At 72.6% G+C, this 50626-nt stretch carries 36 protein-coding genes; 19 read left to right on the top strand and 17 right to left on the bottom strand.

The window, feature by feature from the left end:
• From GAS53_RS44060 to GAS53_RS44020, 9 genes are all read left to right on the top strand, one after another.
• Positions 1-492: enoyl-CoA hydratase-related protein (locus tag GAS53_RS44060; protein ID WP_192583551.1), on the top strand; the 492-nt coding region annotated here is incomplete at its 5' end.
• Positions 493-693: 201 nt separating this feature from the next.
• Positions 694-2259, top strand: a complete 1566-nt coding sequence (locus GAS53_RS44055) for an ABC transporter substrate-binding protein (protein ID WP_151483401.1) — start codon at positions 694-696, stop codon at positions 2257-2259.
• On the top strand, positions 2256-3218 hold the full coding sequence (locus GAS53_RS44050) for an ABC transporter permease (RefSeq protein WP_151483400.1): 963 nt from the start codon (positions 2256-2258) through the stop codon (positions 3216-3218). The genes GAS53_RS44055 and GAS53_RS44050 overlap by 4 nt, the downstream gene beginning before the upstream one ends.
• Positions 3215-5926 carry an ABC transporter ATP-binding protein/permease gene (locus GAS53_RS57130; RefSeq protein WP_225859470.1) on the top strand — a complete coding sequence of 904 codons (2712 nt, stop codon included), beginning with the start codon at positions 3215-3217 and terminating at the stop codon, positions 5924-5926. The genes GAS53_RS44050 and GAS53_RS57130 overlap by 4 nt, the downstream gene beginning before the upstream one ends.
• A gap of 21 nt (positions 5927-5947) precedes the next feature.
• On the top strand, positions 5948-6607 hold the full coding sequence (locus tag GAS53_RS44040; protein ID WP_151483399.1) for a TetR/AcrR family transcriptional regulator: 660 nt from the start codon (positions 5948-5950) through the stop codon (positions 6605-6607).
• A 151-nt stretch (positions 6608-6758) separates the two neighbouring features.
• On the top strand, positions 6759-8360 hold the full coding sequence (locus GAS53_RS44035; RefSeq protein ID WP_192583550.1) for an MFS transporter: 1602 nt from the start codon (positions 6759-6761) through the stop codon (positions 8358-8360).
• Positions 8347-9126: a class I SAM-dependent methyltransferase gene (locus GAS53_RS44030; RefSeq protein WP_151483397.1), complete on the top strand. Its 780-nt coding sequence runs from the start codon at positions 8347-8349 to the stop codon at positions 9124-9126. Before GAS53_RS44035 ends, GAS53_RS44030 begins: the two co-directional genes overlap by 14 nt.
• Positions 9123-10970: an ABC transporter ATP-binding protein gene (locus GAS53_RS44025; protein WP_151483396.1), complete on the top strand. Its 1848-nt coding sequence runs from the start codon at positions 9123-9125 to the stop codon at positions 10968-10970. The genes GAS53_RS44030 and GAS53_RS44025 overlap by 4 nt, the downstream gene beginning before the upstream one ends.
• A complete protein-coding gene (locus tag GAS53_RS44020) occupies positions 10967-12712 on the top strand; it encodes an ABC transporter ATP-binding protein (protein WP_151483395.1) in 1746 nt (581 codons plus the stop codon). Before GAS53_RS44025 ends, GAS53_RS44020 begins: the two co-directional genes overlap by 4 nt.
• A gap of 46 nt (positions 12713-12758) precedes the next feature.
• Here the strand turns inward: GAS53_RS44020 and GAS53_RS44015 are convergent, their stop codons facing one another.
• The 7 genes from GAS53_RS44015 to GAS53_RS57125 all read right to left on the bottom strand — a co-directional run bounded on the left by GAS53_RS44015 (position 12759) and on the right by GAS53_RS57125 (position 33356).
• Positions 12759-13811, bottom strand: a complete 1053-nt coding sequence (locus tag GAS53_RS44015; protein WP_151483394.1) for a methyltransferase — start codon at positions 13809-13811, stop codon at positions 12759-12761.
• An 89-nt stretch (positions 13812-13900) separates the two neighbouring features.
• On the bottom strand, positions 13901-14692 hold the full coding sequence (locus tag GAS53_RS44010) for a thioesterase II family protein (RefSeq protein WP_151483393.1): 792 nt from the start codon (positions 14690-14692) through the stop codon (positions 13901-13903).
• 5 nt (positions 14693-14697) lie between these two features.
• Positions 14698-15813: a cytochrome P450 gene (locus GAS53_RS44005; RefSeq protein ID WP_151483392.1), complete on the bottom strand. Its 1116-nt coding sequence runs from the start codon at positions 15811-15813 to the stop codon at positions 14698-14700.
• Positions 15810-16901: a Gfo/Idh/MocA family oxidoreductase gene (locus GAS53_RS44000; protein ID WP_151483391.1), complete on the bottom strand. Its 1092-nt coding sequence runs from the start codon at positions 16899-16901 to the stop codon at positions 15810-15812. The genes GAS53_RS44005 and GAS53_RS44000 overlap by 4 nt, the downstream gene beginning before the upstream one ends.
• Entirely contained in the window at positions 16898-18442 is a 1545-nt protein-coding gene (locus GAS53_RS43995) for an NAD-dependent epimerase/dehydratase family protein (protein WP_192583549.1), read from the bottom strand. The genes GAS53_RS44000 and GAS53_RS43995 overlap by 4 nt, the downstream gene beginning before the upstream one ends.
• Entirely contained in the window at positions 18439-23892 is a 5454-nt protein-coding gene (locus GAS53_RS43990; RefSeq protein ID WP_225859469.1) for a non-ribosomal peptide synthetase, read from the bottom strand. The genes GAS53_RS43995 and GAS53_RS43990 overlap by 4 nt, the downstream gene beginning before the upstream one ends.
• Entirely contained in the window at positions 23889-33356 is a 9468-nt protein-coding gene (locus tag GAS53_RS57125; RefSeq protein ID WP_151483389.1) for a non-ribosomal peptide synthetase, read from the bottom strand. Before GAS53_RS57125 ends, GAS53_RS43990 begins: the two co-directional genes overlap by 4 nt.
• A gap of 210 nt (positions 33357-33566) precedes the next feature.
• Here GAS53_RS57125 and GAS53_RS43980 point away from each other — a divergent pair, with 210 nt between their 5' ends.
• The 4 genes from GAS53_RS43980 (at position 33567) to GAS53_RS43965 (ending at position 38832) form a co-directional block, all read left to right on the top strand.
• Positions 33567-35300 carry a (2,3-dihydroxybenzoyl)adenylate synthase gene (locus tag GAS53_RS43980; protein WP_225859468.1) on the top strand — a complete coding sequence of 578 codons (1734 nt, stop codon included), beginning with the start codon at positions 33567-33569 and terminating at the stop codon, positions 35298-35300.
• The gene (locus tag GAS53_RS43975; protein ID WP_151483387.1) at positions 35297-36712 is read left to right on the top strand and encodes a salicylate synthase; all 1416 of its coding nucleotides are present in this window, start codon (positions 35297-35299) and stop codon (positions 36710-36712) included. Before GAS53_RS43980 ends, GAS53_RS43975 begins: the two co-directional genes overlap by 4 nt.
• On the top strand, positions 36709-37419 hold the full coding sequence (locus tag GAS53_RS43970) for an alpha/beta fold hydrolase (protein WP_192583548.1): 711 nt from the start codon (positions 36709-36711) through the stop codon (positions 37417-37419). The genes GAS53_RS43975 and GAS53_RS43970 overlap by 4 nt, the downstream gene beginning before the upstream one ends.
• Positions 37420-37611: 192 nt before the next feature.
• On the top strand, positions 37612-38832 hold the full coding sequence (locus GAS53_RS43965; protein ID WP_225859467.1) for a lactonase family protein: 1221 nt from the start codon (positions 37612-37614) through the stop codon (positions 38830-38832).
• Positions 38833-38971: 139 nt separating this feature from the next.
• Here GAS53_RS43965 and paaK read toward each other — a convergent pair whose 3' ends face one another.
• On the bottom strand, positions 38972-40318 hold the full coding sequence (gene paaK / locus GAS53_RS43960; protein ID WP_151483385.1) for a phenylacetate--CoA ligase PaaK: 1347 nt from the start codon (positions 40316-40318) through the stop codon (positions 38972-38974).
• Complete coding sequence (gene paaI, locus GAS53_RS43955) at positions 40315-40704, bottom strand: hydroxyphenylacetyl-CoA thioesterase PaaI (protein ID WP_151483403.1); 390 nt, start codon at positions 40702-40704, stop codon at positions 40315-40317. The genes paaK and paaI overlap by 4 nt, the downstream gene beginning before the upstream one ends.
• 177 nt (positions 40705-40881) lie before the next feature.
• On the opposite strand from paaI, the gene GAS53_RS43950 reads away from it, so the two are divergent.
• Complete coding sequence (locus GAS53_RS43950) at positions 40882-42111, top strand: thiolase family protein (protein WP_151483384.1); 1230 nt, start codon at positions 40882-40884, stop codon at positions 42109-42111.
• Positions 42112-42468: 357 nt separating this feature from the next.
• Here GAS53_RS43950 and GAS53_RS55645 read toward each other — a convergent pair whose 3' ends face one another.
• On the bottom strand, positions 42469-42639 hold the full coding sequence (locus tag GAS53_RS55645; RefSeq protein WP_192583547.1) for a hypothetical protein: 171 nt from the start codon (positions 42637-42639) through the stop codon (positions 42469-42471).
• A 35-nt stretch (positions 42640-42674) separates the two neighbouring features.
• Positions 42675-43031 (bottom strand): PRC-barrel domain-containing protein, encoded by a 357-nt coding sequence (locus tag GAS53_RS43945; protein ID WP_151483383.1) that lies wholly within the window; start codon positions 43029-43031, stop codon positions 42675-42677.
• Positions 43032-43996: 965 nt separating this feature from the next.
• Here GAS53_RS43945 and GAS53_RS58145 point away from each other — a divergent pair.
• Positions 43997-44227 carry an ice-binding family protein gene (locus GAS53_RS58145; protein WP_318723705.1) on the top strand — a complete coding sequence of 77 codons (231 nt, stop codon included), beginning with the start codon at positions 43997-43999 and terminating at the stop codon, positions 44225-44227.
• Here GAS53_RS58145 and GAS53_RS43935 read toward each other — a convergent pair.
• The 4 genes from GAS53_RS43935 to GAS53_RS43920 form a co-directional block, all read right to left on the bottom strand.
• The gene (locus GAS53_RS43935; protein ID WP_151483382.1) at positions 44191-44610 is read right to left on the bottom strand and encodes a PB1 domain-containing protein; all 420 of its coding nucleotides are present in this window, start codon (positions 44608-44610) and stop codon (positions 44191-44193) included. The genes GAS53_RS58145 and GAS53_RS43935 overlap by 37 nt on opposite strands.
• Positions 44610-45233, bottom strand: coding sequence for a hypothetical protein (locus GAS53_RS43930; protein WP_151483381.1), 624 nt, complete (start codon positions 45231-45233; stop codon positions 44610-44612). Before GAS53_RS43930 ends, GAS53_RS43935 begins: the two co-directional genes overlap by 1 nt.
• Before the next feature lie 134 nt (positions 45234-45367).
• Positions 45368-45541, bottom strand: a complete 174-nt coding sequence (locus tag GAS53_RS43925) for a CsbD family protein (protein WP_151483380.1) — start codon at positions 45539-45541, stop codon at positions 45368-45370.
• 93 nt (positions 45542-45634) lie between these two features.
• Positions 45635-45799 (bottom strand): hydrophobic protein, encoded by a 165-nt coding sequence (locus GAS53_RS43920; RefSeq protein WP_151483379.1) that lies wholly within the window; start codon positions 45797-45799, stop codon positions 45635-45637.
• Between the two features lie 957 nt (positions 45800-46756).
• Here GAS53_RS43920 and GAS53_RS43905 point away from each other — a divergent pair.
• Genes GAS53_RS43905 through GAS53_RS43895 form a run of 3 tightly spaced genes read left to right on the top strand, consistent with a single transcriptional unit; the run spans position 46757 to position 47938 of the window.
• The gene (locus GAS53_RS43905; RefSeq protein WP_151483376.1) at positions 46757-47116 is read left to right on the top strand and encodes an ANTAR domain-containing protein; all 360 of its coding nucleotides are present in this window, start codon (positions 46757-46759) and stop codon (positions 47114-47116) included.
• A gap of 41 nt (positions 47117-47157) precedes the next feature.
• The gene (locus tag GAS53_RS43900) at positions 47158-47514 is read left to right on the top strand and encodes a PRC-barrel domain-containing protein (RefSeq protein ID WP_151483375.1); all 357 of its coding nucleotides are present in this window, start codon (positions 47158-47160) and stop codon (positions 47512-47514) included.
• Positions 47515-47554: 40 nt separating this feature from the next.
• The gene (locus GAS53_RS43895) at positions 47555-47938 is read left to right on the top strand and encodes an ANTAR domain-containing protein (RefSeq protein ID WP_225859466.1); all 384 of its coding nucleotides are present in this window, start codon (positions 47555-47557) and stop codon (positions 47936-47938) included.
• 234 nt (positions 47939-48172) lie between these two features.
• Here the strand turns inward: GAS53_RS43895 and GAS53_RS43890 are convergent, their stop codons facing one another.
• Entirely contained in the window at positions 48173-48772 is a 600-nt protein-coding gene (locus tag GAS53_RS43890) for a hypothetical protein (protein WP_225859465.1), read from the bottom strand.
• Positions 48773-49306: 534 nt separating this feature from the next.
• Between GAS53_RS43890 and GAS53_RS43885 the strand changes: the two genes are divergently transcribed.
• Positions 49307-50128: a SigB/SigF/SigG family RNA polymerase sigma factor gene (locus GAS53_RS43885; RefSeq protein ID WP_151483373.1), complete on the top strand. Its 822-nt coding sequence runs from the start codon at positions 49307-49309 to the stop codon at positions 50126-50128.
• A 58-nt stretch (positions 50129-50186) separates the two neighbouring features.
• On the opposite strand, the gene GAS53_RS43880 is transcribed toward GAS53_RS43885, so the two are convergent.
• On the bottom strand, positions 50187-50626 hold a 440-nt coding region (locus GAS53_RS43880), incomplete at its 5' end, for an ANTAR domain-containing response regulator (RefSeq protein ID WP_151483372.1).

Raw genomic sequence — 50626 nt, 5'->3', positions numbered from 1 at the left:
AAACCGCTGATCGCCGCGGTCGAGGGCTGGGCACTGGCCGGCGGGTGTGAACTCGCGCTGGCGGCGGACATGATCGTCGCCGCGCGGGGCGCCAGCTTCGGACTGCCTGAGGTCAAGCGGGGCCTTGTCGCGGCCGGCGGCGGACTGCTGCGGCTTCCCAAGGTGCTTCCGTACCAGCTCGCCATGGAGGTCGCGCTCACCGGCGACCCGCTCTCCGCCGAGAAGGCCCATGCCCACGGGCTGGTCAACGTGCTCACCGAGCCGGGCGGGGCCCTCGCGGGCGCGCGTGAACTGGCCGCGCGGATCGCGCCGAACGGCCCGCTCGCGGTCCGCGCATCCAAGCAGGTGATGGCGTCGTCGATCGGCTACACCGATGCGGATGCCCACGCCATGCAGCGTGAGATCACCGAACCCGTTCTCGCGTCGGCCGACGCGGCGGAAGGCGCCCGGGCCTTCACGGAGAAACGCGCCCCCGTGTGGAGGGGGAAGTGAGCGGTCCCGCGCACAAGTAACCGCCTGCTCGCGGACGGCGGCACGGGCATCCCGCCCGGCGCCGTTCGCCGGGCGCGGCAGTCGGCACCGCGAAGGCTGTTGAAAATGATTGTCGATACGCCTACAGTCGTATACGTCGTATACCTCGGGCGTCTTCTTCGCCCGGGCGTCGTGGCGTGACCAGGAGAAGAGGGCGACGTAGTGATAACTCGGCGGGCCGTGCTGCGCGGCGTCACGGGGGCAGCGGTGGGGATCGCCGCGGGTGGGGCGCTGGCCGCCTGCGGGGGCGGGGACGAGGAACCCGCCGCCGCGAAGGCGTCGGCCACGCCGCGCAAGGGCGGGAAGCTGCGGGCGGCGTTCATCGGGGGGAGCGCGGAGTCCACCGATCCCACCCTCGCGGCCAACGTCGGTGTCGACTACGTACGCGCCCGGCTCGTGTGGGACACCCTCGGTGAACTGGACGGCGGGAAGCCGGTGTGGCGGCTCGCGGAGTCCGTCGAGCCCAACGCCGACGCCACGCGGTGGACCGTACGGATCAGAAAGGGCGTGACCTTCAGCGACGGGCGCCCACTCACCGCGGACGACGTGCTGTTCAGCCTGCGCACCCTGGTGCAGAAGCGCAGCCCGCAGGGCGGGTTCATCACGCACCTCGACCTCAAGAAGGCCCGGGCCAAGGACGCGCGGACCGTCGAACTGCCGCTCACCATGGCCGACGGCTTCTTCGATCTCGCCCTCGCGCACTCGATGTTCGTCTTCCCCGACGGCACCAAGAACTTCGCGAAGGCGCCCGGCAGCGGCCCGTACGTCCTGAAGAAGTGGCAGGCGGGGCGCAGCAGCGTCCTCGCGCCGCGCGAGGGCTACTGGGACGCCGCCGGCGGCGGACCCTACCTCGACGAACTGGAGCTGATCTCCGTCACGGACGCCGCGGCCCGGCTCAGCGGTCTGAAGGCCGGCCAGTTCGAGTACGCGTGCGGCCTCGCCCTCACCGCCGTACGCACCGAACGCGGCAACGACGCCCTTCGTATCGAACTGCCGCCCAAGGACCTGTGGGTCGATCTCTCCCTGCCCATGAACCTCGGCCTGAAGCCGTTCACGGACGAACGTGTCGTGCGGGCCGTCAAGTTGGCGCTCGACCGGGAGTCCCTGGTGCGCACGGTGACCCTCGGTCAGGGCGAGGTCGGCAATGACCTGGTGGGCGCGCACCAGCCGTACTTCGACGACGGTATCGCGCAGACCGCGTACGACCCCGAGCGGGCCCGCAAGCTGCTCGCCGAGGCGGGGGCGGGCGGGCTCTCGCTGCGCATCCGCACCAGCAACTACGACTACGGTACCGAGGAGAGCGCCACCGCCATCGTGCCGATGCTGGCGAAGGCCGGGATCAGGGCGACCCTCGACAAGGTGCCCGCCGCGGACTACTACAGCGACTTCAAGACCATCCTCAGCACGCCCGTCCAGACGGCGGCCTACCACCCCAACCCGCTGCCGCTGATGATCCGCACCTACTACGGCTCTGCAGCGCCCTTCCCCATCACCGGGACCGGGGACGCGGCGAAGGTCGATCCGCTGATCGCCGCCATGAACCGCGCGACGGGTGACAAGCAGCGCGCGGCCCGCATGGCGGACCTGCAGGAGTACCTGCACGACCAGGGCGGCGAGGCGCTGTTCGCCCGGGTGCCGACGGTGTCGGGGGCGGCCGCGAAGGCCCACGGCATCAAGGCGCGCGGGTACGCCGACTACCCCAGTCTGCGGGACGCGTTCGTCGAATGAGAACGCTCCGGAGGACGGCGGCGGGGCCCGTACGGCGGGTCGCGGGGGCCCTGCTGGTCCTGCTCGCGGTCTCGGTGCTGGTGTTCGCCGCCACCGAGGCCGCGCCCGGCGACGCCGCCACCGCACGCCTCGGCCCGCAGGCGGACGCCGCCGCCGTCGACGGGGTGCGGGCGGAGCTCGGCCTGGACCGGCCGGCCCCGCTGCGCTACCTCGACTGGCTGGGGCACGCCGTGCGCGGCGACTTCGGGGCCAGCTACGCGAACGGCCGCCCAGTGGGGGAGCTGGTCGCCGACCGGCTGGGCAACTCGCTCGTCCTCGGCCTCGCGGCGCTGGCCGTCCTCGTGCCGCTCGCGGTCGGACTCGGCCTGTGGGCGGGGCTGCGCGCCGGGCGGCGCGGCGACCGGCTGGTGTCCGGTACGGCCCTGGGTCTCGCCGCCGTCCCGGAGTTCGTCACCGGCGCCGTGCTGATGCTGGTGTTCGCGGCCGGGCTCGGCTGGCTGCCCGCCGTGTCACTGCTCGGCGCGGGGCAGGGCCCGCTGGACGAACCGTCCGTGCTCGTGCTGCCCGTCCTCACGCTCGTGTCGGTGTGCCTGGCGCAGAACCTGCGGCTGGTGCGGGCGGGCGTCGCGGAGGCCGCGCGGTCCCCGGCGGTCGAGGCGGCGCGGCTCAACGGGGTGCCGGAGCGGCGGGTCGCCCTGCGGCTGGTCCTGCCGGCCGGCCTCGGTCCCGCCGTGCCGATGCTGGCCCGGTCCGTGGCCTATCTGCTGGGCGGGGCACTGGTCGCGGAGTCCCTGTTCGGCTATCCGGGACTCGCCGCGCTCCTGGTGGACGCCACGGCCTCCCGTGACGTGCCGGTGGTGCAGGCGGTGGCCCTGCTCGGCGCCGCGATCGCGGTGACCGCCAACCTCGCCGCGGACCTGGCCGTCCCGCTCCTCGAACCCGCACAGAGGCACCCATGACGACCCTCACTCCTGTACGGCCGCAGTCTGACCCGGCCGCGCCGGCGACCGTACGTCCCCCGGGGCGCCGACGGTGGCGCGGTCGGGCCGCCCTCGTCGTCCTGCTCCTGGTCTGCGCGGTCGCGCTGCTCGGACCGCTGTTCGCGCCGCACGCCGTCACCCAGCCGGTGGACATCCCGTACGCGCCCGGCAGCGGCCAAGCCCCGCTGGGAACTGACCAGTTGGGCTCCGACGTACTCAGCAGGGCACTGTCCGGCGGCCGCACGCTGGTGCTGACCGGGCTCACGGTGACGGCCGTGGTGTGCGCCCTGGGAGCGGCGGCCGGCATGACGGCCGCGTACCGCAAGGGCTGGACGGACTCGCTGATCCTGCGCCTCGCCGACGTACTGCTCGGACTGCCCGCGTTCCTGCTGCTGAGCGTCGTGGTCGTGGCGACCGGACGCGGCACGGCGGGCGTCGCCGTGGCGGCCGGGCTGGTGCTGCTGCCCGAGACGGTCCGCGTGGTGCGGGCGGCGACCCTGCGGATCCTCGGCCAGGACTATGTGGAGGTGGCCATCGCGCGCGGCGAACGCGCGGTGTCCGTGCTGGGGCGCGAGGTGCTGCCCAACCTCGCTCCCGTCCTGGCCGCCGACGCGGGCATCCGCTTCCTCGGGGCGGTCTCGGTCGTCGCCACGGCCTCCTTCCTCGGATACGGACCTCAACCCCCCACCGCCGACTGGGGGTTGATGGTCATGGAGAACCGCGACGGCCTGACCCTCCAGCCGCTCGCCGTCCTGGTCCCGGCGGGCCTGCTGCTCGTACTCCTGCTCTCCACGAACCTGCTCCTGGACGCCGCCTTCCCGGGGCCAAGCGTGCGGGCCGCCGGCCGCCGGAAGTCCCGGCCCGCCGCGGAAGTGCCCGCCGCGGAAGTGCCCGACAAGACGGGCGAGTTGCTCACCGTCCGCGCGCTGCGGATCGAGGCCGAGGGCGGGCACGCCGTACTGGACGGAGTGGACATCGGCCTCGCACCCGGTGAACTCCTCGCCGTGGTCGGCGAGTCGGGCAGCGGCAAGTCCACGCTCGCCCTCGCCGCCCTGGGGCATGTCGCGCCCGGGCTGCGGCACACGGGCGGAGGAGTACGGCTCGACGGGCGCGGCGTGCTCCACCTCGACGAGCGGTCGCTGCGGCGGCTGCGGGCGTCGGTGTGCGGGTACGTCGCCCAGGACCCGCGCACCGCGCTCTCGCCGTATCTGCGCGTGGACGCCCAGCTCACCGAGGTGCTGCGGGCCCGTCAGGTGCCCAAGTCCCAGTGGCCGGGGCGGATCGAGCGGGCGCTGCGGCTTGCGGGCCTGCGGCCGGACGAGGTCGTACGACGCCGTCCGCACCAGCTGTCCGGAGGCCAGCGGCAGCGGGTGGCGCTGGCGGTCGCGCTGTCCGCCGAGCCACGGCTGCTGGTCCTCGACGAACCGACCAGCGCGCTCGACACGGTCACCGCCGCGGCCTTCCTCGCAGACCTGACCCGACTGCGGCACGAGACGCGCACGGCGGTCCTGCTGATCTCGCACGATCTCGGCTCGGTCGCCTCGGTGGCGGACCGGGTGGCGGTCATGGACGCCGGACGGATCGTCGAACAAGGCTCTGCGGAGGCGGTGTTGAGCGCGCCGAGCAGTGGCCGGGGGCGGGCTCTCGCGGCGGCCGCTGGGCTCGTTCCGACATCGGCGCTCGTTCCGACACCGGCGCTCGTTCCGACACCGGCGCCCGGCCCGACACCGGCGCCCGGCCCGGGATCGGGGCCCGCCCTGGAATCAGGGCCCGCTCCGGAATCGGGGCTCGCTCCGGCATCGGCGACCGCTCCGGAGTCGGCGACCGTTCCGGAACCTGGCCCCACACCGGAACTCGGGCCCGCAGATGTGTCCGGGCCCCGTGTCCCTCTGCTCGCCGTGGCCGGCGTCTCCCTCCTGCGCCGGACCCCCGTACTCGACTGTGTGTCACTGAGTCTGGAACCGGGAGACTGCCTGACCGTGGTCGGCCCCTCCGGCAGCGGCAAGTCCACACTGCTGCGCTGCTTGGCCGGTCTCGACCGGCCGACGGACGGCGGCGTCCGCCTGAGCGGCGAGGAGTTGGCCCGCGACGTACGCGACCGGAGCGCCCGGCAACGGCGGCAGGTGCAACTCGTGCCGCAGGATCCGTACGGATCACTCAACCCGCGCCACACGGTGGCCGCGATCATCGGTCGGCCGCTGCGACTCGGCGGCGATCTGCCGACGGACCGTCAACAACGGGCGGTAGAGCGGCTGTTGGACCAAGTCGGCCTCGACGTGGAGCTCGCCGGGCGGCTTCCCGGCGCGCTGTCCGGCGGGCAGCGGCAGCGGGTCGCCCTGGCCCGGGCGCTCGCGACCGGACCCGAAGTGCTGCTGTGCGACGAGGTGACCAGTGCCCTGGATCCGTCGGTGGCAGTCGGTGTCGTCGAGCTGATCGCCGGGCTGCGGCGGGACCTCGGGCTCGCCGTCGTCATGGTCACCCACGATCTGTCGGTGGCAGCGCGCCTCGGCGGCCGGGTGGCCGTGCTCGCCGAGGGACGCATCCGCGAGACGGGCCCGGCGGACCGGGTGCTGAGCCGCCCGGTGCACGAGGTGACGCGTGCGCTGGTCGCGGCCGTGCCCCGGCGGATGCGGACCGCGCCCGCCGCCTCCTTGCGGTCGGCGGCGTCCGGCGAAGGAGGCCGATGACGGTGACTCTAGGGTGGCGGTATGCCGAGCACGACGACCGACAGCAGCGAGGAACTCCCCCGGCCGCAGAAGCGGCGTACCGCACTGAACCGGGCCGCCGTCGTCGCCGTCGGGCGACGGGTGGCGGTGCGGGAGGGACTGTCCGCGGTCACGCTGCGCCGGGTGGCGTCGGAGCTCGGCGTGACCGCCATGGCCCTGTACCGGCACGTGGGCGACAAGCGCGAGCTGCTGGTGGCGATGCTCGACGACGTGGCGGAGCAACTCGTCCTGCCGGACGGCGATGGGCCGGTGACGGAACGGCTGGTGCTGGCCTTCCGCGTGCTGCACGACCATCTGACGGCCGAGCTGTGGGTGGTGGAGGTACTCAAGGGCGGCGAACTGTTCGGGCCGCGCGCCTCGCGGTTCGTCGAGCATGTGCTGACGCTGCTGGAGGAGGCCGGGCTCGGCGACGAGCGGGCGGTGGACGCGTACTGGGCGCTGTGGTGGTACACCTTCGGCCACCTGTCGTATCTGCCGGCGCTGGGGCCCGAGGGCCGCCCCGCCCGGAATGAGCTGATGACCAGGGTCCGCATGGACGAGCACCCCCGGCTGAGCCGGATGCTCGCCCGGCCGCCGCGCGAAGGCGCGGAGGCCGACGCCTTCGTCAGGGGCCTGGAGGCCCTGCTGCGGGGCCTGTTGTAAGGACTGGTCCACCCCGGCCGTTCCCTGGGCTGTGCCCTCGGAACGTGTGCGGGCGGATCTCCCGGACCGCGGCATGTCGATGCGCCGCAGTCCGTCGCCATGTATACGCCGTATACCCATCACCCATGTGTTGTGCAGGGGGCTGTTGCTCATGACCCAGGACGCACGGAACCAGCAGCGGAGCGAGGAGGCCGGCCGGGAGACCGGCAACGGCTGGCTGCTCGCCATGACGTCACTGGCCGCGGTACTGATGACGCTCGACATCACCGTCGTCAATGTCGCCCTTCCCGAGGTCGCCGCCGACCTCGACGCCGGACTGACCGGACTCCAGTGGGTGGTGAACGCCTACACCCTGGTCTTCGCCGCGCTGCTGCTGCCCGCCGGGGCGTTGTCCGACCGGGCGGGCCGCCGCCGTCTGTTCGCGGCCGGGGTCGCCGTGTTCACCGCCGCGTCGGCCGGATGCGGGGCCGCGCCCGGCGTCGGGACGCTGATCGCCTGCCGGGCCTTGCAGGGCCTGGGCGGGGCGATGGTGATGTCCACGGCACTGGCGCTGATAGCCGGGGCCTACGAGGGGCGGCGACGGCAGTCCGCGATCGGCATGTTCTCGGCGGCGGGCGGCGCCGCTGCCGCCCTTGGCCCGCTGGTGGGCGGCGCGGTCGTCGAGGGCCTCGACTGGCGCTGGATCTTCTACATCAACCTTCCCGTCGGGCTGCTCATCCTGGCCGGGACCGCGCTGAAGGTGACCGAGACCCGTCCGCAGCGCGGGCCGAGCCCCGCGAGCGGCTTCGACTTCGTCGGACTGCTGCTCGCCGCCGGGGCGCTCCTAGGCCTCAACTACGGCCTGGTGACCGGCCCCGAGGACGGCTGGACGGCCGCCTCCGCCCTGCTGCCGCTGGTGGGCGGGGCGCTGCTGGTGCCCGCGTTCGTGTGGTGGGAGGCACGTCGGCGGGACGCGGCGATGTTCGACGTACGGCTGCTGCGGGTGCCGTCCTTCACCGGGGCCATCGTGCTCAGTTTCGTCTGCCGGGTGGTCACCTTCGGCGTGCTGCCGTTCCTGATCCTGTGGCTGTCGGGGATGCTCGGGCACAGTCCGCTGCAGACCGGGCTGAGGCTGCTGGCGATGACGGCTTTCATCATGCTGGTCGCCCCGTTCAGCGGGCTCCTCCTCAAGGCGCTGCCGGTACGGGGCGTGATGGCGCTCGGCACGGTGATCACCGGGATCGGGCTCTTCACCATGGCCCGCGTCGGTCCCGACGACTCCTGGCTGGTGATGCTGCCGGGGCTCGTGCTGCTCGGCATCGGCGGGGCGATCGCCTTCCCGCCGCTGATGGGCATAGCCGTCGGGGTCGTACCCCCGGAGCGGGCCGGGATGGCCTCAGGCATGACCAACACGTTCTTCCCGCTGGGCACGGCCACCGGTGTCGCCGTGTTCGGCGCGGTGTTCAGCGCGCGGATCGACGCGGACTTGGACGACTCGCGGCTCGCCGCGCTCCAAGTGCCGGTGGACATGCGGCAGTCGGTACGGGACGCGGTGGCGTCCGGGCAGTTCGGGCAGCTGGAGCGCGCGCTGCCCGGGGCGGCGCGCGAGCCCGTCCTCGACGCCGCCAGGACCGCGCTCACCGCGGGACTAGCGCAGATCTGCGTGGCCGCGGCGGTCGTGAGCCTGCTCGCCGCCGTCGCGTCCTGGACGCTGATCCGCGACAAGGACCAGCTGACCGCCCCGGCCGGGGAGCCCGCCGATGTCCCTGCCTGACACGTCCTCCGTTCCGCAGAGTCCGCAGGGTGCCGCTGACGATACGTACGGCGCCGCCGCCGAGTTCTACGACCTGCTCGCCGGGCCCTCCTGGGCGCGGCTGGGCCCGTTGCTGCGCCGTGCGCTCGACGGCGCCGACTCGGCCCACGGACCACTGCTCGACCTCGGCGCCGGCACGGGTCTGTCCACCGAGACCGCCGCAGAGGCCCTGCCCGGTGTCGAGGTGCTGGCCGTGGAGCCGTCCGCGGGCATGCGGATCGCGCTGTCCACACGGCTCGCCCGCACGCCCGGGCTCGCCGCCCGAGTCACCGTGGTCGCGGGCACGCTGGACGACGCACCGCTGCCGCCCCGGCTGTGCGCGGCCGTGGCCCTCGGCGTCGTCGGCCACCTCGACACCGCCGAACGCGCCGCGCTGTGGCGGCTGTTGAGCGACCGCCTCGCACCTGGCGCTCCCGCCGTCGTCGACGTCCTGGACCGCACCGCGCCCCCGACCCATGCCCCGCTGCGCCTCGCGACCCGCCGGGTCGGAGCCCTGGAGTACGAGTCGTGGAGCGAGGGCGGCGCCGACGGCTGGACCCTCACCTACCGCGTACGCCACGACGGCGTGCTGCTGCGCGAACACGCCGTCCCGTTGCCCTGGTCCGGCATCGGACTGGACGCCCTCGCCGAGGAGGCGGCCGAGGCCGGACTCCACTGCACACCGCTCGCCCCCGACTTCGCGGTGCTCCGCACCGCCGGACGCCCCACCCGACAGGAGTACTCATGACCGGCGCGGCTCTCGCTGACACGCGAGAGGACACACCCGACACCCCCATGTCGCCCGAGCCGGAGGCCGCAGGGAAACCGCCCGGCCTCGGCGAACTGCTCGCCCCCGTCCGCGGCCGCATGACCGCCGCGGTCCTCGCCCAGGCCGCCGCCGCGGTCTGCGCGATGGTGCCGTTCATCGCGGTCGCCGAACTGGCCCGGGCACTCCTCGCGTCCGGCGGACCGAACGAGGGCCGTGCCTGGGCCGCCGCCTGGACAGGTGTGGCCGCCCTCGTGGCACGTCTCGTGCTGTACGCCGCCGCCGGCACCCTCACCCATCACGCCGACGCCGACCTCCAACTCGGCCTGCGCCGACGGCTTGCACGGCATCTGGGCCGGCTGCCTCTCGGCTGGTTCACCGAGAACAGCTCGGGCGAGGTGAAGAAGGCCGCGGGCGACGACATCTCCGCCCTGCACCACCTGGTGGCGCACACGGTCCTCGAAGTCACCGCCGCCGTCGTGGCACCGCTGACGGCTCTGACGTACCTGTTCGTCGTGGACTGGCGACTCGCCCTCGTCGCACTGCTGCCGCTGCTGCTCGGCGCGTACTTCTTCAAGCAGGCCATGTCCGGCGCCGACGACGTGACGGCCCGGTTCTTCGGCTCGATGGGCCGCGTCAACTCCGCCGTCGTGGAGTTCGTCCACGGCATCACGGTGGTCAAGGCGTACGGCCGCACCGCCCGGGCCCACCGCGCGTACGAGGAGGCGGCCGACGACTTCGCCGTCTTCTTCCGCGACTGGATCATGAGCACCACGCGGGCCAGCACCTCGGCCGCGCTCGCCCTGTCCGGCCCGGCCGCGCTGCTGCTGGCGACCGCCGCGGGCACCCTCTTCGTCGTCCAGGGCTGGGCGGACGCGGTCGACATCGTGCCGTTCGTGCTGCTGGGCCCGGCGCTCACCGGCTCGGTGATGGGCCTGGCCCAGTCCGGGCACGCCGTGCAGGGCGGCATGCAGAGTGCCCGCCAGATCCACGCGCTGCTCGCGACGCCCACCCTCCCCGAGGCGCCCGCCCCGGCGTCCCCGGGCCCGGACAGCACCGTCGAACTGGCGGACGTCGGCTTCAGCTACGACGGCTCGACGACCGTCCTGACCGGCATCGACCTCACCCTGCGGCCCGGCACCGTCACCGCCCTGGTCGGCGCCTCCGGCTCCGGCAAGTCCACGCTCGCCCGGCTCGTGCCCCGCTTCTGGGACGCCTCCGCCGGCACGGTCCGGGTCGGCGGCACGGACGTCCGGGAACTCGCCCCGGCCGAGCTGTACCGGCGGGTGTCCTTCGTCTTCCAGGAACCCCATCTGCTGCGTACCACCGTCCGGGACAACATCCGGCTCGGCCGGCCGGACGCCGACGACGCGGCGGTGGAACGGGCGGCACGCGCCGCGCACATCCACGAACGCGTCACACGTCTGCCGCGCGGCTACGACTCGGTCGTCGGCGAGGACGCGGTGCTGTCCGGCGGCGAGTCCCAACGCCTCGCCGTGGCCCGTGCGTTGCTCGCCGACGCACCCGTCCTGGTCCTCGACGAGGCCACCTCCTTCGCCGACCCGGAGTCCGAGGCCGCCGTCCAGCAGGCCCTGTCGGCACTCGTGGAGGGCCGCACCCTGCTCGTGATCGCACACCGGCTCGCGACGGTACGGGACGCCGACCACATCGTCGTCCTGGACGGCGGGCGCATCGCCGAACAAGGCACCCACAACGAGCTGTTGGCCCTGGGCGGCCTCTATGCGCGGACGTGGGAACTCCAGAATCCCCGGAACTCCAAGATCCCCGGGAGTCCTCAGAACCCTCGGAAGGGGGACGCGCGATGACCGCGCTGCTCATACGTGTCCTGGGGCGCGACCTCACCGTCCGGCTCAGGGGAGTGGCTCTGTGGGCCGCCCTCGCCGCCGCGCTCCAGGGAGTGGCGTACGCCCTGCTGGTGCCGCTGCTCACCCGGCTTCTCGGCGACGACCCCGGGGAGGCGTGGGCCTGGGTCGCGGCGCTCGCCGCCGCCACGACGGCGTACGGGGCCGCGGCGTTCTCCGCGACCGTACGCGGCAACCGCTTCAGCGCCGAGCTCGGGCGCGCCCTGCACCACCGCCTCGGCGACCACGTCGGCTCGCTGCCGCTCGGCTGGTTCGGCGGTGAACGGGTCGGCGCGCTCGGCCAGTTGGCGGGCCAGGGCGTCGTACAGGTCATGAACGCCGCGGCGAACCTGCTGCGCCCGCTGTGCAACGCCTTCGTCACCCCGGCCGTCGTCGTCCTCGCCACCTTCGTGTTCGACTGGCGGCTCGCGCTGGCCATGCTGGTGTGCGCACCGGTCGCGGCCGCCGCGTACCGGTGGTCGGGACGGCTGATGGCCCGCGTGGACCGGCAGTCGCACGCGGCGTCCGCAGAGACCGCGGGCCGGCTCGTGGAGTTCGCCCGCCACCAGCCCGCCCTGCGGGCCTTCGGCCGGACCGTCGACGACCACGAACTCCTCGACGGTGCCCTCCGCGAGCAGCATGCGGAGGCCCGCGCGGCCGTACGCATCGGAGTGCCCGGCATCGCGGGCTTCGCTCTCGCCGTGCAGCTCTGCTTCACCTGCGTACTGCTGCTCGGCACGTACCTCGCGCTGGACGGGTCCGTCGCGGCCGGTGAGCTGATCGCGGTGCTCGTGCTCGCCGTGCGGTTCGTCGAACCGATGGGCGCGGCCGCCGAGTTGGGCGGGTCGCTGCGGATGGCGCGGGGCACCCTGGAGCGCCTGGACGAGGTGCTGGCCGCCGAACCGCTACCGCAGCCCGGCACCGCGGCGAAGCTCCCGGAAGCGGACGCCCACGGCATCGAGCTGGACGGCGTCTCCTTCGGATACGGCGACGGGCGCACCGTCCTCGACGGACTCGGCCTGCGCGTCCCGGCGGGGCGGACCGTGGCGCTGGTGGGCCCCTCCGGCTCCGGCAAGACCACGGTGACCCGGCTGATCGCCCGGTTCTGGGACGTGACCGCGGGCACGGTTCGCATCGGTGGCACGGACGTGCGCGATCTGACCACGGACCAGCTGATGTCCCAACTGGCCATGGTCTTCCAGGACGTGTACCTCTTCGAGGGTTCCATCGAGGACAACATCCGTGCCGGGCGCGAGGGCGCCACGGACGAGGAGGTGCGGGAGGCCGGGCGGCTTGCCCGGGTCGACGAGATCGCGGACCGGCTGCCGGACGGCTGGGCGGCCCGCGTCGGCGAGGGCGGCGCCGCCCTGTCCGGCGGCGAACGGCAGCGGATCTCCGTCGCCCGCGCTCTGCTCAAGCGGGCGCCGGTCGTGCTGCTCGACGAGGCGACCTCGGCGCTCGACGCCGAGAACGAGGCCGCGATCCAGCAGGCCCTGGCCGCCCTCACCGCCGACCGCACGGTGATGGTCGTCGCCCACCGCCTGGACACGATCCGGGGCGCCGATCTGATCGCCTTCCTGGACGGCGGGCGGATCGTGGAGCAGGGCACGCACGAGGAGTTGCTGGCTCTGGGGGGTCGTTACGCGGCCTTCTGGAGCGAACGCGATGGGGCGCGGGGCTGGCGTCTGGCCGGGTCCACGCGCTGAACGAACGGCGGCGGGACGGCCTCGGGCCGTGCCGCCGGTCGGTTGGCTACTGCCGGTCGGTCGCTTGCTCGCCGGCCGCGCAGGTCACCAGGTGGATGCCCGTTCCGGTGACGTGGCGGCCGGTGACGCGTAGCCCGGCGCGGGTGATCAGGTCGTCCAGCTGCCGGGGCGTACGCTCTCGGCCGCCGAACAGCACCAGGAGCCGGAGATCCATGGCGGCGGCCACGTCGGCGCGGCGGCCGCCGGTGACGAGGTTCTCGACGATCAGGATCTCGCCGCCACCGCCACCGGGGGTGGCAGCGGCAGCGCAGCGGCGCAGGATGCGCAACGCGTCGTCGTCGTTCCAGTCGTGCAGCACCCAGGTGAGCAGATACAGGTCCGCCCCGGCGGGCAACGGGTCGAAGAAGCTGCCGGAATGCACCGAAGCGCGAGCGCCGAGCCCCTTGGCCTCCAGGGCCCGGCGGGCCTCCTCCGCGGCCTCCGGAAGGTCGAGCAGGGTGCCGCGCAGCCCCGGTCGTGCGGTGAGTACCCGGGCCAGCAGGGATCCGGAACCCCCGCCCACGTCGACCACATGACCGTGCTCGGGCCAGGGGTGCGCGGCGACGACCTCGGGGGCGGCCCACGTGGTGTGGGTGGCCATCAACTCGGCGTAGGAACGGGCGAGTTCCGGATCCTCCAAGGTGTCCTGCCACAGCGACCGGCCGTGCACGAGGGGGTAGGCGGGCTCTCCGGTGCGCACCGTGTGCAGCAACCCGCCGAAGGCCTGGTCCATCCGGCCGCCCATGCCGTCCAGGTCGAACCAGGCCCGCATGCCGAACGGCCCGTCCTCCTTGAGGAGTTCGGCCGCGGACGTCAGCGCGTACGTGTCCTCCTCCGGCTCGGCGAAGACACCGCGTCCGACGAGCACGCGCAGCAGGCGCCGCAGCGCGTCGGCGTCGGCATCCGAGGCCCGGGCGAGCTCGGGCAGCCGGGTCCGGCCCGCGGCGATGTGGTCGGCCAGGCGCAGGGTTGCCGCGACCCGGATCGCCCACGGGGTGACGAGGTCGGCGAGCACGGCCAGGTCGACGCGGGTCGGGGCGGCTTGGGGCAGCGTGGTCATGTCGCTCCAGGAGTACGGGAGTGGGGGAGGAGGGAGGAGGGAGGAGCAGGGAAGAGGAAAGGGGAGAGGGGAGAGGGGAGAGGGGCAGGTCAGGGAAGTACGGGGTGGACAGACCGTCCAGGACTGCTGCCGCACGCGTCGAGGACCGCCGCGACGAGCCCCTCGGCCTGCGGCACGAGGTAGAAGTGCCCGCCGGGCAGCACCCGTTGGGTGAAGGCGCCCGCGGTGGCGGTGCGCCACGTCGCGACGTCGTCCACCGGTGCCTCCTCGTCCGCGTCCCCGGTGAACGCGCCGAGGGGGCAGCGCAGCCGGGCCGTCGTGTCCGGCCGGTACGTCTCGATGAGCCGGTAGTCGGCGCGGACGGCGGGCAGCAGCACGGCCCGTATCTCGGGGTCGTCGAGCAGTTCGGTGTGGGTGCCGTCGAGGCGGCGCAGTTCGGCGGCGAGCCCGTCGTCGTCCCGCAGGTGCACCTGGCCGGGCCGCTGGTGGCGTGGTCCGGGGCGCCCGGAGACGAAGACGTGCCGGGGTGCCGGGCCGGCTCCGGCCTCCAGCCGCAGGGCCGTCTCCCAGGCCACCGAGGCGCCCATGCTGTGGCCGAAGAGGATCAGTTCGTGGCCGTCGGCGCCGTCCGTCCGTAGGACCTTGGCGACGGCCTCCGCGAGCTCGTCCATGGTCTCGGCCGGCGGTTCGCCGAGACGGTCCTGGCGGCCGGGGTACTGCACGGCGACGAGTTGCACGTCGGGTGGTAGCAGCCGGGCCCAGGGTGTGTAGAAGGCTGCGCTGCCGCCCGCGTGCGGGAAGCACACGAGCGAGACCCGTGCCGCAGGGCGGGGCAGAGGGCGGCGCAGCCAGCGGGAGGCGGCGGTGGTCAGTTGGGTCACTCGGGTCACTCCAGGTGGACGGGCAGCGCGGCCGGACCCCGGCTCATGAAGTCGCCCGCGCGGCGGAATCGGAAACCGGGCTCCAGCCTCAGCCCGGGAAAGCGGTCGATCAACACCTCGGCGGCCACCCGGAGTTGGAGCCGGGTCAGGGACGCGCCGAGGCAGGCGTGCGGCCCCTTGCCGAAGGCCAGGTGGGCGCGCAGCCCCGGCCGCCCGGGGCGGAACGCGTCGGCGTCCTCGCCCCAGCGCGCCGGGTCGCGATTGGCGGAGGCGACGACGGCGACAACCCGCTCCCCGGCCCGTATCGGGGTGTCCGCGAGGACGCCGTCACAGGTCGCGGTGCGCATCTGCCACAGCGCGGGCGGATCGAGCCGCAGCGACTCCTCGATCGCCTCCGGCAGCCCGACGGCCCGCCAGTGGTCCGCGCGCAGGAGCCGGATCACCAGATTCCCCAGCGCGTGACGGAGGTTGGGGACCCCGGCGACGATCAGGAAGTGCAGGAAGGTGACGGCCTCGGCCCTGTCGAGCTGACCGAGTACGCCGCTGAGAGCGGGCCCGTCGGAGGCCCGGCGCGCCCACTCCTCGAACCCGGGCCACTCCGGCCGGGCCCGCTGCCCGAGCAGATCGGTGAAGGCGGCGGCCCAGCGGTCGTACTCCGCCGCATCCGCCTCCGTCACTTCGCAGAAGGCCGCCAGCACGGCACGCGGCAGCGGCGCGGTGAACGCGGCGACGAGGTCCACCGAGCCCTCGCCGTGCCTGAGTTGATCGGCGAGGACCTCGGCCCGCTTCCGTACGACGGGCTCCAGCGCCTCCACCGTGGTGCGCGCGAAGGCGGGCGAGAGGAGGCGGCGCAGCCGAGTGTGCCCGGGCGGGTCCAGCTGGGAGAGGGCCAACTCCCGTTCCGCTTCAGGGGTGTTCGGCACGGAGGTGTTGTTGCGGCGGCTCGACCATGCCTGCGGATCCGCGAGAACCGTCCGTACGTCCGCGTCCCGGACCACGACGTGCCAGCCGGGCAGTGGCGTGGACACCGGCCGGTCGCGACGCAGGGCGGCGAGCCGCGGATACGGGTCGTCGGTGTGGCTGAGGTCGAGCGGGTTGAACGCGAGGGCCACCCGGTTCACAGGCCCTCCCTCCTTACCGCGGCGGCCAGTTCGGGCGCGGTGACCGGCTGGGGCGCGGGGCGCCGGACGAGGTCCGGATAGCCGAGCCGCGCGGTGAGGTCCTGCCAGATCTGGCTGAGCGTGAGGTGGTACTGGCTCGCGCGGAGCGGATCGTCGCCCGCCTCGATCGCGGCCGCCGTCGCCCGCAGGGCGCGTCGAACCCCGTCCGGCCAGACCTGTGCGTACACCTCCCGGAGTGTGGGCGCCTCGGTGGGGCCGACCGCTTGCACGCCGGGGAGCCGCACCAGGTCGAGGGCTTCGGCGTCGAAGTCCAGTTCGCCGTCGTCCCCGCGGGGTGCGGGCAGCGCCGGGCTCCACAGCACCGGGCCGTGCGTACTGGCCAGGGTCAGGGTGCCGCCGGTGAAGCCGAGGGCGGCCCGGTGCAGCAGGTGGGTGTGGTTGTCGGGGTCCTCGGGGTCGAGCTGGTTGAGCACACGCAGGGTGAGGGGGACGCCGGCGAGGCGCCCCTCCAGCGTGCTGAAGGGACCGCCGCCCGGAGCCGGGTCGGTCAGCTGCCAGGGGCGCAGCCCGCCGACGGCCTGACCCAGGATGTCGACGAGGTCGTACGAGACATGGATGGCGCAGGCACCCTCCGCGTACAACAGTTCCTGCCGCTCGGTGAGATGGCGGGCGGCGGCGAGGAAACGGCGTACCGGTGTGAGGTGCGGATAGAAGGTGTTGAGCCGGTACTGGACGCCGTGCCGGCGCGCGGTGCGCAGGCAGTCGGCCAGCTCGCTCCGGTGGATCGGATGCTCGTGCAGGACGTGCACTCCGCGTGCCATCAGGTGCTGGGCGAGGGCGGCGCCGTCCCCGCCGCCGACGCCGTTGGGCACCACCACGCAGGCCAGGTCGGCCAGTTCGGGTACGTCGTCGGGATCGGTCAGGAGGGGGACGCCGTAACGTTCGGCGCACGCTTTGGAGCGGGCGCTGCCCCGGCCGAGGATCCCGGTGAGCCGGAACGGGAAGTCCGGCTCCGGCTCGAGCGGCTTTTGGAAGGCGCTGAGATACACGCGGCCGAAGCCGGTGCCGCAGACGACGACTCGGGTCACAGGATTCCTTCTTCTACGGGGAGTTCGGCCAGGGGCCCGTCCAGCAGTCGCAGCCCGGTGACGGCGGGCGCCTCGGCGATGCGTCGCGCGATGCGCGAGGGTTCCGGGAGCCCGGCGAAGTGGAGCTGTCCGGGCGGGAGTTCACCGCTCAGCAGGGCGAGCGCCGCGTGCGCGGCCGTGGTGCCGGTGAGGGCGGAGGAGTCCGTACCGGTGAGCACGAGGCCGCGCCCGTCCAGCTCGCAGGTCACCACCTGGTGGGGCGAGCGCCCCGCGAGGTCGGTGAGCGTCGCGCGGGACAGCTCGGCCGCCGCCTCGTCCACCGTGCGGCCCGGTGGGAGCCCGGCACGGTAACGGTCGAGGATCGCGCGGGCGTGCTCGCCGCCGAACACGGTGTACCAGCGCACCTCGCCGACGCTGTACCGGCGGGCGACGCCCATGGCCTCCTCGGTCAGGTACGGGATGGCCGTCACGGTCCCGGGAAAGTACGGCAGCCGCGCGTCGCGCTCGACGGCGAGCGCACCCGGCACTCTGCGCCCGCCGCGCCAGACGGCGGTCACCTCGCCGCCCGGCCGGGCGAGCCGTTCCATGAAGTCCCGCGCGGCCGCGGGCGGGAAGTGCGGCAGCCCGCCGACGCGCACGGTGAGCGCCGCACGAGCCGTTTCGGCGCGGTCCGCGGTCGCGTCACCGTCCGCGGACACGCCGGGCTCGGTGAGCGCGCCGCCGGTCGCCGGATCCCCGGCGGCCCGTGCCCCGGTGGGCGCCTCGCCCGAGGTGGCCGTCGCCGTCGCGGGCACCGCGGCCGAGGCGCCGGCCTGCCCGCGAGGGACCGGGACACCGGTGGCGCGGCCGTCGAGGAGACGACCGCCGCTCGCAGAGTCGGGGCGCCCACCCGCGGACCACGCGGCCGAGGGAGCCGGCCCGGCGATCCGATCGCCGGCCGACCGCCTGCCGGTGGCCGTCGGGCCGAGCGGGGCCGGTGCGGGTGTCTGCCGCGCATGGCCGGCCCGGCCGCCCGGCACGGTCACCCGTGCGGGGGCGCCGAGGCCGGGCGCCTCCCCACCGAAAGCCCACATGCCGGCGTTCCTCCGGGCGGTGGCTCCGTCCGCCACCAGCAGCCCCGGCAGCAGCCCCGCCAGTCCCGGCATCAACCCCGCCCCGATCACTGTCGTGCGCCACCGCAGCAGCCGGGCGTACGGCGGCGGTCCGGGCAGCTCGGCCGTGTCGTTGACGTCGACCAGGTCCGCGCCCGCCGCCAGGGCGGCCGCCGCCACCCAGTGGCCGACGGCCCGGACCGGCCCGGCGGCGTTGACCACCACCCGGCACTCGGCGCAGAACGCGGCCAGGGCCGAGGCATCGGTCACGTCCACCGGCTCGGACCACAGCCGGGCCCCCGCGGGCAGTGGCCGGTCCGGCGGGCGGCGCACGGCCGCCCGCACCGGCCCGACCCCGAGCCGGAGCAGCTCGTTGAGCACGGCCCGGCCCACCGCCCCGGCCGCGCCGACGACACCCACCGCGACCGGGGCCGTACGCCCGCGGTTCACGGCGTGCCCCCGGCCGCCGCCGCGACCTCCGCCACCTGCGGCGCGCGCAGGCAGCTGAAGTGGTCGCCCTCGACATCGACCACTGTCAGATCGCCGAGGCACACCTCGCGCCACAGCTCGTCCGCCTCCTGCCCGAACCCCGCCAGGAACCGCAGCCGCCCGCGCGGCCGGACGAGGGTGATGTCCCCGGCGTACGGCTCCGTGGTGTGCAGTGAGGCGGCCGCGAAGGCGTGCCGGAACACCCGGTACAGGCCCGGCACATGGGCCGCGTCGCCGTCCCCGCCGAGTGTGCGGGCGATCGCGGCGAGCCGCTCCTGCTGCGGCAGTTCGGCCAGGGCCCGCATCCGGCGGGCCACCGCCTCGAGTCGCGGCTCACCGCACAGGGCGGCGAAGGCCCCGGCCTCGACCCTGCCCGGCGTGGCGTCGAGGATCGCGCGCAGCGCCGCCCCCAGCTCCTCCTCGTCGTCCGGGTATCCGGCGGCCGCCGGGGCCGCGCCGAGCACCCGGGCGAAGGCGTGCTCGATCAGCAGCTCGTCCTCGCAGACGAACGCGGGCGGGCTGCTGCTGACCACCGTCAGCCGCTCGACGAGCGCCCCGCCCTCGGTGAGCTGCCGGGCGATCTCCGTGGCGAGCTGCCCGCCCAGGCAGTAGCCGGTGAGCCGGAACCGGTCCGCTCCGGTGGCGGTCAGCCGCCGTACGTGCTCGGCCGCGAGCCGCTCCACGAACCGGTCCGCCGGGATGTCCACGCAGGTGTCGACGTCACCGACGGCGAGGCCGACCAGCGGGCCGTACGAGCCGAGCGCTCCGGCCAGTTCACGGTACGGAGCCATGGTGCCGATGCCCTCGTGCACCAGCACCTGGAGGACCCCGCCCCCGCTGTCAGGGGCGGCGGGGTCCTCGACGAGCGTTAGCAGGGCACTCGCCGATCCGCCGCCTTCCGAACCGATGGCATCGGACGTGGCGCCGCCCCGCAGATGGCGTGCGAGATCCGCGACCGTCGGCCGGTTCAGCAACTCCCGCAGCAGTGTGTCGAACTGCTGGTCCGCCGCCTCCGGGAGCTCCTCGATCAGCCGGGCCGACAGCTGTGCGAGGACCAGGGAGTCGGCGCCCAGGTCGAACAGGCTCCTGTCCCTGGCCACCGAGGCCACCCCGAGTGCCCGTGCCACCACCTCCGTGAGCCGCTGCTCCAACTCGTCGGCGGGCTCGGCGGATTCGGCGGCCGCCTCGGTCGTGTTCGCCACCTCGTCCGGCACGGCGGCCCACGTCGCGAGGGTCTTGCGGTCCACCTTTCCATTGGCGGTGAGCGGCAGTTCGTCGACGATGTGCAGCGCGGCGGGGAGCATGTAGACAGGCAGCCGCGCCGCCAGATGCTCGGCGAGCGCGAACGGGTCGACGGGGCTGCGGTCGCTCTTGAACCGTACGGCGAAGGCGTGCTGGCCCAGCGGCTCCAGCGCGTGGCCCGGCTCGGGCAGGCACACCTCGGTCCGCCCGCCGGCCTCCTCGAAGAGCCGCAGCCACTGTTCCCTCGTCACGAAGGTGGCGTCCGCGCCATCGGCGTCGTCGGCGCGGCGCAGATCCTCCGCGCCGGTCATCATGAACGCCTGCGAGATCAGGATCTCGTAGTGCTCCCGGGTCGGTTCGGTGACCAGCAGCAGCCCGCCCGGAGCCAGCAGGGAGCGCAGCGCGGTGAGCGCCGCCGCCGTGTCCCGGGCGTTGTTGAGCACACCCGCGCACACCACCACGTCGAAGGAGCCGGTGACGAGGCCCTGCTCACGGGGACTGGCGTCCACGTCGTACAGGCCGTACCGCAGTCGCGGGTCGTCCCCGAACCGCTCCCGCGCCCGCTCCAGGAAGAAGGGACTGACGTCGGTGAAGAGCCACTCCACCGGGAAGCCGTCCAGCGCGGGCAGTGCCCCGGCCGTGCTCGCCCCGGTCCCGGCGCCGACCTCGAGGACCCGCAGCGGACGGCCGGGCGGCAGCTCTTCGGCCGCCGTGCTCAGGGCCTCGGCCACTACTCGGTTGAGGTACGCGGACATCACGTTCTCGCGGTAGGCGGCGTCCGCGGTCTCCATCGTGGCGCCGGGGAAGAGCAGGTCCACGGCGGCGACCCGGTCGTCCATCAGCGCGTCCAACTGGTCGGCGTTGGAACGGAGATAGTCGAGAAGCTCCGTCGGCCCGAGCTCGTCGCTCCACACGTCGGCGACTCGCTGCCACCCGGCGGCCGGGGACAGGCGACCGACGCCGTCGGACAGCCGGTAGCGCCCGCTCTCCGGATCGCGCGCCAAGAGGCCTTCACCGCTCAGCACCCGCAGCCATCGCCGTATCACCCGGTGATGACGCGGTGCGGCGGCCGCTGCCAGCACCTCGTCCACGGAGTGCGCGGCACCGGCATCGGCGAACAGCCCCCGGGCGCGCAGCGCGTCGAGCATGGAGGTGAGCGACGCCTCGTCCAGGAGCCGGGCGAAGTCGGCGACGCGCCGCGGCTCGTCGACTCCCGCGGCGTCTGCGGCCGCCCGGGCCCGCCGCTCCAACTTGTCGTCCGGCGAAGACCTGTCGTCCGGCGACGATGCCTCGGCGATCCGCCCCGGCTCGGCGAAGGCGACCAGCCGGCGCTCCAGCGGCGAGTCGCCCACCGCCAGGACGGCGGCCGCGCCCACCGCCGCGTGGCCGGTCAACGCGGCCTCGATCTCGGCGAGTTCGATGCGATGTCCGCGGATCTTGACCTGGCCGTCCTCGCGCCCGAGGAACTCGATGTCGCCGCCGGGCAGATACCGGCCCAGGTCGCCGGTGCGGTACAGCCGCTCGCCGGTGACCGGATGGCCGACGAAGCTGCGCGCGGTGGCCTCCCGGTCCCCGTGGTAGCCGATCGCGAGGCCGCTGCCGCCGATGTACAGCTCGCCCGGCACCCAGTCGGGGCGGGGCCGCAGCGCCTCGTCGAGGACGTGGAAGGTCTGGTTGGCGAGCGGACGGCCGTACAGGATGCTCGGGCGGTCCGGGTCGACGGGCTGCTCGATGGGGTGGTGGATGGACCAGATCGCCGCCTCGGTGGCCCCGCCGAGGCTGATCAGCCGCAGCCCGGGCAGCAGCGCCCGCACCCGGTCCGGCAGGCGTACCGGGATCCAGTCGCCGGACAGCAGCCCGAGCCGCAGCCCCGCGAGAGCGGCGACGTGCCCGGACCCTGTGCCGGACGCGAGGAAGTCGTAGAGCATCTGCAGTTGCGCGGGCACCGAGTTCCACAGCGTCACCCGGTGCCGGGCCGCGAGGTCGGACCAGTGCGAGGGATCGCCGCGCCGCTCGGGATCCGGCAGCACCAGGGCGCCGCCGTGGGCGAGCGGGCCGAAGACGTCGTACACGGACAGGTCGAAGCCGAGCTGGGCGAGCGCGAGGACCCGGTCGTCGGGGCCGACGCCGAAGCGGTCGTCGATGTCGGCGACGGTGTTCAGCGCCGCCCGGTGGGACACCTCGACGCCCTTGGGCTCACCGGTCGAACCGGAGGTGTAGATGATGTACGCCGCGTCGTCGGGGTCCACCGGCCGGGGCTCCGCCGCATCCGACGGCTCCAGCGCGTCGACGGCGATCGAAGGCACCTCGTACGCGTCGGCGAGCCGGGGCTGTGTCAGGACGGCGACCGCCCCGCTCGACGCGAGCACCCGCGCACGCCGGGCGGGCGGATGGACCGTGTCGACCGGCACATACACACCACCCGCGTCCAGCGTGCCCAGCACGGCCGGGATCTGCTCCCAGCCCTTGTCCATGACGATCGCGACCCGGTCGCCCGGCACGACTCCGGCATCCCGCAGGCGCGCGGCAACCGCCCTTGAATGGGCTAGGAGTTGGGCGTACGTGAGGGTGCGGTCCGGCGCGATGACCGCGGGCCGCTCCGGATGTGCGGCGGCCGCGGCGAACACCCGGTCGTGCAGCAGCCCTTCCGGCAGCGGCCGGTCGGTGGCGTTGACCTCGGCGCGCCGGGCCGCCTGCGCGGCGGGAAGCGGCACCGGGTCGGTGCTCCGCCACGGTGCGTCGGAGGCCGCCAACTCCCGTACGAGAGCGGCGTACGCGGCGAACGCGTCGTCGACGAGCCCGTCCGGGAGGACCCCCTCGCGGACGTCCCAGCCGAGCAGGACCTCGCCCCCGGACTCCATGACCTGGCAGTCGATCCACACTTGCGGGGTCTGGGTGACGCCGTACACGACCTTGCCGGGGCCGCTCGCGGGTGCCTCCGCCCCCTGGAGGGTGCTGGTGAACACCACCGGCATGAGCGCCGGTCCTGTGCGCCGGCCCGCCTCGCGCAGCACCTCGACGCCCGAGTACAGCCCGTGGTCGAGGTCCTCGAAGAGCCGGGCGCCGAGCACGCGGGCGCGGTCGGTGAAGGGTGCCCGCGGATCGGGCTCGACGGCCAGCAGCGTCACGGAGGTGAAGTCGCCCACGACCCGGCCGATGTCGGGATGCACGGGCCGCTTGGCGAAGACGGGCAGGTTGAGGGTGAAGCGCGGCTTGGCGCTCCAGCGTCCGATCACCTCGGCGTAGGCGGCGAGGAGGACGTTGGAGACGGTCAGGTCGTGCGCGGCGGCCCGGTTTCGCAGCTGAGCGGCCTCGCCCGCCGACAGCCGGTCCGCGAGCCGCCGGAACCGCACCGCCTGGCCGGACTCCTCGGCCAGGACCGGCAGTTCGGGCGCGGGCGGCAGTGTGTCGACGCGGTCGAGCCAGTAGGCGCGGTCGCGGGCCCAGCGGGCGCTGTCCCGCAGCCGCCGCTCCGCGAGCACATGGTCCCGGAAGGAGATCGGCACCGGCTCCAGTGCCCGCTCCGGCCCGACGCACAACTGCTCCAGCTCGCCCAGCAGTTGCTGCACACCCGAGAAGTCGGTGACCAGCAGGTCGACGGAGAGATGCACGAGCAGCCGCTCGGCGGAGTGGGTGAGCCGCACGTCGAACAGCGGCCACACCGCCGGGTCGTACGTGCGCTGCGACAACTCCTCGCGTATTCGGTCCGCACGGTCGGCCCCGGCCACCGGAATCTCGTACGGCGGCAGGTCCTTGAGCACCTGCTGGCCGTCCGGGTGGTACACGGTACGCAGTGCGGTGTGCCGCTCGACCAGCGCACGCCAGGCGTCTGCCGCCCGTTCGGGCGGGACACTGCCCGGGAGCGCGTACTCCAGGTAGGCGTGGCAGCCGATTTTGCCGTACGCGAACGCGTCCGTGCGGCCCAGCAGATACGACGACTGCACCTCGGTCAGCGGGAACGGCAGGTGCTCCCCGTCCGGATCGGGCACGAGGGGCTCGGCGAACGGGTCCCGCAGATAGGCCAGGACGGCGTCCCGGTCGGCGGCCAGCCGCTCGCGAAGGACGTCGGTGAGGGCGCCCTGCGGCGCGCGGAAGCGCAGCCTGCCGTCCTCCTCCCACAACTCGACTCCAGCGGTGGCCAGTTCCGAAACCAGCTCGGCGGCGCTCACAGTTCTCCCTCTTCCCAGGTGGGGTTGGTGGTCTCGGCGGTGGTACGGGCGGTGTCGACGGCGGCCGCGAGCGCGGCGACGGTCGGGGCGGTGAAGAACACCCGCAACGGCACCTCCACGCCCGCGAGTTCGCGCAATCGGGCAATGAGGCGGGTGGCCAGGAGGCTGTCCCCGCCGGCCGCGAAGAAGCCCTCGTCGCGTCCCGCGGGCGGTCCCGAGGGCGTCAGCTCGGCCCAGAGAGCCGCGACGAGTTCTTCGGTACGTCCGCGGGGCGGGCCTCCGGCATCGGCGGGGGCGCTCCGCTCGGGCAGGGCGCTCCTGTCGGGAAGAGTGACCCGCTCCCCGTCCTTGAGGCCCGTGGCGAGGATCAGCGCGTCCCAGTCCCGTGCTTCGGACAGCTTCTCCAGCAGGGCAAGTTGGCGTGCGGCGAGTGCTTCGGGCAGCTCGTCGGGCAGCAGCCCGGTCACCGCGTCCCAGGTGAGGCGGAGCCCGTCGGCGTCCTCCAGGACCTGGTGGTCGAGCCAGACCTGCGGGGTCTGGGACACGGACCAGTACGGCGGGTCCAGCAGCCGGGCCCGGTCGTCGTCGATGCCGAGCGCGCTGGTGAACACCACCGGCATGGCCGCTGCGTCCGGGCCGCGTTCCAGGGCGAGTTGGCGCATGGCCCAGACCGCGGAGACCGAGCGGTGGTCGAGGTCGTTCCACAGGCGCGCCTGCAGCCCGCGCAGCCGTCCGAGCCAGGACTCACCCGCTCGCGGGTGGTGGGCGGCGAGCAGCAGCGAGGTGAAGTCTCCGGCGATCCGGTTGACGTGCGGGTGGATCTCCCGCCGGTCGAACAGGGTGAGATTGACGGTGAGTTCGGGACTCTCGGCGTGCTCGCCGAGCGCCTCGGCGTAGACGGCGAGCAACAGCACTGACGGCGTGACGCCGTATGCGCGGGCGCGTTCCCTGAGGCGAGCCCACACGTCCTGCGGCAGGTGGGTGGCGTGGCGTGCGAAGCGCGGCCTGCCCACGTCCGACGGCTCGCGCACGAGCGGGAGTCGGGGTGCAGGGGGCAGTCCGGGCAGCCGTTCACGCCAGTACGCCTGGTCTGCCTCCACCGTCTCCGGGACGGGCCGGGCCGACGCCAGGTAGTCCCGGAACGTCGGCTCCACGGGCGGCAGTTCGACGTCCGGATCGTCCCGCAGCATCCGCAGCTCGGTGAAGACGATCATCATGCTGAGACCGTCCAGGATCAGGTTGTCGAGACTGACGCCGATCCGGGTGCGGCGCCGCCCGTCCGGGGCGGTGTAGTGCACGGCCCGCACGTCGAACAGCGGCCAGCGCGCGGGGTCGAGGACCTGGTGGGACATCTCCTCACGCAGTGCCGCCAGGTGCTCCTCTCCCTCGGCGACGGGGACGGTGAACTCCGGTACCTGGGAAAGGACTTGCTGTCGTCCGTCCTCGTCGAAGACGGCCCGCAGCATGGGATGCCGGTCGATCAGCCGCCGCCAGGCCCGCTCGACGACCGAGATGTCGGTGTACTCCTCGTCGGTCTCGCTGTAGTAGTGCGAGCCGACGCCGCCCAGATCGAGCTGGGTGGTCCGCCCGATCCAGTAGGCCCGCTGCACGTCCGTCGCCGGGAACGGGTCGTACGCGTGGTCCGGGTCCGATACGAGTACGGGCGCGGACGGCTGCTCGCCGCCGAGCTCGCCTCCCTCTCCGAGGTCGAGCGTGGTGGCGTAGCCCTTGAGGACGGGGTGGGTGAACAGTCCGGCGATACGTGCCCCGCGTACCCCGGCGTCGCGCAGCCGGGCCACCAGCCGGGTGGCGAGCAGGCTGTCGCCGCCGAGGGCGAAGAAGTCGGCGTCCCTGCCGACCTGTTCGGCACCGAGCAGGTCCTGCCAGGCGTCGGCGAGGAGCTTCTCCACGGCGCCGGTCGGCTCTTCCCGCCCGCCGGGCGCGCTGCCGAGACCGGCCGCCCGTTCGGCGAGCGCGGTCCGGTCCACCTTGCCGTTGGCGGTGAGCGGCAGACCATCGGGCAGCGGGACGAGCGCGGAGGGCCGGGCGTGGGCGGGCAGGTGATCGGCGAGCCGCCGGTCCACCTCCGCGAGATCCGGCTCGGTCCCATCCGGCTCGGCCTCCGGCACCACGAAGGCGGTCAGCCGCTGCTGTCCCCGCGGGCCCGTAGCGACGGTGACCGCACGTGCGATCCCCGGCTGCGCGAGCAGGGCCGCGTCCACCTCGCCCAGCTCGGTGCGATGGCCGCGGATCTTGAGCTGATGGTCGCGCCGGCCCAGGAACTCCAGCAGCCCGTCGGGGCGGTAACGGCCCAGGTCCCCGGTGCGGTACCAGCGCGTCCCGGCCTGCGTGACGAACCGGTCGGCGGTGCGTGCGGGATCGCCCCGGTACCCGGTGGCCACCCCGGCCCCGCCGATCCACAACTCGCCCGGCACCCAGTCGGGGCAGTCCTCGCCGAGCGGACCGACGACCCGGAACCGCTGGCCGCGCAGCGGCGTCCCGTAGGGCACCGACGGCCAGGCCTCCGGGACCCCGGCCGTGGCGTCGTACGCGTTGGACCAGATGGCGGCCTCGGTGGCACCGCCCATGGCGATCAGACGGCAGCTGCCCTCGGACCCCTCGGACCCCCTGGTCCCTTCCGGCCCCTCCGCCCTGTCCGACCCCGCGGCCAGCCGCGCGGGCAGGTCGAGCGGGACCCAGTCCCCGGAGACCAGCGCGAGCCTGAGCCGCGGCGGGGCCTGCCCGTCGGAGACGGTGAGCAGCATGTCCAGGAGCATCGGGACGGAGTTCCAGACGGTGACACCGTGGCGTGCGGCCAGATCGCGCCACCGCTGGGCGTCCCTGCGCTCCTCCTCGCCGACCAGCACGAGCGCGCCGCCCGCGCCGAGCAGCCCGAAGATGTCGTACACGGACAGGTCGAAGTCGAGCGCCGAGACCGCCAGGACGCGGTCGCCGGGACCGACGCCGTGCCGGTCGTTGATGTCGTCGACCGTGTTGGCCGCCGCCCGGTGGGTGACCTCGACCCCCTTCGGCTCGCCGGTGGAGCCCGAGGTGAAGATCACGTACGCGCAGGAGTCCGGGTCGACGGCCACGGGAGCCTCCAGCGGAGCCGCCGGGCTGCCTGCGAGAAAGTCCGCGTCGAGCACGCAGCGGGCCCGCGAGGCATGGAGCATCCGCTCGCGCCGGACCGGAGGCTGGTCCGCGCCGACGGGCACGTACGCGGCGCCCGCCGCGAGCACACCCAGCACGGCGGCGATCTGCTCGGGGCCCTTGGGCAGCGACACGGCGACGGCGTCACCGGGCACGATTCCCCGGTCCCGCAGCGTGCCGGCGATCCGCAGGGCCCGCGTGCCCAACTCGCCCCGGGTCGTCGCACCGTCCTCTCCCCACAGCAGCGCGGGGGCGTCGGGATCGGCGGCGGCCCACTCGAAGAAGGCGGTGTGCAGGGCGTGTTGACCGCCCGGCCGCCCCGTGGCGTTGACCCGGTCCCGCACCTCCCGCTGGCCGGCGGGCCGCAGCTCGGACCGGGGCAACTGCCAATCCCCATCGGCGAGTTGATTCAGCAGCCGGTCGTAGGCGCCGGCCATCGTCTCGACCAGCCCCTCGGGGAACAGGTCGCGCACCGCGTCCCACTGGTGTCGCAGCGCCCCGTCCCGGCCCTCGTACACCTGGAGGTCGAGCCACACCTGCGGGGTCTGGCTGACGCCCCACACGCGCGGCGGGAAACCGTCGGGCGCGTCCATCGACACCCCGTCGTCGACGCCGAGGGCGCTGGTGAACACCACCGGCACGGCCGCGTCGCCCTCGCCGCGCGCCCGCGCCAGTTCACGCATCACCCACACCGCGGAGACCGAGCGGTGGTCGAGGTCGCGCCACAGCCGCTCCTGGAGTCCGCGTACCCGGGTCAGCCAGCTCTCGCCCGGTTGCGGGTGGTGGGCGGCGAGCAGGAGCGAGGTGAAGTCGCCGAGCACCCGGTTGATGTCCGGGTGGACCTCCTGCCGGTCGAACAGCGTGAGGTTCACGGTCAGTTCGGGACTCTCGCTCCACGTGCCGAGCACCTCCGCGTACGCGGCGAGGAGCAGCGCGGACGGGGTGATCCCGTGCTCGCGTGCGCGCTCCTTCAGTCGCCGCCAGTGCTCGGCAGGAAGCTCTCCGGGCGTGCGGACGAAGCGGGGGCGGTCGAGTGCGGCCGGGTCCCGGACGAGTGGCAGCCGGGGCGCCGGGGGCAGCCCGGGCAGCCGTTCACGCCAGTACGTCTGCGCCTCCTCCACCGCCTCGGGAGCGGGTTGCACCGAGGTCAGGTAGTCCCGGAACGTCGGCTCCACGGGCGGGAGTTCGGCGTCCGGATCGGCGTACAACATGCCAAGCTCGCTGAAGACGGTCATCATGCTGAGGCCGTCGAGGATCAGGTTGTCGAGGCTGACGCCGATCCGGGTGCGTTCGTCGCCGTACCGGACCGCCCGTACGTCGAACAGGGGCCAGCGGGTGGGGTCGAGGACTTGGTGGGACATCTCCTCGCGGAGAGTGGTGAGGTGTTCCTCCCCTTCGGCGACGGGGATGGTGAACTCCGGTACCCGGGCAAGGACTTGCTGTTGTCCGTCCTCGTCGAAGACGGCCCGCAGCATGGGATGCCGCCCGATCAGGTGCCGCCAGGCACGCTCAAGGCGTGGCAGGTCGACCGAGTCGCCGTCGAACTCCGAGTAGTAGTGCGAACCGACGCCGCCGAGCCGCATCTCCTCGGCCCGGCCGAGCCAATAGGCCCGCTGGACGTCGGTCGCCGGGAACGGGTCGTGGGCGTGGTCCGGGTCGGCGACGAGTGCCGAAGTGCCCTTCGGCTGCTCGTCGTTGAGACCTGCGAGGTCGAGCGTGGCGGCGTAGTCCTTGAGCACGGGACGGGTGAACAGCTCGGCGATCCGCGCGCCGCGCACGCCGTGCTCGGCGAGGCGGTGCAGCATCCGGGTGGCGAGCAGGCTGTCGCCGCCGAGCGCGAAGAAGTCGTCCTCGCGGTGAACGGTCCGGGTGCCCAGCAGCTCTCGCCACACCTCGGCGACGCGTTGTTCGGCGCCGGGGCGGGGCGGTGTGCCGTGCGTCGGGAGCGCCTCGGCCGCGGCGGTGTGCCGGGCGAGGAGTTCGCGTACCGAGCGCCGGTCCACCTTGCCGTTCGCGGTGAGCGGCATGACGGGTAGCAGGACCAGCCGGTCGGGGACCATGTACGAGGGCAGTTGCCCGGCGACCGCGTCCTGTACGGCCCCCGCGTCGCACGGCTCGGCGTCCGGATCGAGCACCGCGCGGATGAGCAGCGCGGGTTCCTGATCGCGTACGGCCGTGTCCACGCCGGTGAACCCGTGGCCGCGCAGCAGCTGTTCCCATGCGGCGGACGGCAGCAGCGGACTGCCGGCCGCCCGGCGGGCGGGGTCCGAGCCCGCGAACCCCCGGGTCGGCAGGGCCGCGCAGATCAGGCCGAGCGGCGGCAGGCTGCCCTGCTCCACGGCGAGCAGCAGGCCGCCGGGGGCCAGCAGGGCCGCCGCCTGGGCGGCCCCGGCGGCCGGGTCGTCGAAGGCGTGCAGTGCGCCGAGGGCGAGCACGGCGTCGAACGCGCCCGGCAACCCGTCGGGCAGCACGCCGTGCGGCAGGGCCTGGCACCGGACCTCGTGCGCGGCCAGCCGCTCCCGTGCCAGTCCGAGAAGGCTCGCGGAGGAGTCGAGCAGCGTGAACTCCACGGACCCGACGGGGAGTTGGTCGGCGACTCGTCGTACGCCGAGTCCACCCCGTGCCCCGACGACGGCGACTCGCGGTACACGGCCCAGCTCCCCGCCGAGCGTGCGCAGGGCCTCGGCGCAGTCGGCGGCGGCCGCGGCACTGGCGGGCAGCGCGTCGAGCGCGGCCTCCGGCGCGAGGACGGGGTCGTCGAGGAGCTCGAGCGGGTCGCGTACCCCCGTGAGCATCTCCCGCAGGTCCGGCAGCCGCTGGGTCAGACGGGCGAGGACGGGCTCGAGCCGGGTCCCGGCGACGCGTTCCGCCAGACCCCGGCCACCGGGTGACGTCTCGTCCGGTCCGTCAGGTGAGTTCACGTCCGGTCCACCGGCTGACGTCTCGTCCGGTCCGTCAGGTGAGTTCTCGTCCGGTCCGCCGGCTGATGTCACGTCAGGGTCGCCGGGCGCGGCCGGACTGTTCCCGTCAGGTGTGGCTGTCGCCCGCCCCGGCTCGGACACGTACCGCTGCCCGGAGCCCCGCAGCCAGTCCCGCCACAGATGGACGAGCCCCCGCATCCGCTCGTCGGGCCGTTCCCCGGCGGCATCCAGGATCCGGCCGATCACGGACGCGACGACCTCCGCCTCCAGCGGATCGGGCCGCGCGGCCGAGACCGACGACCGTACGCCGCCCCGCACCTGCTCCTTCGGACGCGTCGCGGGCGTGTAGGCGGCGACGAGCTGACGGTGCGCACCGTCGGTGACCGTCGCGACCGCCCGTCCGACCCCGGGCACGCCCTCCAGCGCGGCCTCGACCTCGCCCAGCTCCACCCGGTGGCCGCGCAGTTTGACCTGGGAGTCGGCGCGGCCGAGGAACTCGACGACGCCGCCCGGCCGGTACCGCGCGAGGTCGCCCGTGCGGTACCAGCGCTCGCCCTCGTACCGTGCGAACCGGTCGGCTGTGCGCTCCGGATCGCCCAGGTAGCCGTCGGCCACCCCGGCCCCGCCGATCCACAGTTCACCCGGCACCCAGTCGGGGCAGTCCCGGCCCCGGGCGTCGACGACCCGGCACCGCACGTTGCGCAGCGGAGTGCCGTACGGAACCGAGGTCCAGTCCTCGGGCACCGGGCCGGTGACCTCGCACACCGTGGAGTGGATAGCCGTCTCCGTGGTGCCGCCGAGCGCGACGAACCGGCAGCCGGGCGCCCGCGCCGCAAGGCGTCCGGGCAGGTCGACACCCACCCAGTCACCTCCGAGCAGCACCACCCGCAGCCCGGCGGCGCCGTCCCCGTCGATGCTGAGCAGCATGTCCAGGACGGAGGGCACGCAGTTGAGCACGGTGACGCCGTGCCGGGCCATCAGCGCGTGCCAGTGCGCCGCGTCCCGCCGGCCCGCCTCCCCGACGAGCACCACCGCCCCACCGACGGCGAGCGGCCCGAACAGGTCGTACACCGACAGGTCGAAGTCGAGGGCGGACAGCGCGAACGTACGGTCGTCGCCGCCCACGCCGAAGCGGTCGTTGAGGTCGTCGATCGTGTTGCGTGCCGCCCGGTGCGGGACGACGACGCCCTTGGGCTCACCGGTCGAGCCGGAGGTGAAGATGACGTACGCCGGATCGCCGTCCGGCACCGCCACCGCCTCCTTGACCGGCGCATACGTCACCGCGGTGGAAACGGTCAACGGCACCACGCCGTCGGGCAGCGGCTCGGCGTCCGCGGAGGCATCGGACATCTTGGAAGTCTCGGCCGCCTCCGGCACGAATGCGGCACGGACACCCGCCGTACGCAGGACGCGATCCCGGCGCGCCGCCGGATGGTCACGCCCGACCGGCACGTAGGCCGCGCCCGCGATCAGACAGCCCAGCACGGCGGCGATCTGGTCCGCCCCCTTGGGCAGACAGACGGCGACCCGGTCGCCGGGACCGACGGCGTGCGCGCCGAGCGCGGCTGCGATCCGCCGCGCCCGGCCGGCGAGTTCGCCGTACGACAGCGCCCCACCGGCCCTGTCCCCGGCTCTCTCGTCATCCGTGTCCCAGAGCAGCGCGGGCCGCTCCGGCTCGCGCTCCGCACGGCGCAGGAAGTCCTCGTGCAGCAGCAGCCCGCTGCGTGGCCCCTCGGTGTCGTTGGCACGCGTGCGTGCCTCCCGCCGGCCGTCCGGCAACAGATCCGGCACGGGCTCGCGCCAGGGCGCGTCCGCCGTGGCGAGACGCTCGACCAGCCCACGGAACGCGGCGAACATCGCGTCCAGCATCCCGTGGGGGAACGCCCGCTCCAGCGCGTCCCAGTTGACGAGCAGCCCGCCGTCGAGCTCGGTGACCTGGGCGTCCAGCCACACCTGCGGCCCCTGGGAGATGATCCACACGGGCCGTCCGAAGCACGTGCGCACATCCTCGGAGAACAGCTCGCCCAGATTGAGCGCGCTGGTGAACACGACGGGCGCGAGCACCCGTCCGCCGCCCCGCTGCGTGCGATTCAGGTCGCGCAGCACCTCCACACCGGAGTACGAGGCGTGCGCGGCGTCGGTGAGGAAGCGTTCCTGCACCGCCTGGGCCCGGTCCTGGAAGGAGCCTGTGCCGGACAGGTCAGCGGCGAGCAGCACCGACCCGGTGAAGTCGCCGACGAGCAGCGGCACATCGGGGTGCAGCGGCTCGCGGTCGAACAGCGGCACGTTGAGCAGGAAGCGGTGCTCGGCACTCCAGGCCGCGAGCACCTCGCAGTACGCGGCGGCCAGGGCCATGGCCGGAGTGACGCCGTGCCGGTGGGCGCGGGCGAACAGCGCCTCGCGCCGCTCGGGCGGCAGCCAGTGGTGGCGCCGGGTGACGCGGGGCCGCTCCGCCGCCTCCGCACCGGGCAGAACGGGCAGCGTCGGTGCGCCGGGCAGCTCCGGCAGCCGGGCGGCCCACCAGGCGCCGTCCCGCCTCCGGTCGCGCTCCCGCTCGGCGGAGGCGGCACGGTCGGCGAGGTAGCGGCGGTAGCTGTAGCCGATGGGGGAGAGGGCGTCGGCGCCGCTGTAGAGCGTGGCCAGGTCGGCGAGGAGGACGCGCAGGCTGAGCGCGTCGGCGGCGAGCATGTCGAGGTTGAGGTGCGTACGGGTGCGGCCGCCCGGCAGCAGCGACAACTGCACGTCGAACACCTCGCCGTCGCCGACCCGCAGCATGCGGTGCGACAGCTCGTCGCGCAGCCGCTCCAGCCGGCGGTCCGCCTCGTCCTCGGGCAGCTCGCGCAGATCGTGCACGCGCAGTCCCGGCCACGCGGCGGTCACGGGGGTGCGCTGGCGCCCGTCGTCACCGAACACGGCGCGCAGCTGCGCGTGCCGGGCGAGCAGGGCGCGTACGGCATGTTCCAGCCGCTGCGGGTCGACGCCCTCGCCGTCGAACTCGTTGTAGAAGTGGGCCGCCACGCCGCCGAGTTGGTGCTCCGTGCCGCGCCCCACCCAGTAGGCGTGCTGCATCAGCGCCAGATCGAAGGGCGACGCCTCGTCGGCGGGGATCTCGGCGGGGATCTCGGCGGGCGCCGCGGCCGGGGGAGCGGTGGCGTCGTCGGTACATCGCCCGGCGGCGAGCTCGGTCCAGGCGTGCAGGGTCGGTGTGCGGGCGAGTTCCGCGAACGTCAGGCGGATGCCGTCACGGCGCAGGGCGCCGGCCACGGTCATCAGCCGGATGGAGTCGAGTCCCTGCTCGATGAGGTTGTCGTCCGCTGCGACGCGCTCGGCGTCGGGACCGAGCCAGTCGGTGAGCAGAGGGCGGACCGATCGCAGGAGATCGCGTTCTGACACTTCGTTACCAGCCTTGCCTGTGGGGTGCCCGGACGTCGGGGATGGGGCGGAGACGGAGTGGTGGCATCCAGTTATTGAAAATGGTATTCATTTCCTACAACATCTTCGGTGGTGCGAACAAGCCCCCGCCGAGAACGTCACATGCGCGATCAGAAGCAACCGCATCCGCGAACAGAAGCGCCGCATCCGCGACCGAAGGGGTGGATCCACGTGCTCGACGGCTGTACGCCCTGGCCCGAGGACCTTGCCGCGCACTACCGGGCATCCGGCTACTGGCGAGGCGAAACGTTTGACCGACTGCTGAGCGCCTGGGCCCGCGCCCACCCGCACCGCACCGCCCTCGTGCACGGCGACCGGGGGCTCACCTACGCCGGGCTGGAGTCCGCCGCCGACCGCGTGGCGCGCCGGCTGACCCGGCTCGGCATCAGCGCCGGGGACCGGGTGGTCCTCCAACTGCCGAACATCCCCGAGTTCTTCGGAGTCTTCTTCGGGCTCCAGCGGCTCGGTGCCGTGCCCGTGCTGGCGCTCCCGCTGCACCGGCGCAGCGAAATCGTCCACCTGTGCCGGCTGTCCGAGGCCGTGGCGTACGTCGTCCCGGACGTCCACCAGGGCTTCGACCACCGGGATCTGGCCGCCGAGGTGGTGAAGGAGGTCCCCGGCGTGCGGCACGTCCTGGTCGTGGGCGACCCGGGCACCCACACGCCGCTCGACGGGCCCGGCACGGAGGCGTCCCTCGCCCCTGAAGGCCCCGGCACCGACCTGCCCCCCGCTCCCGACGAGCCCGACACGGACACACCCCCCACCCCCAACGCCCCCTCGGACGTGGCCCTGCTCCTGGTCTCCGGCGGCACCACCGGGCTGCCCAAGCTGATCCCGCGCACCCACGACGACTACGCCTACAACGTCCGCGCCAGTGCCGAGCTGTGCCGCTTCGGACCGGACACCGTGTACCTCGCCGCCCTGCCCGTCGCCCACAACTTCGCGCTCGGCTGCCCCGGCGTACTCGGCGCCCTGCACGCGGGCGGCACCGCGGTACTCACCGACGAGCCCGACCCCGACGCCGCCTTCGCCCTCATCGAGCGCGAGCGCGTCACCGCCACCGCACTGGTGCCGCCCACCGCCCGCGTCTGGGCCACGGCGACCCAGTGGGACGACACGGACCTGTCCTCGCTGAGACTGCTCCAGGTCGGCGGCGCCCGACTGCTGCCGGAGCACGCCGTGCAGGTACGCGACGCCTTCGGCCCCGTACTGCAGCAGGTGTTCGGCATGGCCGAGGGCCTGCTCAACTACACCGAACCCGACGCCCCCGAGGACGTCGTCCTGCACACCCAGGGCCGCCCGCTGTCACCCGGCGACGAGATCCGCGTCGTCGACGAGGACGACCGCGACGTACCGCCCGGCACGACCGGACGGCTGCTCACCCGCGGCCCGTACACCCTGCGCGGCTACTACCGCGCCCCCGAGCACAACACCGGCGCCTTCACCGCCGACGGCCACTACCGCACCGGCGACCTGGTGCGCCGGACCCCGACCGGCCATCTGGTCGTCGAGGGCCGGGTGAAGGAGCAGATCAACCGCGGCGGGGACAAGGTCGCCGCCGCGGAGGTCGAGGAGCAGCTGATCACCCACCCCGCGATCGTGGACGCGGCCGTCGTACCCATCCCGGACGACCTGCTGGGCGAACGGACCTGCGCCTTCGTCGTCCCCGTCCCCGGCGCCACCGCGCCCGGCCGGAGCGAGGCCGCGGCCTTCCTCGGGGAGCGCGGCCTGGCCCCGTACAAGATCCCCGACCGGATCGAGGCGCTCGACGCCCTCCCGGTGACCGCCGTCGGCAAGACCGACAAGGGCGCGCTGAAGTCCCTGGCGAGGTCCCTGGCGGAGTCCCCGGCCGGACGCCCGGCCGCCGAAGGGCCCCACGGCCCGGAAGGAGCACACCGTTCATGACCACCGCACCGTGGACATCGTGGGCCGACGCCCTGCCCGACCCGGGCCCCGCGCACATCGTCGAGTCCTGCGCGGACCCCGCGGAGGCGGCGGTCCGGCTCGCCCGGAGCGGACTCGGCGGCAGCGCCGGCGAGTACGTCGTGTACGAGCGTGCCGGGACCTGGACGTACGCCGCCGGCCCCGCCGCGACCGTGACGGTGGACGCGGAGCAGGTCACCGCCCGCTGCGGCACGCGGACAGCGACGCAACCCACGTCGGCGACACCGCTGGAACAGGTCGCCGAAGCCCTCGCGCACCTCCCGCACCGCGACTGGCGCGTCCACGGCTGGGCCGCCTTCGAACTCGCCCACCTGCTGCACCCGGACACCGGAACCGTGGGCACCGAGCCCGTACTGCACCTGATGGTGCCGTCGACCGAGGTCGAACTCACCCCGGGCAAGGCCCGCATACGCACGGCCGACCACCGCCAAGTCGCGGGAATCGCCGAGGCGTTGGCCTCCGCCGTCCAGGACCCGGCCGGGGCAGCTCCCGCCGACCCGGAGGCGCTGGTGCGCTCGGACCCGGCCGCGTATCTGCGCGCCGTGGCACTCGCCGTGGACGACATACGCGCGGCCCGGCTCCACAAGGCCGTACTCTCCCGCCCCCTGCCGCTGCCCGAGGCCATGGCCCCCGACCTGACCGCCACCTACCTCGCGGGCCGCCGGGCCAACACCCCCGCCCGCTCCTTCCTCCTCGACCTGGGCGGCTGGCGGGCGGCGGGCTTCAGCCCCGAGACCGTCGTCGAGGTCGAGGCGGGCACCCGCCGCGTCTCCACCCAGCCGCTCGCCGGCACCCGCGCCCGCACCGCGGAGCGCGACGAGACCGCCCGCCTCCGCGACGACCTGCTGAGCGACCCCAAGGAGATCCACGAACACGCCATCTCCGTACGCCTCGCCGTCGAGGAACTGACACAGGTCTGCCACCCCGGCACGGTGGCCGTCGAGGAGTTCATGACGGTCCGGGAACGCGGCTCGGTGCAGCACCTCGCCTCACGCGTCGCGGGACAACTGACCGACGGACACGGCCCCTGGGACGCGCTGGCGGCCCTGTTCCCCGCGATCACCGCCACCGGCTGCCCCAAACCCGCCGCACTGCGCGCGATCAGCCGGTACGAGGACGAGCCGCGCGGCCTGTACGCGGGCGCCGTCCTCACCGCCGACGCCGACGGCTCCCTCGACGCGGCCCTCGTCCTGCGCACCGTCTTCCAACGCGACGGCCGCAGCTGGCTGCGCGCGGGCGCCGGGATCATGGGCCAGTCGACCCCGGAACGCGAATGGGAGGAGACCTGCGAGAAGCTCCGCAGCGTCGCCCCGCACCTCCGCCTCGCACCGGCCGAGCACCTCACACCGGCCGAGCCTGTGGAGCAGCGGTGACGGCGGCGACCCTGGTCCTCGTCCACGGCGGCTGGTTCACCGGCGCGTGCTGGCAGCCGGTGCTGCCCCACCTCTCCGCCGCCGTCACTCCCGACCTGCCCGGTCGCGCGTCACGCCCCGCCGAACTCGCCACACTCACCGTCAAGGACCTGGCGCGGGCGGTCGCGGACGACATCGAGGTGGCGGGGCCGGACGAAGTCGTCCTGGTCGGCCACTCGTTGGCAGGCGTCGTCATCCCCGAGGTCGCACGGCTGCTTCCACACCGGATCCGGCGTCTGGTCTTCCTCTCCGCCACGGTGCCCCGCGAGGGAACCTCGGCGCTCGACGGCTTCCCGCCCCTCATCCGCACGGCGATGCGCGGACGCCTGCGCGCCGGGGTGTCACCCCGCCCCGCGCGGGCCCTCGCCCGCTGGAGCTACTGCCGTGACCTGCCGCCGCGCACCGCCGCACACGTCCTGTCCCACCTGGTCGACGACGCGGCGGGCACGCTCCTCGAACCGGTGACGCGAGCCGGCCTGCCCGACATCCCCCGCACCTACATCCGCCTCCTGCGCGACCGGGCCCTCCGTCTGCCCGCCCAGCAGCGCCAGACAACCCACCTCGGTGGCGCCGACGTCACCGACCTGGACTGCGGACATCTGGCCATGTACGAACAGCCGGCCCGGCTGGCCGCCCTGCTCGACTCCGCTGCCGGCGTCCCGAGGTGAGTGCGTACGGGGACACGGACTTCCATATGCCTCCGCCCAGCCGTGCGCGACGGACGAAGGATCTGTCGAGCGAAGGATCTTACGAGAAGCTGACGCGGCGGCCGAACGCCTCTCGCCCCACCCGTCTCACCCGCAACTCTGGCTCTGCCCGCCACCACTTGCGGTGGCGGCGAAGCCCCTGAGGAGCCAGACGTGAGCAAGCACAACAGGCGCAGGGCGACGTCGAAGAACCGGCTGACGATCGCCGGAGCGGGAGTCCTCGCCACCGCGGCGGCCGTGACGACGGTGGCCGTCGCCTCGGCGGGGGAGGTCTCCCGCGGACGCGAAGGCCCGGCGACGACGAAGGCCGGAGCCGACCACGCGGTCTTCGTGCAGGGCAACGAACTCGACGGCAACACCATCCACGTCTTCAAGCGCGGCGACGACGGCAAGTTGACCGCCGCGGGCAACTACGCGACGGGAGGCAAGGGCGGGGACCAGGTCGACGCGCCCACCGACTCCCTCGCCTCCCAGGGCTCGCTCGTGTACGACGACCGGTCGGGGCTGCTCCTGGCGGTCAACGCGGGCAGTGGCACCGTGACCTCGTTCCGGGTCCAGGGACAGAAGCTGACGGACCGCCGGGTGGTGCGCTCCGGCGGAGACTTCCCCGCGTCGATCGCGGTGTCGGGCAAGGTCGCGTACGTCATGAACGCGGGCGGAGCAGGCAGCGTGCAGGGGTTCCGGATCACCGCCAAGGGCCTTGTGCCGCTGGGCGGTTCGCAACGCTCGCTGGGGCTGGACAACGAGAAGGTGCCGCTGTTCAGCAGCTCGCCAGGCCAGGTCGCGTTCACTCCGGGCGGCGGTGAACTCGTCGTCACCACCAAGTCGGCCAACACCATCGAGGTCTTCCCGATGCGGCGCGACGGACGCCCCGCCCACAAGCCTGTGATCAACGACTCGGCGGGCGGCGTGCCGTTCGCGATCACCTTCGACCGGTCCGGGCGGATGCTGGTGGCCGAGGCCGAGGAGTCGACGGTCAGCACGTACAAGGTGCGTCGTGACGGCACCCTCAAGGTCGCCCAGAAGCCCCTCGCGAACGGCCAGAACACGCTGTGCTGGCTGGAGCGCGCCGGCGACTTCTTCTACGGCGGCAACACCGGCAACTCCACCGTCACCGGCTACCGCACGGACCAGCGCGGCAGGCTCGCGCTCACCAACGAGGTCGGCATCGCCACTCCGCCCTCGGCCATGTCCCAGGGTGTCATCGACCTGGCGGTGACCGAGGACGAGAAGTTCGTGTACGTGCAGAACGCCGTTTCCGGTACGGTCGATGGCTTCCGCGTAGGGCGGAACGGTTCGCTCACCAAGGTGACCACGGCCACTGGCTTGCCCTCCTTCGCCGAGTCGGGCATGGAGGGCATCGCCGCGGTGTAAGGAAAGCGGCCACCGCGGCGAGGCGCCCCGAAGCCTTCCACTTCGGGGCGCCAGAACCGCCGGAGTACGGCCGGCAGTGTCGTCGTCCGGCGGCCGTCAGGGCGTACCGCTCACCTGGTCACTCCCGCAAGGGCGGTGGTCACCGGCCGCGGAGATCCTTGACACGGCGGAGCTTGCCGAGCGAGCGCTCCAGGGTCTCCGGGTCGACGATCGCCACTTCGACGGTGACGCCGACGCCGTCCTTGACGCCCTGGGCGATCGCCGTGGCGGCTGTCTCCCGCTGCTCGGGACCGGTGCTGGGGCGTGCCTCGACACGGACGACCATGTGGTCCATGTGGCCGCGCCGGCTCAACTCGATCTGGAAGTGCGGGGCGACACCGGGCGTACGCAGCACGATCTCCTCGATCTGGCTGGGGAAGACGTTCACCCCGCGCAGGATGATCATGTCGTCGCAGCGACCGGTGATCTTCTGGATCCGGCGGAAGGCCGGCCGGGCGGTGCCGGGCAGCAGCCGGGTCAGGTCGCGGGTGCGGTAGCGGATGATCGGCAGGGCCTCCTTGGTGAGCGAGGTGAAGACGACCTCGCCCTCCTCGCCCTCGGCCAGCACGGAGTCCGTGATCGGGTCGACGACCTCGGGGTAGAAATGGTCCTCCCACACGTGCAGCCCGTCCTTGGTGTCCACGCACTCCTGGGCGACGCCCGGACCGATCACCTCCGACAGGCCGTATATGTCGACGGCGTGGAGGTCCATGCGCTCCTCGATCTCGCGGCGCATCTCCTCGGTCCACGGCTCGGCACCGAAGATGCCCACCTTCAGGGAACTCGTCCGCGGATCGACCCCCTGCTTCTCGAACTCGTCGAGCAGTGTGAGCATGTAGGACGGCGTGACCATGATGATCTCGGGCTTGAAGTCCTGGATGATCTGCACCTGGCGTGCCGTCATACCGCCGGAGGCCGGGATCACCGTGCATCCGGCCCGCTCGGCCCCGTAATGCGCGCCGAGGCCGCCGGTGAACAGGCCATAGCCGTAACTGATGTGCACCTTGTGCCCCGGCCGGCCGCCCGCGGCGCGGATCGAGCGGGCGACGACGTCCGCCCACATGGAGATGTCGTTCTCCGTGTAGCCGACCACCGTGGGGCGCCCGGTGGTGCCACTGGACGCGTGGACACGCCGCACATCGGCCATCGGCACGGCGAACATGCCGAAGGGGTACGTGTCCCGCAGGTCGGCCTTCGTCGTGAAGGGGAACCGGGACAGGTCCTCCAGCGACCGGCAGTCGTCGGGCCCGACGCCGGCCTCGTCGAACTTCTTCCGGTACAGCTCCACATTGTCGTACGCGTGCCGCAACGTCGCCCGCAGACGGTCGAGTTGAAGCTCCCTCAGCTGCTCGCGCGTCAGGCGCTCGCCGTCGTCCAGCAGGTCGTGGGGGAGCGGCTCGCCCAGGCGGGATCCGGTGGCCGCGCCGGGCGTCGGTGCGGTGCTCATGGCGACTCCTTCGTCGTCGTGCCGTTGATCGTGCGGCTGCGGCCGCGAAACTCCGCGACCACCTCCTCGCCGCGCCGGACGCTCACGTCGTAGATGCCGCTGCGACCGAACCGGGTGCGTTCCTCGGCGCTCGCCACGAGTATGTCGCCCTCGTACGCCGGAGCGACGAAGGCGATGTCGGCCCCGGCCGCGACGGTCACGGGGCCGTGGCTGTTGCAGGCGCAGGCGAAAGCGGAGTCGGCGAGCAGGAAGACATAGCCGCCGTGGGCGATCCGGTGTCCGTTCACCATCGTCGCGGTCACGGTCATGCGGAGGGTGGCGGTCCCCTCGCCGTGCTCCAGCAGCTCGATGCCGAGCCGACGTGACGCTTCGTCCGCGGCGAACATCGCCTCTGTGGGCGTCGTGGTCACCGTTCTCACCACCTTGTGAACCGACCGAACATTCGGTTACCGTGCGCCACGGCCAAGTAATCCAGCATCACCACTGCGTGTCAAGGGGCGGTACGCATGCCGCGGAGCCACCCCCCTGCCGCTTCGGTCCGTCCCTGGTGAGGAGCAACTTCCATGCCTGACGAGGTCTTTCTGATCGACGGGGCCCGCACCCCGCAGGGCCGGTACGGGGGCGCGCTGGCCTCCGTACGCCCCGACGACCTGGCGGCCCTGGTCGTCGGTGAGGCCGTCCGGCGCGCCGGCATTCCGGGCGACGCCGTGGACGAGGTGATCCTCGGGGCCGCCAACCAGGCGGGTGAGGACAACCGGGACGTGGCCCGTATGGCCGTGCTGCTCGCCGGGCTCCCGCACACCGTGCCCGGCTACAGCGTCAACCGGCTGTGCGCTTCCGGGCTGACGGCGGTCGCGAGTGCCGCCCAGGCGATCCGGTCCGGTGAGGCCGAGCTGGTCGTCGCGGGCGGCGTGGAGTCGATGACGCGCGCGCCCTGGGTGATGGCCAAGCCCGGCACGCCGTGGGCCAAGCCGGGCGAGGTGCACGACACCTCGCTGGGCTGGCGGTTCACCAATCCGCGGTTCGCCTCCGCAGACCGGGCCCTGCCCGCCGGTGCCGGCCCCGAGACGGTGAAGGTCACCCTGTCGATGGGCGAGACCGCCGAGGAGGTCGCCGCGCTCGACGGCATCACCCGAGCCGACTCCGACGCCTTCGCGCTGCGCAGCCACCAGCGGGCCGTCGCCGCGCAGGAGGCCGGACACTTCGACCGCGAGATCGTGGCCGTGCCCGTCTCCGGGAAGGACGGTGAGGTGGTCCGCGACGAAGGCCCGCGTCCCGCCACGACACTGGAGAAGCTCGGCACCCTGCGGACCATCTTCCGCCAGGACGGCATCGTCACCGCCGGTTCCTCCTCGCCCCTGTCCGACGGCGCCGCCGCGCTGGTGGTGGCGAGCGGCACGGCCGTCGAGCTGTACGGGCTCACACCGCGGGCCCGGATCATCACCTCCGCCTCGGCCGGCGTACAGCCCAACCTGATGGGTCTCGGCCCGGTCCCCGCCACCGAGAAGGCCCTCGCCCGCGCGGGCTGGGGCACCGGCGACCTGGACGCGGTCGAGCTGAACGAGGCGTTCGCCGCCCAGGCGCTGGCCGTGATCCGCCGGTTGAAACTGGACGAGGAGAAGGTCAACGCCGACGGCGGCGCCATCGCCCTGGGCCACCCACTCGGCTGCTCCGGCGCCCGCATCCTGCTCACCCTGCTCGGCCGACTGGAACGCGAGGACGGGCGGCGGGGGCTGGCCACACTGTGCGTGGGGGTGGGACAGGGCGTCGCGATGGCGGTGGAGAGGGTGTGATCACTCGGACGCCATCCGGAAGCCTGCAACGCCGTCAGCGGACTTTTAATCCATTGGTTGTGGGTTCGAGTCCCGCAGGGTCTACCGACAAGGCCCAGGTCAGAGGCCATCTGACATGGGCCTTCGGTGTATTTTGGAGTCTCGGTGATCGTTGGCTCAGCCGATGTGCAGACGATCATGGGTGACTCAGTCGTGGTCGCCGTGGCTTCCACGACATCCCGTACGTAACCGGCCCGTTGTGGCGGCAGTACGGCTCCACCTTGGGCCGCATCCTCCGCTTCGCCGTTCCTGCGCGTGGACTTGCCGTGATGTGAGTGTTCGGCGACGGTCATCTTCCTTTGTCAGCGGATTCCTTTGTCAGCGGAGGGGATGCCGTTTGGCACGCCGGGCCCCTTGGACGGCGGCGAAGGCCACACCGGCCACGAGGACCACGATGCCAATGATCAGCAGATAGCCCAGGCCCTCGGCTGCCACGCCGATGATGCCCAGGATGACGGCAATGAGGACGAGCAGCAGGAAGAGCACCATGGCTCGGACACCTCCCTTGGACTGGGCACGGTTGCTCAGCGGCGTGCGAGTTGCCGTTCGCCGCCCGCGCCCGGCTGGTAGGTCATGCCGTAGTAATGGAAGATCGCTTCCTCGTGCTCGGCGGGAAGAACGTCATCCGTGCCGATCGAAGGAGCCTTTCTCACCAGGCTCTTGGCGTAGGACACCTTGAGATAGTCCGGCCCGAGGAGCACCTCATCGAGGGGGACGAAGACCAGACGGTGCCGGGTGGGCAGTCCGGTCCGGACGGTGGCCACCGCCGGTTCGTCGGTGGTGGTGTCCACGTAGACCGCTTCGAGCACGCCGATCTTGTGCCCTTTCGGATCGACGACATCCTGATCGCGCCATTCACGGATATCGGCTGCCTGGATCATGCCGCCTCCCTCCTGAGCAGGACACCGGTCCGTGTCGGCCCCACGGAATATCGCGTCCGGGTACCCGGATCGGCAGCCCTGCAACTTTCCAGTCTGCGGGCTCTCTGTCCGCGAGGCGAGTGTTGAAGCATCTCTTGTTGTCGTGCTGACGGCCAAGGCAACGACTCCGGCGTATACACGCCGGAGTCGCCCTTCCGGGCGGTTGCACGTGAGAGTGAACCAACCCGCCTTCAATATTACTACGGTCAGTGCGGCTCGGGCATGCTCGCGTGTTGCATCAATCCGTACTCTTCTTAGGCCTCCATGCGTCGAATGTCTTGGCGTAGCAACGTGACCATGACAGGCGTGTATCCCGTAACGTGGGTCGATCACGCTTACACTGCCCGCAAGATCACCAAGCGGGTTCGCTCCTGGCGACGCACCTAAGACGGTTGCCTTCAGTGGTCTCACGCTGGGCCTGCGTGACCTTCCTGTGGCACGTCTCCGTTCCGCCAGTAGTCCCTGGCTGTCTCCATGAGATTCGCCCTGTGGTGAATTTCCCCCTCGCCCGCCCGGGCAATAAATCAGCAGCTAAGGCCCATTAACTATTTCTCTGCATTTTGTGATTCGCTCGCAAATTCTGACGAAGTCACTCGAGTGAATCGTGATCCGATTCCTCTCCTGCGCAATATGCCATCGACAGAAACAGACGATTTCGTGCGACCGGGCACGCAGGCAGGCGCCATCCCCCTCACAGGAGTTGGCCCCTCGATGACGCTGCATATCCCTGACGTGCCACTGCGGCGCACCATATCGGCTTGGATCGCGGCGGTAACGGCCGTGGTGATCACCGGAAGCCTCGGAGTGCATCCGGGAACAGCCATCTCCGGATTCCCGCCCTGCCTCGTCCTTTGGGCCAGGTATTCCGCGGACGCTGTGGCGGCCCAGGCCAAGACCGACCTGACGACGGCATCCGCCAGTCGGGGGTGGGCCTCGTCAACGGCGCCTCGCCGTGCAACGTGTGCTGGCAGGTCGGCAGGTCGGCCACGCTCGGCACCAACTCCACCCTCGTGATCAACCGGGGTTCGTGTGCCGCCGGCACTATCGAGCCAGTGAGGGCCCTGTGGCCTGCACGGCGACAGCATGAGGCGGCTGTCGCCGACGATGGAGCTCCGAGTGCTCAAACGCGCAGCAGGCGCTCCGTGATCTCCCGGTAGTGCCTCAGCGCGAGCCGTAGTTCCTCTGTCTGTGTTTCGGTGTCCGGGTCCTGCCACTTTGCGCGGAGGGCTCGACGCCGTTCTGCGAGGGTGTCCGTCAGGTGGGTGGCGAGTTCGTCGAAGGCGCTGTCAGCCTCTTCCACCGCTTGGCGTGGGCTGTCGACGAAGGTGTTGAGGGCCTGTTGGAGACGCAGGGTGACCTTGTCACGTTCGCCTTGCGGGAGCAGCTTCGAGCCCGGCCGGCGACCGGCGCCGTCGGTGCTGGTGCCGGGCTCGCGCGGTGCGTGAGCAGAGTCGGTGGGAGGTGTCTGCGGGGCGCGCCGCATCGCGGGAACCGGGCTCCCGGCCTGGGGCTGCCGTGCGTGTTCGGCGTTGTGCGACATCAGGTGCTGCTTCCCTTCGCGTGGCGTCGGGTCAGTGGCCACGGCGCGTGTCCTTGGCCGTCGGGGGTATGCGAGCGGCGCCGGTCCGGGGCAGCCGGTTGTTCGATGACCAGTGCCTCGAAGAGGCTTCGGGCTTCGACCATGGCCTCCCGCATTTCCTCGGTGCCGCTCTGGTCGCGGGCTGCCGTGTGCATGCTGCGGTAGCCCTGGACGAACTGGGCGTGGTGGACGGAGAGGGCCGCCAGCTGCTCATCGAACTCCTCGCCGTCAGGGAAACCGCGGTCCCTGGCCAGGTGTGCAAGGAGGGCGTCCGCCTCGGCGACGGCCTTCTGCGGTGATTCGACGAACTGCTCCTGGGCGGCGGCCCATTGAGTCAGGTAGTGCTCGCGGGCCTCGGGCGACAGCGGCTGCTTCCTGAGGGAGCCGTGCTGCTGCACGCGCTCACCGAGTTCCCGCTCGGCCTCCCTGATGTCGCCGTCATGGCGGGCTACGGCACGGTCGTACTCCGGGCCGAAGCGCCTCTTCAGCCCGCGGCCGCCGTTGCCCCGGGCCCTTCCGCGTCCGAGGTAGAGGAGGGTGGCCAAGCCAATGACGATCACAGCGATGATCACGACGGTGAACATGGCTGCCTTCTTTGGCTCTTGGTTCGCAGATAGGTCTGCATCATTGCCGTCAGTTCCCGTCGGCTGATTGAGTGTTGAGGGCTGCCGGGTGGTGGCCGCCTGACGTGGCCACCACCCGGGCGCATGTGGTCAGGTCAGCGCCTGAAGGCGTGCTTGACCTTGGAGGCGGCCTGCTTCAGGTTTCCGGAGACCCGATCGGTCCTGCCTTCGCGCTGCAGTCGTTTGTTGCGGGTGGTCCGGCCGACACGTTCGGTAATCCGGCCCTTGAATTCCTGTGTCTTGTGCTTGATCGTCTGCCCGACGCTCATGGTCGGCCTCCTACGTGTCTGCTGAGTGGGGCCCCGCGCGTGATCGTCGTACCGGCCGCCGTTCCCGCGGGCGGGATCGGGCCCCGGTGTGGATTACCGGCGGCCGTACCGACGCCTGCCACCGCCGCGCCCGCGCCTTGCGAAGCCGACGATCCAGACGACCAGCAGTACGGCGGCGACCCACCAAAGGGTCTGCATGGTGAAGCCGAATCCGAACACCACGAGGATCAGCAGTAGGAGAAGAATCCAAACAAGCATGGCCGAGCCTCCACGCGGTCACAGGGACAGTTCCTGCGTTCCGCGGGGTCAGGGCGAAGCGGAAGGTGGAAGGCCTCGCCCGGAGGTTTCCGGAGCGGTGTAGCCCCACGCCTGCTGTCAGTCAACGCCTGGCAACCTCCCTTGTCAACGTAGCGTCGACACTGAGGAGTTCTGGGAGCTGGGCAGGGGCCGCTGGGGTAAACGGAGCCTCGACGGGGGCTTCGGCCGGCTCGGTGGGCGGCGACGGCAGGACGTGGTCCTCCCACCGGGACAGGCCCATCACAGTGGCGAGCAGGACGAAGACGATGGGCGCGTGCGGGAACGGCCACGCTCGTGACGCGGCGGATTCCGGCACCGATGCGCACGGTGCGCCCCCTGGGGAGCGCGATGGCGGTGCGACGCTGCCGGGGGCCGGGGCGGCACGACGCACGCTAGCCCTCCCCGCATTTCCCGGATAGGTGACAAGCAGCCATCTGTGCCGGACAGGACGCACTGATGTGGCACGGTATCCGGAATCTTTGGGCAGGACTACGCTGTGGGGTGAGGCCCCAGTCCCCGGTATCGATGCTGTACCCAGCTCCCGGGGAGGCCCGCCGTGTTCGTCCTGCTAATCATCCTCATCATGGTCTTGTTCGGTTTCGGTTTCTTCGATCCCATCTGGTGGGTGGCCGCGGCGGTGTTGGTCCTGTGCGCCACCCGCTACGGTCGCGATCGTGGCGGGGGCGGGGGCCGTAGCGGCAGGTCCGATCTCGGGGACTACCGGGACTACCAGGAGCGCCGGGATCGTCAGGACCGCTGGGACCGTCGCTACAGCCGTCGGGACCGAGCGCGCTGGAGGCGCGAGGACCGTCGGGACCGCGAACACCGCAGGTGACCCGTGCAGCGGCCCAGCAGCCAGGGAATTCGGAACGGCTTCAGCCAGGCCGGACACGTCGAGAGCCCGGAGAGGTACATGCCATGCAACGCACAAGCGTGATCCAAGAAGAGTGGGGGGGTCCGAAGGCCGAGGTCTCGCGGGGGGACGCGCCGGTCGGGCAGGATGTCGTCGCGCTGCTCGCCGAGAACGATCAGCTGCGTCGGGCGCTGTCCGGCCGTGTGGTGATCGACCAGGCCTGCGGCATGGTGATGGCCCTGACCCCCTGCCGCCGTGGGGCGGCCAGGAACCTGCTGGTGGATGTCTCACGGCAGTGCGATCTCAAACTCCGGGAAGTGGCCGCGTATCTGGTCGCCACCTCGGAGGGTGAGCAGCTCCCGGGGCAGATCCAGCGTGCGCTGCGTCGCGCGCTGCGGCGGCTTCATACGGCAGACCTGCGATGAGGTTCATGCCGACCAGGCAAGTCCTTCGGTAGGGAGAGGTCATGATTCACGCAGCCGATGTCCGGGAATGGCGCGACCTCGACGTCGTCGATACCGAGTCCCACAAGATCGGTGTCCTCGAAGCGGTGTATGTGGACACCACCACCGATGAGCCGGCCATGGCGACGGTGCGGACCGGTCTTCCCACCCGGCACCGTCTGGTGTTCGTCCCTCTTGAGGACGCGATCGCCGGGCCGGGCTATCTCAAGGTCGCCTATGTCAAGACGCTGGTGAAGCAGGCCCCTTCGATCGGCACCGACGACGTGCTGCCCGCCGACCAGGAGGAGGCGATCTTCAAGCACTACGGCCTGCCCTACAAGCCCGGTGCAGCCGGTGAGAGGCAACTGGCGCGCCGCTGACCGCCGATGGGCACGACGACTGTGTTGTGAGGACTGTGTTGTGAGGACTGCTGAGGTACGCACCATGCACCAGGTGACCGCGCCCCGTGAAGAACGGCCGTTGCTCACGGCTGTGGCTTCGACAGGCGATGCGGCTCTGCTGGCCGAGGTCGTCGAACTGCGTGCCAAGAACGAGCAGTTGGGGCGGGCGCTGGCCACCCGCCCGGTGATCGACCAGGCGCGCGGCATGGTGATGGCCCTGGCGCCGTGTTCCAGCGCGAGGGCATGGGATCTGCTGGTGGGCGTGTCGCAGCACTGCAACATCAAGCTCCGGGACGTGGCTGCGGCTCTGGTCGCCACGACGAAGGACGAGACGCTCCCGGAACCGATACAGCGGGAGCTTCGCCGGGCGCTGCGGCGCCTTCATGCGACGGACCGGGAGTGACGGAGTGCCCCCCAGCGGACGGCACCGGGAGCTGTGAGCTCAACTCTCCGGTGCCTTCGTCCGGGCCGGCCGTCGGACGCCCCTGCTGTGTAGCCCACCCCGGGGATCTCAAACGTTCCCGTTCCACGCGGAGCATGCGCAGCGCGGACAGCCGCAGTTCGAGTTCGTCCATCACCAACGCGACCAGGTCGGCCAGGGCGGTGGCCTGATCCTGTGTGATCCGGTGCGGGGCGGCTATTCGGGCCGTTGGGTCTGGTCGTTGTGGGCGAGGCCGTCCGGATGTTCCGCCGTGCGCTCGCCAAGAGGAAGAACGAGTACCCGTAAGGCCGTTGGGCCGGAAAGTCGATGGATCTGCCCCGCCTGCTGCCAGCCCCAGTTCTTGAAGGCGGCACAGGCTGAACGGTCGGACTGATCCACCAAGGTGACGCCGAGCGAAGCCTGGTGATCGGCGAGCAGGCGCTCCTGGAGTCGGCGGGCGAGCCCGTGGGCGTGTTTGTGCGGATGGACGAGGGTTTCGAGGATCGCGAAGACATGTCCGGACGCGGTCAGTTGCTCAAGGTTCTGCGGCATCGGTCCGTCGAACCCCTGCCACCAGGAGCCGTCGCGCGGCACGGGGAATCCGAAGACACACCCGGCCAGGGACTGCGCCTCGGCGACCAGCATGTCGAATCCCGGCAGCTGTACGTCGTTTGCCAGGCGGTGCAGGAACTTCTGCCGGTCGTGGAACTCCTCACCGGGAGCGGCTGCGGAAGACTCCACGTACAGATCCGCCAGGTCCTCCCGCAGGCCCTCGGCCTGCCAGCGGTTCAGCCTGCGCAGACGCACCGTGTCCATCGCGGACGGCTCAGAGCCTTCGAGTTCGTGTGGTTGCCGTGGAGCGGGCATGACGCGCCTCGGTTCAGGGGCCGGAAGATGTACGGGACTGCCATCGTGGCCGATGGGCGGTGCGGCGCCTGGGTCTGGGACGTCTGTTCAGCAGCATAGCCCCGGATCGGCGCCGCGTCGGGGCCCGTTGGCGGCGCGGGGCCACTGTGGCGCCGGCAGATGGACGGTGAGTGCGCCGACCAGCTTGTCGAAGACGGGGTGGGACGCGGCGACGAGCCAAGGTACGGGCGAAGGGATGACTGCCGTCGACAGCCCGCACGCGGGGCCGGGTGTCGACGGCCGCGTCGTTTGCCCGCGCGCTCCCCCGTGAGCGGCCGCAGTTGTGTTGCGGAGAGCTGTTTGAGAGCGGGCTGTCCGGGAACCCGCCTCGTGTGCTTCAGACCAGAGGCACGCCCGTGGGAGCAGCTTTCGCTGCTCCCCTGTGCGCTGCGGTCTGTCGGCTCCCACGGTGAGTGACGCCACCGATCAGGGAGACACGTGCCCATGCCGGACCAACGCACACAGAGCCCACGAAGCACACGCCCCCACGACGACGCGCCGGACACCGACGCCGCGTTCCGCCGTATGGCTGCCCTACCGGGCGGCCCGGAGAGGTCCGCGCTGCGGCAGGAGGTGGTGTGCGCCTGGATGCCGATGGCCGTACGGCTCGCCCGGCGCTTCCGCCATCGTGGTGAGACCTTCGAGGACCTCGAGCAGGTTGCCCAACTGGGCCTGGTCAAGGCGGTAGCCCGCTTCGACCCCAGTCGCGGCACCGCCTTTCCGAGCTTTGCCATACCGACGATCCTCGGCGAGGTGAAGCGGCACTTCCGTGACGAACTCTGGGTCGTGCATGTGCCGCGGCGCGTACAGGAGCTGCGCCGTCAGGTCCGCTCCGCCGACCATGAGCTGTGCTCTTCGCTGGGCGGCCGCATCCCCGCAGTCCACGAGATCGCCGCACACGCCGGCCTGACCGAGGCCGAGGTACGGCTGGGTCAGGGGGCGCTGGAGAGCTTCGCCGCCCGGTCCTTGGACTCCGTGCCCGGCCACTCCGAGGACAGCCAGCCCCTGACCGACACCCTCGGCGACGTGGAGCCCGGCTTCGACCTGATCGTCAACCGCGAGGCGCTCCGCCCCTTGCTGCGGGCACTGCCCGAACGCGAACGGCAGATCTTGTACATGAGGTTCTTCTGCGAGATGACGCAGGCCCGCATCGGCCTACAGCTCGGTGTCTCCCAGATGCACGTCTCCCGTCTGATCACCCGCACCTGCGCACGCCTGCGCGACCAGGTGATGGCCGACGCCCACGATCTGAGGAGGGCATCGTGACCAGGCCTCGGGTGCACGGGTGGCGATCCAAGCGATCGCTTTCGCGTTCTGGACGCTGTCAGACGCACAGACCGGGGAGACGTTCGGAGCCGTCGATGAAGGCGCGGGCCACGTCGGACAGGCGTCGGTTGTGGGCGCGGGCGTAGCCACGCAGTGCGGTGAAGGCCTGTTCCATGTCGATGCCCTGGCGTTCGGCGAGTTTCCCCTTGGCCTGCTCGATCAGTACCCGGCTGTTCAACGCTGTCTGCAGTTGTTCGTTGAGCACGGTGCTGCGGTGGGTGGTGCGTTGTTGCAGGAGGCTGATGGTGGCGACGTCGGCCAGGGCCTGGGCGATGAGGGTGGCGGCCGGGTCGAAGGGGCCGGGGGTGGCGTGGAAGAGGTTCAGGGCGCCGACGACCTCGTCGCGCAGCCGCATGGGCAGGGCCTGGACCGCGCCGAAGCCGCTGCGGTGGGCCGCTGTGGCGAAGTGCGGCCAGCGGTCGACCTCGCGGGTCAGGT

Source organism: Streptomyces albicerus (genome assembly GCF_008905045.1).
Classification (GTDB): domain Bacteria; phylum Actinomycetota; class Actinomycetes; order Streptomycetales; family Streptomycetaceae; genus Streptomyces; species Streptomyces albicerus.
Note: the sequence above shows the minus strand (reverse complement) of the source record. Positions and strands in the feature narration are given on the sequence as shown.

What these genes read in the sequence shown, in the direction of transcription:
- GAS53_RS44050 (WP_151483400.1), top strand. Translation starts at nt 2,256, where the DNA reads ATGAGAACGCTCCGGAGGACGGCGGCGGGGCCCGTACGGCGGGTCGCG.
- GAS53_RS57130 (WP_225859470.1), top strand. Translation starts at nt 3,215, where the DNA reads ATGACGACCCTCACTCCTGTACGGCCGCAGTCTGACCCGGCCGCGCCG.
- GAS53_RS44040 (WP_151483399.1), top strand. Translation starts at nt 5,948, where the DNA reads ATGCCGAGCACGACGACCGACAGCAGCGAGGAACTCCCCCGGCCGCAG.
- GAS53_RS44035 (WP_192583550.1), top strand. Translation starts at nt 6,759, where the DNA reads ATGACCCAGGACGCACGGAACCAGCAGCGGAGCGAGGAGGCCGGCCGG.
- GAS53_RS44030 (WP_151483397.1), top strand. Translation starts at nt 8,347, where the DNA reads ATGTCCCTGCCTGACACGTCCTCCGTTCCGCAGAGTCCGCAGGGTGCC.
- GAS53_RS44025 (WP_151483396.1), top strand. Translation starts at nt 9,123, where the DNA reads ATGACCGGCGCGGCTCTCGCTGACACGCGAGAGGACACACCCGACACC.
- GAS53_RS44020 (WP_151483395.1), top strand. Translation starts at nt 10,967, where the DNA reads ATGACCGCGCTGCTCATACGTGTCCTGGGGCGCGACCTCACCGTCCGG.
- GAS53_RS44015 (WP_151483394.1), bottom strand. Translation starts at nt 13,811, where the DNA reads ATGACCACGCTGCCCCAAGCCGCCCCGACCCGCGTCGACCTGGCCGTG.
- GAS53_RS43975 (WP_151483387.1), top strand. Translation starts at nt 35,297, where the DNA reads ATGACCACCGCACCGTGGACATCGTGGGCCGACGCCCTGCCCGACCCG.
- paaK (WP_151483385.1), bottom strand. Translation starts at nt 40,318, where the DNA reads ATGAGCACCGCACCGACGCCCGGCGCGGCCACCGGATCCCGCCTGGGC.
- paaI (WP_151483403.1), bottom strand. Translation starts at nt 40,704, where the DNA reads ATGTTCGCCGCGGACGAAGCGTCACGTCGGCTCGGCATCGAGCTGCTG.
- GAS53_RS43950 (WP_151483384.1), top strand. Translation starts at nt 40,882, where the DNA reads ATGCCTGACGAGGTCTTTCTGATCGACGGGGCCCGCACCCCGCAGGGC.
- GAS53_RS55645 (WP_192583547.1), bottom strand. Translation starts at nt 42,639, where the DNA reads ATGGTGCTCTTCCTGCTGCTCGTCCTCATTGCCGTCATCCTGGGCATC.
- GAS53_RS43945 (WP_151483383.1), bottom strand. Translation starts at nt 43,031, where the DNA reads ATGATCCAGGCAGCCGATATCCGTGAATGGCGCGATCAGGATGTCGTC.
- GAS53_RS43935 (WP_151483382.1), bottom strand. Translation starts at nt 44,610, where the DNA reads ATGTCGCACAACGCCGAACACGCACGGCAGCCCCAGGCCGGGAGCCCG.
- GAS53_RS43930 (WP_151483381.1), bottom strand. Translation starts at nt 45,233, where the DNA reads ATGTTCACCGTCGTGATCATCGCTGTGATCGTCATTGGCTTGGCCACC.
- GAS53_RS43925 (WP_151483380.1), bottom strand. Translation starts at nt 45,541, where the DNA reads ATGAGCGTCGGGCAGACGATCAAGCACAAGACACAGGAATTCAAGGGC.
- GAS53_RS43920 (WP_151483379.1), bottom strand. Translation starts at nt 45,799, where the DNA reads ATGCTTGTTTGGATTCTTCTCCTACTGCTGATCCTCGTGGTGTTCGGA.
- GAS53_RS43905 (WP_151483376.1), top strand. Translation starts at nt 46,757, where the DNA reads ATGCAACGCACAAGCGTGATCCAAGAAGAGTGGGGGGGTCCGAAGGCC.
- GAS53_RS43900 (WP_151483375.1), top strand. Translation starts at nt 47,158, where the DNA reads ATGATTCACGCAGCCGATGTCCGGGAATGGCGCGACCTCGACGTCGTC.
- GAS53_RS43890 (WP_225859465.1), bottom strand. Translation starts at nt 48,772, where the DNA reads ATGGACACGGTGCGTCTGCGCAGGCTGAACCGCTGGCAGGCCGAGGGC.
- GAS53_RS43885 (WP_151483373.1), top strand. Translation starts at nt 49,307, where the DNA reads ATGCCGGACCAACGCACACAGAGCCCACGAAGCACACGCCCCCACGAC.